Genomic DNA, 51,744 nt, shown 5'->3' with positions numbered 1-51,744 from the left:
ATGTTGAATGTCAAGTAAAATTGACCCACTTTTACACTTAAATCTGACCCACCCCTAGATCCGCCAGTGCGATTTTGAGGGCGGGTCAGTTTTATTTATAAATCTCGATTTTTACACTGTGAATTGACCCACCTTTTAATGAGTTACCAGTGTGTATCCAGCACCGGTAAGTGCTGTTTTATCTATGATCATTGTCTTGCTCAAGGTATCCATGACAACATACCTGCTAAGTTCTAGTAGTCTGTCACCGATAAGTTCCTTCACGAGCTTCTCCATAGCCTCAGCCTTGGGAGCATTTCTTTCTATTTTGTCCTCGCATATATGTTGTGGTTTAACTGGGGAGCATAGTTCATCCATCGACATAAATAAGTTCTCATCTGCCTGTTTGCATTGCTCAGCTCTGAATCTGTCAGTTGTTTCGTCGTATCCCAGGGAATCCATGCTCTTCATTCTTGACAGCGTTGACCAAGGATACTTTATTCCAAATGACTCTCGGAGCGTTTGGTAAAGAGCATCCTTTCCGCCATTGTTGTATATTCCTGCAAGTTCAGGGAGATTTTTATCTCTTATTTTAACCATGATAGTTCTCCTTCCGACAGCTTGCCCATTTCTGCTTCAGCCCATTCATCGAATGCTCTGGATAGAGCTCGTCCTTCTTCCATAAGGGCTTCAGCCTCTTCAATGAGCTTGTGTCTCCGAAGTACTTTCTCATATACATCTGACTTATACGACAACTCATGAAGCTGCTTTCTCAGGCTTTTAATAGTGTCTTCACCTCTCAGTTCGGCAAGATATTCTTCTTTTTCTTCATCATCCATAGTGCTAAGGGTATCACGGATATCCTGTTCCTCCCTGTAAATGTCAAGAAAATCAATGTAGTTTCCATGGCCGTCTTCAGCATTGCATGAGTTCTCGTGCACACTGTTGCCAGCAGCAACCCATTCATGAAGAACCTTCCTTTCTGCCTCATTCATTGGTGTGGATTTTTCATATCTATTCAGCTCATCCTGCAGGAATCGCTGTCTATCGCTTGTTATGTTCATTTTTCTGTACCTTTCTGTTTTTTAACACTTATTTTTGACCCTTTGACACGGTAACTGTCTCCCGTTATACTAAGCACATGGCAGTGATGCAGCAGGCGGTCAAGTATTGCAGTTGCCGCAAGCTGTCCGGTAAATACTTCATCCCATCTACCCATTGGGAGATTAGTGGTGATAATGAGGGAGCTTTTTTCGTATCGTTGACGGATGATCTGGAAAAACATGCTCTCTCTTTCTTTGTCCATTTTTATGTATGAAAGTTCGTCTATTATCAGAAGCTCAATACGATTCAGCTTATCAAGCATCTGCTGGAGATTCCCGGCAAGCATCTCATCATAAAGCCTGTCGACAAGTTCCTTTGCATTAACAAAAAGGACTTTCCTGCCTCTTCTGCAGGCGTTACGACCTATTCCCGTAGCAATCATACTCTTACCAACTCCAGGTGGCCCAATGATTATGATATTTTCACGGTTATCCAGGAAAGTAAGCTTTCCGAGTTCATCGATCTTATCCTTATCCAGCGACGGATTAAAGCTGTAATCAATGTCCTCAAGAGAAGATGCATTATCAAAACCGGCTTTCACAAGAAGCTTTTCTGTTCTACGGCTGGCTTTTCCACTGTCTTCAAGTTCCAATAGCCTGAGGAGAAAATCCATATATCCCAGTGATTCCTGTGTTGCTTCTTCAATGATGTCTTTATATTGGGCGCGCATATCTACGAGCTTGAACTGCTTCATCTTTGCTTCTATGTATGCGCTTTTGTGTTCTGTGTCGTTAAGCATTCAGAACCTCCTTTGCATAGTTCTCATAGTAGCTGCAGCTTCTCGTAAGCTCACTAGTGGCCGTTGTACCGATTATCAGGGCGGTAGCTTCAGTTTCGTTAGCCTCCGGAAGTTTTCGCTCTCCTGAGTTATACTCACGAAGCATCTCTTTGAACAGCTTGATATCCATCTTTCCTTCATCGACGGCCAGCCCTATAAACCTGTCCAGAGTATCATCATCGTAAAGATCCTGGAGTTCCATTATCCTTCTGGCATGGAATGTAGGCTGGTCAAACTTACGACCTGCTGCTTCAAGATAACGTGCACCATTACTAAAGCGCTTAGTGAAGTCACGCCTTATCTGCGGAACAGAAGTTGATACCTTCTTTGCAATGGGCTCATAGTGGTCAGGATTGGTACGGATCTCATGTTTTTCATAAGATATTTCCTGATGTTCTATGAAATGTCCCTGTGAGTCATACAACATGATCCTGAAGCCATAATTCAGCCTGTAGTATAGTGTTTTTCCAACATATCTGACGTGAACACTATATTTATTGCCACCGATACTGAGATAACTATCAGGACTGACTTTCCGCTTAAGCTTGCTGGTTGCATAGTAGTGTTCCTTGGGAAGCGGCTGTAACAGAGCTTTTTCTTCCAACAGGTAATGCTGGTTTGGAATTCTTTTGGTGGTGGAATGCTTCTTGTCGCACCACTCATTTATAAAAGCTTTCCCTCGGGAATTCAGATCCTCCATGCTTGCAAAGGCATTCCCTTTTATGAACTGTTCTTCGATATAGTTGAATGGTCTCTCGATTTTCCCTTTTTTACGTGGCCAGTAGCATGGACATGCGTTGAGCTCAACACCAAGATGCAGAGCCATGGCCAGCGCATGAGGATTATATTTTATTTCTTCCTCTGACTTTGGATTATTCTTGATAACAAACGCCTTGGGATTATCAATAAGAAGCTCCAGTGTTACGCCTCCCAGATCATCAAACAGTTCCTGAACAGCTTCATATATAGCATCAGCATCTTCCCGTAAAGAAAAACATATCGCCTTCTTTCTTGATGCAGCCAGTATCATGGAAAAGCAGTATACTGTCATGTACCTGTCTGCAATAAGCACCTGATACTCACTCCAGTCAAACTGAGCCTGGTCACCCGGAGGGCTTTCGTGCCTTGTCGTTGCCTTACTACTGATACTGTTTCCAACATCTTCATCCACTCTTCTTAAAAAGTAATAGACAGGTCCTATACTGCCTTTGTAGCCACGCTTCTGTAATTCACTGAATATCCTGGTGCCATTGAAGTTAAATGGGTCACACCTCCAGGCAATGATCTGTTCCTTGAACGGATCAATCTTGGAGCTGTACTCTGTCCGGTTGTAGACAGGAGGTTCAGTCTTTTCTAATAGACTTCTGACCGTATTTCTGGCTATCCCAAGAATAGAAGCCGTAGCTCTTTTGGAACCAGTCTGTTTGTACACTTTGTGCACAGCCACCCAGTCTTCCAATTCTTTCACCTCTTTTCCTCCTTCCATATGTTTTTACATACGGAAAGAATTCTATATAACCTCAAAGAGGTGGGTCAATTCTAAGTATTAAATTTTCAAGGTACAGTGTATAATCGAAATGGTTTTATACTCGCGATCCACCATCTGGGGTGGGTCAGTTTTAAGTATTAAACCCGGGTCAATTTTAAGTGTAAATCAATACTACAATTTTCTTGATAACTTCGTTTTCATTTTTTTCAATTAGTGGTCCGCTAATATATGTAATCGTTGTCGAAAACAACAATAAAAGAGCATATTTCGCATTCCATCCCATATAAAAAAAATAAGATGCCCCCAAAAGCCAAAGGTATCTGACTTTTGAAGGTATCAAATAATACATAACAACCACTATAGGGAAAAAAATCAGGAATTCTCCATAATTAAATAACATTATCTCACTCCCAAAAATTCTTCATTTAACGAAGAATCTACTTTTTCTTGAACAGTCACACGCTCATCAATTATACCATTAAAATACAAGGTATTACTTACTATATCGCCAAAGCCGTAATAATATGTAAGATTCTTCTCATCGTTGACTTCAACTTCTGGTATAGCAATTTCAACTATTTCTTTGCCTTCCAATCTAGCTTCTATAATACTATCCACATAATACTTGCTGGTCTTATAACATAATTCATAATCCCTATTACGGCTACTGCTAATCATGTAACGTCCATCCGGATAATAGCAACATAGCATGACAGTAAAAAGCATGATTGCCATAATCAACCTGCTATGTTTAATATTTGCAATCGTATTGCTTATCATTAGTGAACATATAGATATAAGGTAAAACCATATGCCCCAAGAAGCATCAACTCTACTCATATAGCCTATAAGAGAATTTAAAAGCAACAGATAAATCAATACACCAAACATTGCCACAACAAAACAAATAACTACACTTCTACCTTCTTTCATTTTTCTCATGTTGCGCCATATTAATCCAGCAAACGTTACAGCAACCAAGACTAGAAACGGTTTTGAAAGTGCAAACAGAATCGCCTTAAATTGAGTTACTGATTGAACCAGATTAAACTTGTGCTGAAAAGTACCAGCTCTTCCACCTGACTTTTCAAAAAATAGAACTATTATCCAAGAAACAATAATCCAAAAATAAATACTAGTATTCTTATATAATCTCTTAATACTATTTTCTTTGTCCTTTTTTTCGGATACTATTTCATGCAAAATCAATGCCATACAATACGATACAGTTATAATTGAATGAAAAATATTTGATAATAACGCAAAATATAGGACAAATAGAAATGCTCCTTTTCTCACCAAATCGAATCTTTTAAACGCATTCGCAAAACCCTCATATCTTGCAATTGTAAGTACAACTATCGCATTTATAACACCTGGCATTGTGTAATTGTATACGCAACACAAATCTTCAGCACAAAACATGTAGTTGCTTTCTGATCTCGTCCTAAAGATAAGAAAAAAAAGTGCCAAAAAGAAAATTTCAGATTCAAGAGCTTGTACCTCTCCAAACTTGAATCTATTTATAAGTAAATTGTACATACTGATACACATAACAGCAATTAGAAATGACAGCAATATCGCAGATCCTAAGGTAATTGAAAAAACAAAATCACCAACAATCGGATAGATAATATACCCCGCAACTCTTCCCATTATTGGCATTACTGTTTCAAAAAATACCCTAGTTGGATTCCATCCTCCCCATAATGGTATAGGAAGTCTTATCTTTCCTAAATATATCCAATCATCACAGTTATAAGCAATAAGTGGTGTAATGCATGAAAAAAATATAACAAGAAATCCAAATATTATTATGTTTGATATAATTGCATTTATTTTATTCTTCATTTCTTTATATCATAATCACTCAAAAAAATACTGGTAATATGCCTTAATCCACGTATTTATGAACATCAGTAATCCCAATGTAGTATGAAAGGCAAAGATCAGATTGCCAAAATAAAACACAACCTTATTATGTTTTACATTGTAGATTCTTTTTGCAGTAACTATTGCAAATAAGAAAAGCAAATACATTGACATATTGTAGCCCCACATCATGTCCAGAGCGCCTTTCTCCAACGGAAAAATAAATAAAATCCACTCAGCGACGCCAAACAAGTAAATAAGTCCCCCAAGTATCATATTATTATTATTTTGCCTATACACAAACATACAAACAACTACAAAAAGCACGTAGAATATAGCACGAGACAATATAATTAAGCCATTTGTTCCATCTGCATTGTAAAACATCATTCCCTCAAATGGAGAAAAAGCAATAGGCTGAACCTTCATCGTCATTGAATAAAGAACCCATATCGTAGCTGGTACAAACGAAATTGCTATCGTGATGCATTTTTTTAATTCATCAAAGTGTCCTAATAAAAAGTAAACTATAACAAAAAGTGCTCCAGCAGGCGCAAAGCACTGATAGAAACAAGGTTTAGCCAAAACCGATAAAAGCATAGATACCGCTAATATAATTGCCATCTTTACTTGTTCTGCTTTTTTGTCTGATTGTAAAAGAGTAAGAAACGCATATATTGTAAGTATTGCAAATGGCTTTGCACACAAATAGGTAAGATTATGGTATGGCGCAGTAGAACCCGATGTAAGATATACATGCAACATACTGCTCCAGTATGTAGTCTCCCCCTTAAGAAAATCAAATGCATGAAATGAAATCGGCCAAATAAAACTAAGACCAGAGCCTAAAAGTACGGAATAATTACTGTTTTTTTCATCTAATAGCTTATCAATCAACTTAATCTGTAAAATGTTGGTTGCAAAAGCCCATATCATAATAAATAACAGTGCAGCTACCGTATAATTTCTAAATATAACTACAAAAAGAGCAATCACATAAAAAAACAATGGATATGACTGCTGGGACTTTGGTAGATATCCATCATAGAAAAAAGACCTGACATAACTCAGGTGATAATATGAATCCGTTTCTCCTGAACCATATCTTACCTGATGAAAAAAATTAAACAAATAAACTCCCGTTACAATTAGTGATAATATTATTGCTTTTTTATTTTGTATAACTATTTTCATTACTATCCTTGTATGATTTTTTAGAAGCTAAATATCATACTTTCCTTTCATTTTTCTATATCTGTGGTTCAATACAATTCAGATACTATGGACTTTTGATTTTTTCCTGTAGCTTGACTACTCAACTGGAGTGTATTGCCGCTACCTTTATCTGAATTGTTTATATGCTGGATGTACCGGGGCTTTACACAAAGTACTTATTTCAATCAAGTCTACGATGATAATCGATGGTGGACATCATGGTATCAGACTTTATGAAAGGGAGGTACAACCTCATGATTTACGTAGCATTGACATTGCCAAACTCAACCATTTCGCCGCTGCCATTTCTGTGGAGGGCGAAGTACTCATTGAGCCGTTCAAATTTACAAATGACTTTGATAGCTTCCAACTGCTGATCTCTAAGCTCGATTCCTTCGAGAAAGACAGCATCATCATTGGTCTTGAATCGACGGTACACTACGGTGACAACCTTGTTAGATACCTTGTTACTGAGTCTTACCAAGTGTGTGTGTTGACCCCCATCAAGACATCTCAGATGCGAAAGAATAGCATTCGCAAGACTAAGACAGATAAGGTCGACACAGTTGTAATTGCCAAAACTCTTATGATGCAGGATTCACTCAGGTTCGTCAGTTTTTATGATCTTGATCTTATGGACTTAAAAGCCCTTGGCAGGTTCCGCCATAAGACGATAAAACAGCGAACACGCCTTAAGATTCAGCTGACCACATATGTTGATCAAGTGTTTCCGGAAATACAGTATTTCTTTAAATCCGGCCTGCACCAGAAAGCCATCTATGCTCTCCTTAAAGAAGCGCCATCACCGAAAGAAGTTGCTTCCATGCATATGACTCATCTTGCAAACCTGCTAAAAGTGAACTCACACGGACACTTTACCAAAGAACAGGCCAAAGAATTAAGAGTTCTCGCACAGAAGTCTGTCGGTGCAAACAACAGCTCTATATCTATTCAGATAACCCAGACCATTCAACAAATCGAGTTACCGGATAGCCAATTAGTAAAGATTGAATCAGAGATGGCTGACATCATGAAATTCAATGATTCTGTCATCATGACCATTCCGGGTATCGGATATATCAACGGCGGAATGATACTTGGTGAAATAGGAAATATTCACCGTTTCTCTAATCCAAACAAGCTGCTTGCCTTTTCGGGACTGGATCCTTCTGTATATCAGTCCGGTAATTACCAGGCCAAGAAAACTCGCATATCCAAACGTGGCTCACATACCCTTAGGTACGCTCTTGTTAATGCAGCTTGAAACGTTGTTAGAAACAACGCCACTTTCGAGGCTTTTTACAATACCAAGAAAACTGAAGGTCGGACTCACTACAATGCTTTAGGGCTTAGCGCCGGCAAGCATGTCAGGATCATCTGGAAGATGCTCACTAACGAAGTAGCATTTAATCTCGAATAGAGATTTGATAACCAATATCGATAGATTTTGAAAAGGCACCTTTAGGGAGCTTTATTAAAGTTACCCTTTTTCAATCGATATAGAAAACGAAATTTCTGCCTAATCTAGGGTTGACTTTTCATAGCTGGTCTCCAAAAAATATACTATACTCTCAAAAGTATAGTATACCATAAACAATCATTAGTCTTGCTCATAAGAATCTGAAATAACGCCTTTTGTATCATATATATGATAATAAATCATCTGTCTATCAAAAAATGAATCATGAGCTTTAGCATAGAAGGATCCAGCAATAACTTCTGTTGATGCTAAAAGCATCATTATTATACTAAAAGTAATAGTTGCTTTAGCCAGCCTTTCTTTATATTCAACGCTTAAATCATCGCATATTTTCATAAACGACTTCCCCATCGCTATTATCAACATAAATAGCGGAAACTGGAAAATTCTATTAGCAAATCCTGCAGAAAAAGTCATTACATAAACACTTGCAAAGGCAATAAGCCAAAAGAATACTTCTTGTCCCTTTGAAACTTCTTTTATAACTTTCTTAAATACACTTTCTTTTTCAGTGGAAGTTCTATTTCTAGTAAATATGTAGAGTGCTATAGATATAGCAATTGGTACAAGCAAAAAAATGCATAGATAATAACTCTCTCTTGCTACTCTATATGCATACGTCCCTATCAAACCCTTGGTAGCCATTCCGCCTTCGGCATCAGTAATTCTAACCCTATTTGCAGGCGAAAAAATCAGCATGCAATATCCAGCCAAACAAGCAACAAACCCAACTATTTTTTCTAATCTAATATTATGTTTTGTTAACAAGCACCAAATAAAGAATAAGCTAATTCCACCAATAGTCGCACCTGCACTAGCTTCTGCAGACCAGCCTGCACATATACCTAATACTGTATATCCAATAGCTGCAATAATTGTCTTGCCAGCAGGAACTTTTCGTGATGTGCTACCATCGAAACACCTCATAGATGCGAAAGCCTTATAATACAAGTATCCAAAAGATAATATTATAAGATTCATCCACATATATGTAATACATCCTGAGGGCCACACTACAACTTCAGCAAAGTCTGGCATCATAAACCACATACAAACATATACTAGAGCCAAAATTATGGTGCTTCTATTTTTATCTATATCTACACCGCAACAAATATATTTAACAATTAAATTCGCCAACATAATGTACACTATAGCATTGCAAATAGAAAATACTATCCTCGGCACATTCAACATCAACTGAATAAAAAACATCGTAATAACTCTGCCGTTAAATATCTGATAAGAAACTTTCAGTGAGTCAAAAATCATATTAAGGCTGCTTATATCTTCCCCAGTAGCAAATGACTTACTTTGAAAGTAATCATCAACAAACAAAGGCATTTTAAATGACAAATATGCAATTATTAAAAACCAAAAAACATTTATAGCGATTCTTATCTTTTTCTGCAATTTTCTTACCTTTTTTCCAAACTATTTCTTCATTATACTTAAAAGCTTCGCATATATCCTTTTTAGAGTTTTTTCTACTTCTATCCAACACCCAAAAAAACTTGGAATTATAGCAAAAACTACATAATCATTAGATAGACCAAATGTTAATTTGTAATAATGCTTATAGTACTCAGTATACTTTTTTGAAAGTACTGTTTTTTTATCTGTATCCTTACATTCAACAGCTTCTTCATATTTCCACATAATGTACTTAAAAAGCATATTAGAAGCCCATTGCAGGTCAGAATTGCATGAATGCTCTTTTAGAAACTCTATTCTCGCTACTAACGCGTCAATAGCATCTAATATGCTTTCAATTCCTTCTGAATGCATAATACTACCGCTTCTTTGCACGTAGTAATAAAGACTTTCCTCTATATATGCTATTCTATTACATTTATATAGTTGCTCATGAATAACAAATGTATCTTCGTGCTTTCTTCCCACAGGAAATTCAATTCCATTTAGGATTTCTTTTTTAAATAATTTGTTGCACTGAATGACAGTCAATTCATCTCTTTCAACTAGTTGCTTCAATATATCTTTTTTTTCGATAACTACTACATCTGCTCTACTGCATGTTTCTTTATCAAAAGCCACTATATGTTCTTCACTTATTTTTTCTACTCCTGTTACAACTACATCAGCATTATAGTTCTCCATAACTGACATCATTTTTTTTAAGTAACTCGGATGAATAAAGTCATCGCCATCAATAAAAGCAATCAATTCGTTTCTTGACAGCTTTAATCCGGTATTTCTTGCATCTGATAATCCACCATTTTTTTTGTGAACCACTTCTATTCTTTTATCTTTCTTTGCATATTCATCACATATCTTACCGGATGCATCCGTTGATCCATCATCTATCAATATGACATGTAGTTCACTATATTCTTGCTCTAATATTGACCTTATGCATTTATCAATATATTTTTCAACATTGTAAATCGGAACTATTACATCTATGGTCATCTATTATTTCCTATCTTCATTCTTATACAAGCTAATACCATTATTCTTAATCTCGTTTAAAAATATCCCTAGTATATACCTTGTCTTTCACATCATCTAAGCACGCGTCATACCTATTCGCTATGATGCACTGGCTTTTCTCTTTAAACTCTTCAAGGTTATTTACTACTTTACTTCCAAAAAATGTATTTCCATCTTCAAGAGTAGGCTCATAAATTATAACCGTAGCGCCTTTAGCTTTAATTCGCTTCATTACTCCTTGTATAGAACTCTGTCTAAAGTTATCGGAGTTGCTCTTCATTGTAAGTCTATAGACTCCAACTACTACTTCCTTTTCTTTATCTGCGCTCCAAGAAGAATTTGCTTCATATGCTCCAGCAATTTCTAGCACTCTGTCTGCTATGAAATCCTTTCTTGTTCTATTGGACTGTACAATAGCTGACATCATTTCCTGTGGAACATCATTATAGTTAGCAAGTAGTTGCTTAGTGTCTTTAGGTAAGCAATATCCCCCATAGCCAAAGGATGGGTTATTGTAATGTGTTCCAATTCTGGGATCAAGACAAACGCCATTAATTATGTCTTGAGTATTGAGTCCTTTCATCTCGGCATATGTATCAAGTTCGTTAAAATATGAAACGCGAAGCGCCAAGTAAGTATTTGCAAACAACTTAACTGCTTCTGCCTCAGTGTATCCCATGTATAAAGTATCAATATTATCTTTAATAGCACCTTCAGCAAGTAATCCTGCAAATTCACTAGCTGCTTTTACGTTGTCCGCGTCACTTTTATCCATTCCTATTATTATTCTGGAAGGATATAAGTTATCATATAAAGCTTTAGATTCTCTTAGAAACTCAGGACTAAAAAGAATATTATTTATTCCATATTTCTTGCGTACAGACTCTGTAAAACCTACAGGAATAGTGCTTTTAATAACAATAGTAGCATTAGGATTAACTCTTATAACCTGCTCGATAACGCTTTCTACTGCAGATGTATCAAAGTAATTACGTTTACTATCATAATTTGTGGGTGCTGCAACTACTACAAATTCTGCGTCCTTATATGCTTCATCACCATCACAAGTAGCATTTAAATTTAAATCTCTTTCTTTCAAATATTTAATAATATAGTCATCCTGAATCGGTGATAATCTTTTATTAATCAAATCAACCTTTTCTGGCACAATATCTACCGCAGTAACACTATTGTTCTGCGATAGCAATGTAGCAATTGATAATCCTACATACCCTGTCCCTGCTACAGCCATTTTCTTATTCATACCTCTATTTCCTTCCTACTAGTTCCACAGATCTTCTACATATTTCTGATACCACATCTGAAAAATAAAAAAACACCACAATGTAGCTCGATATCTATAACTATCACTTTTTCTTGTCAAGGTTATAAGCATACTAATCCCATCAGCATTAAAAATTCCTTGCCTATCTAAAATATCTTTTTCTGCATATCTTCTAACATTTTCATATAGTGGACCTAATAGCCACTTTTTTATAGGAACACCAAATCCCTTTTTTGTCTATCAATCATTTCTTTAGGAACAAAATCAGAAAGAATATCCTTTAATATATATTTTTTTTCACCATTTCGATATTTATATTCAATAGGTATCCTGAATGAATATTCCATAACCTGTTGATTCAAAAGGGGAGTTCGCATCTCTAACGAATATTTCATAGTTGCTCTATCTGTCTTAGTTAATACTTCATCTGGAAGATATGTCATTATATCTAATAACATTCTCTTTTGTAGCAGCCCGTCAACCTGTTCTAGTTCGTCAAATGCAAAAATAGGATTCACATACTCATTTTCAGAATCAAGTAATATTGAATCTACCATTTTAGATCTTATGTAGTCCTCTCCCTGATACAATCGGTATTAACTATCAGCGCTACTTTTTCTCTTTTTTTCACAACTTTTATTTCTCTTTCATCCCAAACATTTTAAAATAATGTAGAAATATCTTTATCATACTTATATATTCATTTATACGATACTCAGAATGAAGCAATATTACATCTGTTCCCCTGGAATCACTTCGTGTGAATCGTGTGTTGCAAAATCGCAATAGTCGCAAGCTAGTAAATACCCTCTATCATGATAAAGGAATTTCAATAATTCTCTCCTTAGGCTTTCACGCGATTCATATTTCAAAACATCAAGATAATCTGCTGGTTCATCCGGAATCACTCCTAGATTCATACCGTTTGAACTTCTCGCACAATGATGCAACTTTCCATCAAGTAAATTGTTGCAAAGAGATGCGTCACATTTTTTGTACTGCTTCTTTATATTTTTTAATGATCTATTTCGCCTATCGATGCCACCTGGTGATTGCCACATTTCCCTCTCAAACTTGGCATAGCATTTTATCTTATTTTGCTCACAAACTTCAAGTATTTTGTCACGATTTCTCGAATACTCTCCATAGTATGAAATACGTATCGATACCTTTTCGTTTGATAATTGTTTTAACAGTGCCTCTCCTTGTGGAACAATTGTACCATTTGTTATTATCAGTACTTTTTTTACATTCTCATGTTTAGACACTTCCGATAAGATCTTGTCAAGATCCTTGTATAAAAATGGTTCTCCTCCAAGTATCTTAAGCTGATTGACTTGATCTGCTGCATCAAGAATTCTTCTAATGGTTTTTACATTAGTATCTACCGAAATATCAAATGGCTTTTTGTAATACTGCATAAGGCTTGAACAATTCTTACACTTCAATGAGCATCTGGAAGTAACTGCTATTTCCAACCTCGGAATCACTAAATAATCCCCATTAAAGCTACGGATTATTCTATCTAAATGTCTTATACATAAATACAATATATAAAAGAAAGAAATCACCTTACTTTTGATTTTTCTAGCCCGGTATTCAGGCTCAATTACACTTGCCACCCTTATAAAAAAATTCATCATAATATTTTATTGTAATCCTCCATTTTTAATTTGATAATTTATTTCATTCCACTCTTTTACTGATGCCACATACGAATAAACAGTATATGGAAGTAGTGAAATGCTCGTTGCTATCGCTGCGCCTTCAGCCCCATATTTGGGAATCAGTATTCTATTTAAAAGCATATTCAGAAACACAACACTGCAATACCATACACACCTTTTTCCCGCTTTATTTCTAAAATCAAGGAAAAATGAATAAAAATTAGAAATACCAAATAAAAAATAATATGGAATCAGTATGTTAATAACATGTGCTGCCTCTAAATAAGACTTACCATATAAAATTGAGATTGTAGCTTTACTAAAAAGAAATAGGCCCGCAGAGATTAAAGTTGTAATAAATATGTTAATTCTTTCAGCGTTCTTATATTTACTCTTACGATCCATAAAATTATTAGCGGTAACAACCGAAAAAGTAGTCATAATACCGCTAGAAAAAGCATTATTTAAATGCGCTGCCTTGTGACATATATTTTTAGCAATTCCATAAACGGCGACGTTCTCTTTAGTGCTAAAAATCCCTAGCATAAATGTATCCATTTCAGTTAAAATTACAACTCCCATGCCCAACAATGCAATAGGGATAGAATATCTCATTATAGGAACCACATATTCGAACAAAAGATTTTTGCCAATAACTACTTTATCTCTATAATTTAAATATATACCAAAATAGCCTATTAAAAACACAACTATTCCAGAAGCAACATACCCATAAACTACAGATTTGATTTCTCTATTCAGAAACAAAAAAAACGTAGAAAACAAAAAATAGCCCATATATTCTGCAGTTGTAATCAGAAACAACCATTTGAATTTATTCACACCCATAAATATTTCTTTATAGAACTCAACAAAAGAATTAAAAAAGACTAAAATACAGGCTACTGAAAACAGCCATTTCAACTCTGGATACTTCTGTGGATACCCTCCAAGCGGTGCCAATCGTGGTAAGAAAACGTATAAAACAATTCCAATACATACGCTAAAAAAAAACCTAACTAAACGAGCTGACTTTAAACATTTAGCTTCTTCAATATCAGATGTGCATTTTGATACTATTACCTTTGACGAAATATTTATCCCAAGCCAACCAGCCCAATTAAGCATAGTAAGTATGGAAAAAAAGAATGTCCATTCTGCATAGCTTTGAATTTCCAATAATCTTGCAATTACTATATCTGTAACAACAGACGCAATCATCGCCATTATTTTTCCACATAAAGTGTATGATATATTCTTTATCCATATCTTATTCATATAGCACACTCAATCTATAATATTTATACATGATTTCTATTCTAATAACATTAATACCCAAAAAATCCCGCAAACTCATAAACTTGTACAACTCATTTATATCATTCATTATCTTCAATCAAATTAATCCATCTTTCAATAGAATTTTATAAATCACACTCCCTTGCTCTTACATTCACCTGTTTTTTTATATTTTTTTCTTAACTCCTCATTAGTAATCATTTCATATATTGCCTCACTCAGTATTCTTTCTTCTTTTGTTAACGGATTTTTTTCTCATTTTTCATCCTAACACCTTTTCAGATGGGAGTATCAACATCTCGCCAAGTGTCTTATCCATTCTTTTGGTTGTAATTTCATAAATTCGCCCCAAGCACAGATAACCATTTTGAAAAAACCTGTTTTTTCCATCTGTTAAATATATGCCTAATCTCAAACACGAAATGTCTTCTGCTAATTTCTCCGCGTACTGTATCATTTCTTCTCATTGTTTTGGCTGTTGTAGTTTCACTTCAGCTAGTTTATAGTTGACTCCCCCTACTTATAAAAATCTTTACCAAAATGATTATTTTACTCAATTCATAGTCTGTACGGACAATTTCTGTGTAAAATAGTAATATAAACTATTTTTTAAGTAAACCATATAATTCTATGCCCCAAATTAAATATTCTTTTTATCTATCACACTATCAAATAACTATCTATCATATTGTTTTTCATTTCTAATATATCAAACCAAGTATTGTTTATACCAGCGCTGGAAAACAAAATAGCTCCACATAATCTGTGTACTACTTATTTGTTCTTTCCTTGTAAAATCGCTTAAAAATTTAATTAAACTATCGTATTTAAATAAACCTTGATTTTCTACAAAATCCTTTTCAAAGTATTGCTTTAATTCAGAATTAAGTGTAGTTCTTAACCACTTGTAGATAGGAATACTAAAGCCAATTTTAGACCTTTCCATCATTTCTTTAGGAACATAATCATATAAAATATCTTTTAAAATATATTTTTTTACTCCATTATTGTACTTATATTGAAAAGGTATCTTCATAGAAAAATCCACAATCCTATAGTCTAACAACGGACATCTAGCCTCTAATGAAAATCTCATGGATTCTCTATCTACCTTTGTAAGATTCTCATCTGGAAGATATGTAGTCATATCCAGTAGCATTCTCTGTTTTCTCCAGTCTTCATTTGCTATAGAGATATTATCTACTGTTTCCTTTCCATATCAAATATTCGTCAGCCTTTAATTTATATGTATTTTCATATATAGTGTTTGGAGGCAAAATACAATTCTGGCTAAAATACTGTGTCATTACATCTTTATTAATTGTTTTTTTAAAAAAAGGATAGCATAAAAAAGATTTGAGTTCTGACGCAAACACAAAACTATCCTCACATAAATAATAATATAATGGCTTTTTCCCCATCCTATCCCTTGCTAAAAAAAGCTATTTTCAGTTTTATCATAAACTGCTAAAGCATACATCCCATTAATTTTATCTACACATTGGGGCCATATTTGATATAGAGATATAGTAGAACTTCAGTATCAGAAGTTGATATAAAACTAAAGTCTTTCAAATCTCTTTTTAGTTCTACATGATTGTATATTTCACCATTAAAAATAATTATGTATCTTCCAGTTTCATCAATCATTGGTTGATGACCATTCGCCGAACAATCAATAATTGACAGCCTGCGATGCCCCATCCTAACACTCCATCCTGTAGAAGTAGTGCTCCAAACCCCTCTGTCATCAGGTTCACGATGTTCCAATGCATCCACCATTCTATCGAAACACTCACCTGATATATTTTTCTTTGTTACTAATCCACATATTCCACACATCGCTATCTCCAAACAAGCTACATGTTTAGCTCTCTACTTTTGACTTCTTAATATAGTAATACATTAAAGCAAGTACTATTATGGCTCCATTTTTGACATATACTCAATTAGCAATATTATTTTAACTGACATATTGTTCCCACCATCTTTGAAACATATAAAACGACCATAACATAGAACTATACATAACTTTATCAGAAACACTCTGCCTAGCAATCAATCTATTAATACCTTCCTGATCAAATATCCCCTGTTTTCTAATAAACTCTTTGTCTGAATACATTTTGATTTCTTCTTTTAATGGTCCTCTAAGCCATTTTGCCATAGGTACTCCAAACCCCTTTTTGGGACCTGATAAAAGTTCTTTAGGAATGTAGTCATACGCAACTTCTTTTAAGATATGTTTTTTATCATGATTGTAGTACTTAAAATTCTGTGGTATCTCAAAAGCTTTTTTTACTAATCTATAATCTAATAGAGGACTACGAACTTCAAGTGAGTACTTCATAGAAGCTCTATCTGTTTTAGCCATGACTTCATCCGGAAGATAAGTCATCATATCAAGAAGCATTCTTCTTTCCTGCCAGTTTCTATAATCCATCTTCTTCTCATAATCAAATTTTGGACAAAACACCTCTTTATTTAACAAAAGACTACTAGCAAGTTCCGTCATAACATCTACAAATAGCTGTGTTTTAAGTCCTGCATCTCTATTGTTTATAAATGCTCTTAATTCTGGACTTACATTCTGCTTAAATATGTCACTACCTGGGATAAAATGTAAAACATTTCCTATAAAATCAGCTTTTTGGGCAATATAAGACCAATCATACATTTTATATCCACAAAACAGCTCATCTCCACCATCTCCAGAAAGTGCTACTGTCACTCTATCCGAAGCCAATTTTGAAACAAGCATAGTAGGAAGCTGAGATGAATCTGAAAATGGTTCATCATAATAATCAGTTATATCACTAATAAGCTCAAGTATCTCTTTTTCACCAACATATAATTCCGTATGCTCTGTTCCGAGGTAATCAGCAATCTTCTTAGCTCTGTCTGCTTCATTTCTTTCTTTTTCATAGAAGCCTATTGTAAAAGTCTTAACTTTAGCTTCACTATATCTCTGTGCCACTGCTGTGACCAGCGCAGAATCCACCCCGCTACTAAGAAATGTTCCAACTGGAACATCAGCTACCATTCTCTTATTAACAGCATCTATTATTATTTCATTAATCTCACTTTTAGCTGTTTTGAATTCGATAATCTGATTTCTAAGACCTTCGTCCTTTTCATCATAGAAATTCCAGTAAGTTTCTGTATTTATTGTATTATCATGAAAAACCACATATGTACCAGGAACCACTTTGTATGTGTTTTCAAATATCGCATCAGGCGAAGCAATATACTTATTACATAGAAATTTACCTAAAGCATCATGTCTAACATTCTTTTTAAATCCTGGATAAAACATTATTGGTTTTAATTCTGAGCCAAACACAAAATCCTCTGTGGTCGTACACCAATAATAATAAAGTGGTTTAACCCCCATTCTATCCCTTGCTAATATGAGCTTTTCATCAACTGAGTCCCATATAGCAATAGCAAACATTCCATTGAATCTTTCAAAGCATTTCTCTTTCCAATAGTCATATGCATAAAGAATTACTTCTGTATCACATTCTGACTTAAATTTATATCCCTTTGAGATTAAGACATTTCTAAGATCTTTGAAATTATAGACTTCACCATTATAAGCAATTGTATATCGGCCATCTGTCGATTCCATTGGCTGATGTCCTAGCTCTGTTAAATCAAAAATAGAAAGTCGTCTATGAGCAAGGCCTATGTACCCATTAGAATAATCTCTATTCCAAATACCTGCATCATTAGGTCCTCTATGTGTCATACTATCTCTCATAACACATAAAACACTATCTTCAATTCGCTTTCGACTTACATATCCGCAGATTCCACACATATTTGATCAAATACCTTTATATAAGCATTAGCCACATTACTCCAGCTTAAATCCTTAATTCTTTCTTTACTTCTCTCTCCAAATAGTTTTCTCTTATCCTCATCAAGTACTAATTCTGTTATTTTTTCAGAAAAGCCTCTTGTTGCCTCAATATATCCATTCCCCTGAATAAGTTCTTCGCTTCCTTGACACGGAGTCATGATTATCGGTAAACCATAGGACATTGCTTCCAGTACAACATTTGGCATTCCTTCTTTTCTTGAAGGGAATACAAAAATATCTGATTCAGAATAGTACTGTGGAAGCTCGCTTTTGTTCTTTTGACCATGAAAGCGAACTATATTATCAAGTTTGTAAGTTTTGACTATGTTCTCTAGTTCTGGTCTATATGGACCATCTCCGACAATATCCAAAACTATTTTACGTCCTTTCTGATTACACGCTTGTACAACAGTTGGTAATTGTGGAAGAATGTCCTGAACTCCTTTTCTTTCGATGAGCCTTGAAACAAAGAGCAAGTGTACTATTGATTCATCGGATTGGTGCCCACTCTCGCATTGCATTATTTCAGCACCATTAGGTATTATCCTGATATCATACTTGTCGCAAAAATCATATGCCATTTTCTGCAAGCCCCGGCTATTAGCAACTAATGCATCTGCATTCTTCCAAATAAGCTTGATAGCTGGTCCAATCAGCTTATAGACTTTTGTAAATCTATCCTGAAATCCCGGAATATCTCCTCCACCAAAACGAATTACGTATGGCAGCCTATATTTCTTTTTGAGGTAATAGCCTATGGGTCCGCTTGGAATGCCAAAGAAAATCTGACAAATATCGAATTTCTCCTTCTTCTCCAATTTGTCAGTAAATGCAACAGCTTTAAAGAGAAAATCTAGCATCTCTTTAAAGCTGCACTGTTCTAGTCGTGTTCTTTTAGATCTTAGCCTGTATATATCAATATTCTCACCAAGATGCTCTTGCTCTGCTTCACCTTGATACCATACTGTTACAATGTGTACTTCATGACCTGCAGCACTATATTCTTTAGCCAAATGCATACATGCATTAGCTCCTCCTCCTCCAACAGGAGGATACTCATGGGATACAATTAGTATTTTCATTTATGCTTCTTTCTCGTTTGAATCATTACCATCAAAAGTCTCTATAGACTTGATACTATAAGATGTATCAACATGAACGCCATAATATGTCTTTATAAGGATCTCACTCATCAGGCCAAATACTATCATTATAAGTCCAATTATTACAAAGAAAATTGTAAGTAATGGTGGGAATATGTTATTGGACATCTTTCTTCCCATAGCAAAAAGTACAATTGACCAAATACCACAGCCAAATCCAAGCAGTTCAAAAAGAAGTCCTAAGCCTCCCAATAAATGCAATGGTCTTGTAGCAAACTTATTCCAGAACCACACTGAGATCATGTCTACAAATCCCTTGATAGTTCTCTTCCAATTATACTTAGTATATCCAGAAGTTCTTGCGCGGTGATTGACTACCACTTCACCAACAGTAAATCCTTTAATCTTGAGAATTGCAGGAATGAATCTGTGCTGTTCTCCATAGAGATTTACACCCTTGAAGCACTCTTTCTTGTAAACCTTAAGTGAGCATCCTGAATCATGAATGCCATCATGAACGAGCATATATCTAAGTAGATTAGCACCTCTTGAAACGAAGCGCTTCATAAAAGTATCTTTTCTATTCTTTCTCCAACCTGATACCACATCAACATCATTATCTTCCATATATTTGATCATGTTAGGAATATCAGCTGGGTCATTTTGTCCATCGCCATCCATAGTGACAATCAAGTCTTTGGTAGCAGCTTTGATTCCTGCGTCCATAGCCGCAGTCTGACCAAAGTTTTTGCGCATCTTAATATATTTGAGCGGTCTTAAAGTCCTGCAGACTTTGTCTGTTCCATCTGATGATCCGTCATTCACAAATATAATCTCATAATCATATTCGTTTTTTTCACATACATCTTTTATTTCTTTATGAAGATTGGCAATGTTTCCTTCTTCATTAAAAACTGGTACTACTACTGAGATGCTATAGTTCATATTTGCATATTCCCTTCCAAATATTTAAAGTTATGAATCATTTCTCTGCTGTAAATACTTTAAAATAGTAAGTATTCCCTATATTTTTCACAGAATATTCTTTCCCTTTTAGATAATTAACAATGTCCATATTTTCATCTTCAACCAGAATTAACATTTTATCTCTAAGTTGCGTGCTTATATCATTAGCATTTTGATCATCATATACCATCAATTGCGTTTCATCATCACCAATTAATGACGACTGATAAACTGCAAATGGCATAAAACTCTTCCTTGTCATAATAATGCTATCAATATTTTGCTCTTTTATACTATCAATTCTGTCCTTATCACCAATATACAGCATATCTATATTCCCTGATAAATTTACCACAATTACTTGTGCAATCAAAAATATCAACACTACCTTTTTTATATTCTTGCCACTGCCATATAGTTGATACAAAACTCCCATGAGAATTAGAGCTACTTCTGGAAAAATAAATGAAATATATCTAATCTGCCCATACAACCCAAAGGCAGTAAAAAAAGCCAAATAAAAAACTACAGGAAAAATGATGGTAAACTGCTCTTTACCAATACTCTTTTCATCAGTCTTGATAATCTTTCCAAATGCTATAACTACAAAATACAAGCAAAGCAAAGCCACATTTCCAAATAATTTCTCCCCAAAAATCACGTATATATCTTTCATTCTCCCTGGCAACATATTCAGCCTAAATGTATATATCTGCCCAATAAACCACCCTAATGCTCCAGCTTGATTCGCCATGTTCCCAATTTCATTAAAATTAGCCAAAACATTAAAAAAATTAGTTTTTGTAGCAATGAACCCTATTCCTATAATTGCAATAGGGGCAAAATAATACATGGAGATTTTCGGTCCTTTGCACACCCATAATAAAACTGTAAAACTAATAATGAAAAAGAAAGCATATATAATCACAAATTGTGCATTATTATAACCAATCAACAAACAAATCAACGTTCCAACTAACAGTAGTGATTTTCTAGCAAACTGCTCTTCTTTGCAATTCCAATAAAGACAATGCAAAAAAGTAAACATAGTGGTCATTAGCGTTGCCAACATATAAAACCTTACAAATGTTGTCATCGATATACACAAGGCTGAGAAGCCATAAAACGAAATAACTGTGTACCCCCAAAAATCATCATGAAAAATGTTCTTAGACAAACAAAAAAGAACTATCTGATTCAAAATAAATAAAATAATATTTAATATAATAGAAGGCCAGTAAGTTATCTTTCCAGGTGCAATCACATAAGTAATTATATTTAGCAGTACTGAATAGCTATTGGTTTTAAACAGTTTGGACAAAGTAAGAAAGAAATCATCATATAATACACTCGATTTATCATCTACAATCAAAGTGTCTCTTACTACTTTTGCATCAATCCATGTATTATAATTAAATCGGTCATCATCAATAATATAGTGATCATTTTCATTTTTTTCAGATACATAATGAGCACGTTCTAAAGTATAATACTCATCCCAATAAAAATTATCTTTTTGACAAGCCCATAAAATAATACCTAGTACCTGAACCACTAGTATAGCAGACATAATTGCTATTGTTTTCTTCATGAGATTATGCCTCTTCCAATCTAATCTATTTTAATCTACTCAAAACTCTTTTTATTAGAGCTTTTTCTCTTTCAAGTATATTTTTTTTACTAGCATTTTTACGCACCATATCTAAGCAATTCAAGTGATATTGTTCAAACCTACTTGGCGCATATACTCTCGATCTTCTATATGCATGTTCAATTGGCTGATCAAAAATATGGCAAATATATTCCTCAAATGACTTTTCTAATTCAGAAGGATAATGCGAATTAACAAAAATTGGCTGACGTAACATTTCCATGTATAAGTCATCATCCTGATCAAGCTTTTTTATAAGATCAATCGTACGTGCAAAATCCTCCCTTCCTCGGCAAATAATAAATGCTTTCTCATTGAATATTTCAGTAACATTAGTTGAACCAAAATAGACTGGAATAGTATCTGCGTAAAACGCGTCAGAAATTTTTTCTGTAATAAACCCTTCATGCGAAGTACTTTCAAAACATAATGTAAATTTGCATTTCTTTTGAAAATTGGTTTTCGAATCATCTCTAAAAGTAACTTTATCTTCTTCAGCCATATTATTCAAATATGATCCCACAGAATCAACTCTCTTATATTTACATAGTTCCTTAAAAAAATCCCCTCTCAAACCATTTTCAGACTCATGACTAGCTATAAAATTTGCAAATCTAGTTTTTGTATTTATAAACTGATCAGGATAGTTTCGATTCTTGGTTTCTAACTGTTTCCATTTTTTTTCGTCAACAACATCTGCGCATCCAATAAGATAAAAATTTCTATCCAAATAATTAATAGGATATCTAGAAATCGAATAATCTATCAAGTTAAAATCAGGAATATAATTTTCACCCACACACATTATTCTAATTTGTGGATATTTGCAATATTCATATTCAGTCCCAAATATGCTACATATTACATAGTCAGGATTATCCGATATTTCCACATCATAGTGCTTTTTAAATAATCTATAAAAATACAATTCTTCTGGATAAAAACCTGGCCAATCATATCCTACAAATTTTATTTTGATCTTTTTCATACTCATTTCTGACCTACTAGTTTTAAACTTGGCAATTTAATATTACCAAAATATCTTTTGTTCCATTGGCTTGTACTTGCATCTTTTCCCACTTCAAAAAAAACTTTTTCCATTGGGTGATCACAAGAATTAAAAGTTCCAAATTCATTTGTATAAAATACGTCTAAATAAAAATAATATGTTCCATCAACCAAATTAGATATATCAAATTCTAAAGTTTTTTTCGTTCGCACTCCTTTTTTAGAATTATCAATAATTCCTGAAAATGTAGTTCCAACTGGACTATCATCCATTGCAACAACACTAAAATATACTCCAATGTTCTCATCATCCACATTTGGTGTATATTCAATAGAAAAAATCATCTTTTCCAATGAAGAATACACTGCTTGTTGTTTGTTTTCAAATGTTAAGGAATGCACAAATAAAGTTCTTCCATGATCAAGTGATGGTCTCTTCGTATCAGAAAAATCATAGAATGGTTTATAATCAACATTTCCTAATCCAACATATTTTTCTATTCCTCTTTCCACATCCCCATCGAAGACTATTTTTCCATGTTCAAGTACAATACATCTATTACATAACTGCCTTATAGTAGCCATGTTATGGCTAACATACAAAACTGTTTTTCCTTCACCCGCTGCTGCATTTTCCATTTTTCCTAAACACTTTTGCTGAAACTTAACATCTCCAACAGCTAGAACCTCATCCATGATCATTATTTCCGCATCTAAATGCGCAGCTACTGCAAAAGCCAGCTTTACATACATTCCACTAGAATATCGTTTTACAGGTGTGTCAATAAATTGACGGCATTCTGAAAAATCTATTATCTCCTCAATCTTAGAATCTATCTCAGATTTAGTCATACCAAGAATTGCGCCATTCATATATATGTTTTCTCGACCTGTTAATTCTGGATGGAATCCTGTTCCAACTTCCAGCATACTCGCAATTCTTCCCTTCATTCTTATGGTACCTTCTGTTGGAGCAGTAACTCTACATAGCAATTTCAGTAGTGTCGATTTTCCAGCACCATTTGCGCCAATGATGCCAATTGTTTCACCTTTATGCACTTCCAAATCAATCCCATCTATGGCATAAAAACTATCTCCAGTTTCTGCACAATTGGTACCAATCTTCGTATTAGGATCCTCTTTTCCTCTTTTTTTTGCCCACCAGCTTTGAAGATCCGCTGTCAACGTACCTCCTCCAATAGTTCCTAATCTATACTGTTTTCTCAAGCCTTCAATTTTAATTACTGTATCTGACATTTTTCTTTCCATCACTCCAGATTATATAATCTTACTACACATTAAACAGTGTCCATGAATGTTCTTTCTACCCTGTTAAAAGTCAGTACTCCAATCAAAAATAATACTATTGTTGTTAATTGACTTACTATCCAATACTTTATTTCCATATCACCTATACCTAATAATGCAAATTTGTAATTCTGCACTATTGCTGACATTGGATTAAGAAGAATTATCGTTCGGAATTTTGGTGACAAATCAGATATGGGGTAAACAACAGGTGTTAAATACATCCACAAATTCAATCCAAACGATACCAATATTGCCAGATCCCTATATTTTGTAGTCATTGATGAAATAATAATTCCTACTCCTAACCCTAAAATAGCCGTCTGAAACATAAGAATTGGAATTAACAAAATATTTAGTGTCAAGTGAATCGAACAGCCTTTAAGCATATAAATAATCATTGTAATTATTGACATAGCAAAAATCACTAACATGTTAATAGCTGCAAAAAGCACTGAAGATATTGGCATAGTTAAACGAGGAAAATACACTTTCCCCATTATTCCTGCATTAGCTGTAAACGTTGTAGATGTCGTGGACACACAAGTTGAAAAGTAATTCCATAGTGTATATCCTACTAAATAAAATAAAAAATAAGGAATTCCATCAGATTGTATTCCTGCTATATTACCAAAAATAAGGGTTGAAATAAAAGTTGTTAACAGTGGATTAATCACAAACCACATCGGTCCCAAAACAGTTTGTTTATATTGAGAATTAAAACTTCTTTTCACAAAAAGAATAATTAAATCCTTATACCGAAATACTTCGTTTAAGTTTAATGAATACCATTTTCTTTTTGGTGTAATAACTACATCCCATTCTGCTTTCCTTTGTTTCATCACTAGCAAGCTCCTAAAAATATATCTATCATTTTCCTAATACGCGTTGTCATTTTAATTTTTAACTCACTGAACAATACTATAATTTTAAAATAATGCCAAAACAATAGGTTTTGTTTATATCTAAATTTCGTCATGAACTTAGCATATTTAGGCTTTATTTTGCCATTCAAAGCATTGTCTGTAATTGTATCAAATAACTCATCTTTGCTAATCTGTTTCCATACTACAATCTGATCTTGCTTTGATAATTTACAATCATCCATAAGCTGCCATAAGTATGAATAATAAAACTTTGTAGCTACCAAATCAAATTGATCTAAAAAAATACGACCATAATCCTCATACAATTTCCTTTCAAAGGAAAACGCACTTTGAACTTTTGGGAATATATCATCTTGCTTTTTCCTTGAAACCGAATTGGGATTATTTCTGTAATGATAATAAGCATTATGCTCAACATATACCGATTGTGCTTCAATTAGCGGACCGTAACAATATGCTAAATCCTCAAATAGTTCAAGCCTAATCTTTACCCTTTGTATTGCCTTAAGAATCAATTCTTTTTTGTATATCTTCATACATACGCTCATTATGATTCCCCCCATTTCGCTTATAGGTTCATAAATCATAATGTTATTGAGAGTCTCTTTTTTTTCACCTGCATATAATCCCGCTTCAGCGGAATCCATATAACCAGTTCCTGTATTAGTATACACAAAGCCACTAGTAGCCACTTCAGCATCATTCTGTAAAATGTCTGTCATCAAGTTAATACAGAAGTCAGAATCAATATAGTCATCACCGTCTACAAAAGCAACATAGTCAGCTTTAGAAAGTGACAAACCATCTCTTCTAGCAAAACAAGCTCCACCATTTTCTTTATGAATCACATTGATGGTTCTTTTTTTATCATTGTATTTTCCTACATATGTATCACAAGTCTTGCCAGAATTGTCTGTTGATCCATCATCAACTAATATAATCTCTAATTCAGGGTAATTCTGATTAATCACACTATCAATACACTCTTCTAGATAATCCTCGCAATTGTACACGGGAATAATTATAGATATAAGTGGCAAGTGCTTTAATTCCTTACTCTCTATCATTTTCTATACCTTGCTTATGTATAAAATACTCAATAGTTCTCATTAAGTACTTCCTCAGCATAATAATCATCAATATAATCTTCTTGATTTTCTACGCTCTTATAATCAAATGATGAATAAAAATCATTTAATTTCCTAAAAACATCCTTGTAATTATCATTTGTCAATTGGTAATCTCCATCATGCATCCATTTTAGTATCGATGAATTAACCCATCCAGCATAATGATAATAGTCTTTGTAATTATTCAGATTCGTAATCACACCTGTACAGCCAAAAAAAGAAAACAAATGTATATTCTCATATGGTAGCAGTAACTCTGCAACATATTCTTGCATTTGAAGATTTTTTTGCAATTCCCCAGTGTTATTCAAATCGTTCCAAAACATTATACTATATGGCGCATAGAAATAATAAAAATCCACATTTGGATTCTTTTCCGCTACGCTGATTAAGTTTTTATCAACATTTGCCTTAATCGTGCTTTTTTCTTCAGCGGATAATTGTATGTTCTCGTCACATACAATTACCTCAATCCCATTAGGTGCCACAGTTTTTCTTCCATACTGATAATCTTCATGCCACCTCGCGTATTCATCAAAAGATGTAACCCCCGCTTCAAAATCAGCTTTATCTCTATCAATTTCCATCTGATATACTCTGCTGAATACCACATTCCTATTTAATAAGTAATGTACATCATTAAATGGATTGTCATCATATAAGTATGATGGGAATTCTCCCAAATCTGTCCTCATACTGTCTGGACTGGCTATAATATATCCTTCAAATACATCTAGTCCTCTGATCACAAGCTTAATATTTTTATTGTGCTGTAGTGCTCTTTCTACATTATCATTGATTTCTTTATAAGTTCCTCCTTCAAACGGAACCTTGATTGATTTGCACTTAAATAATTCATCGACCTCAGTAGTTCTAAAATTTTCAGTCATTGAAGTACCGGTTACGATAACATCATAATCAAAGTGCTTACTAATACCATCATTTACGTTTCTTTCATTATAACCATTTAAGACATAGTAATATGTATTCATTAACGGTTTATGATAATGAAAAAATGGATCTACTTTGTAAACCCAGTAGCCAGTATAGCTTAATACAGATATCACTATAACTAACCAACCGACAAGCCACTTCTTTGCTTTCATAATTTCCCCTTAAAACCAATAATATACAAATGTCGTTTCTGTTCCCAAGCACAAAATACCCCAGGCAAAGGCTAATGATGCCAAAAGCATAGAGAAAATATTAAGTTTTTCTTTATTCCTATAATTGTTCTCAGGCACAAAACAAATCAAACAGGCAATTAAAATGAATACAAGCATATTGAACCCGCGAATGTCAGTTGGAAGATAATCCAGATGTAAAACATCATAAATAAACTGGCTTTCAGGCAAATAGAATGACGCTATCAATCCTTCACTAACACTTGTATCTTTCATGTGCAAAATTTTATATAATACACTTTTCCATTCACCAACAGTTGCTGATCCAAATAGAAGCCATAAAACACTAATAACTCCAAAAGAACATAACCACCGAACAGGCATAAAAACTTTTTCTTCCAGTTTATCAAATAATCTATCACAGCAGCTAAATAACCCGTGAAGTAATCCCCACAAAATAAATGTCCAGTTTGCACCATGCCATAATCCACTAATCAAAAAAACAATCATAACATTTACATATGTAAATACTATTCCTTTTCTAGATCCTCCAAGTGGAATGTAAATGTATTTGGTCATAAACTTGGTAAGGGAGATGTGCCACCTTTTCCAAAAATCTCTTATCGAAATAGCTTTATAAGGGGAATCAAAATTCATTGGTAAATCTATATTAAACATTGTTGATATGCCAATAGCCATATCACTATATCCACTAAAATCAAAATATATTTCAAATGTGTAAAATAACGCCAATAACATGCAATCCATTGCTGTTGCTTCATTTAAGTTGTCATATACCCATGCCACAGCTCTTGAAAAAGTATCAGCTAAAAGCACCTTCTTTACTAATCCATAGCTTAAAAGCTTTATTCCTATAACAATGTTTGTTACATTTACTTTTTTCTTAGTACTATCATTTATTTGCAAATAAAAAACAGCTGGATCGACTATTGGTCCCATTATCAACTTCGGAAAATACAGTATATACGTAAGATAATCGACAATATTACTGCTTATTTCCTCTCTTTCAATAGCGACCAAATAAGCAATTTGCTGAAATGTATAAAATGATATGCCTAGTGGAAGGATTATTTCACGAAGTTCCCATTCAAAGCCAAAAAGCAAATTCATATTTTCTATAGCAAAATTTAAATACTTGAAGTAAAGCAATAGAGATATATTAATTAATATGGGTAATGCTTTTACCCACTTGTTCTTTACTCCCGTCTTTTGAATCACATATGCAAATATGTAATTAATTAATACACTTACTCCTAAATAAATAAGCATACTAATTCGGCCAAGCGAGTAAAAAATGATACTTGAAATTATAAGTATCATTTTTCCAACTGTCTCACTAACTTTATTAGCCAGATAATACAGTACCAAACAAATAGGTAAAAAATATATTATAAATTCATAACTATTGAATTGCACAAATTCCTCCACCATACTAGTAAGTCAGAAGTTATTGACAAGGTACAAGCTCTAGTCTTCTTGAAATCTTGCTAAATCAAATGCCAAATCCACCTCATACACCTGTGGATAATAAAGCATTATCACAACATCAGGATCATACTCCTCAATAAGTTCAGGCGTTAGTTGTTCGTTCAATGGCTGACTATAAGCAAATCTAAGCTCTTTGAATCCCATCATCATAAACGGACATACTGTCCATGAAAAAGAATCCGACACCAACAACACTTTGACTTCATTTTTGCAATCCAAGTTAGTATAGTGCCCAGCAGATTGCTTTAATACTTTGTCATACACATATTCCAGTTTTGGATCACGTTTTGCTAAAGGTTCCCAATTATATGCAAGTTCTTGCATCTTACCTATTGTACCTTCATCATTTTCTATTAGCGTATCAAATTTTGGAACTAAAACATCAAAATCATCTACCCCAGCGTAATATCTTCCAGTTCTCTGTCCGCGTGAACCTAGATGCCATTCAGTATAATTATCGATTTCATAGTTACTTATATCTGCAATTCGCTCATCTACAGTACAACCAGTTTTTGATTGTATCCATTTTTCAAGAACAGAATATGCATATAATCCCGCTTCAGTAGTCCAATGGTGATCTGTTTTATACATCATAGAGTACTGATCAATACCATCGTCATGCATCTGCTGCCTAAAATCCAAAGTTTCAACGCCAAAAGATTCCAGTCCTTCCAGCAATTTATCAGCATTTTTGTTCCCAAAATCATTGTATCCTACAGGTAACTCAGTATCAAATTTACTACTAGTATATGGTGCTGATGCAAACAGAAAGCTAATCCCACGATTATTGAGATACTCATTCAAAACCGCAATATTATTAATCCTGTATTGCATTTTCTCGTCATCTATCTCATCAATAGTAGTTAAAAGATATCCATTATTTAATTTTACAACACCATTCATTTCTGGTTGATCAAGTATATTTCTAAATGCTCCATTAAAATCGACAAACTTGTCCTTTTTCCAAAAAGTTGTAGCTATATCAGTTTCTAATTTGCTTCCCAATTCCGCATCTAAATTATTAGAATATGTCGTTTCACCTGTATAGTAACTAATTAGCTGCCCACAACTTAAGAAACCTGGAATCAATATAATTACGCACAAAGCGATAATAAATGGGTTTTGTAATATTTTTTTTGCCATAGCACCTCAAAAATTAAAATAAATAAATGGATTATGAGCTCCAAGTACCAAATATGATGTTGCCCATAAAAAAACTATTCCATATGCAAAAGCTTCAACATATTTTCCTATTATAGCATTTTTCTCAACAAGTAACTTTTCTCTAATAATCTTTGCTATCGGTGAAGCAAATAAAATACCCGCAAAGACATAAGCACCATATTCTCTGAGATTACGTATTGCCACGTCATCAATGATACCACTTGTACCATTAAACCCAACCATAGAAAAACAATATGCCGCTCCTGCATGCAACGACTCAGAATTAAAGATTACCCATGCAAAGTTTACACATAGTAAAGTAATTACGCGCCACGCTACACTAAAAACAATACCTTTTCTTCTATCTGGCATTATTACGTACTTTTCAATTACCAGTAATACAAAATAAAACAATCCCCAAACTATAAACGTATAATTGGCCCCATGCCAAAGGCCTGTCAATAACCAAACTATTAATAGATTCACTACCTGTCTTGGCACGCTGACTCTTGATCCACCCAACGGAATATACACATAATCTCTAAACCACTGGCTTAATGATATATGCCATCTTCTCCAAAAATCAGTAATAGATTTAGCCATATATGGATAGTTGAAATTTTCTTCAAATCTAAAGCCAAACATCTTACCTAAACCTATTGCCATATCTGAATATCCAGAAAAATCATATAAAATTTGAAGACTATAACATATTGAGCCAAGCCACATAGTTGTTAATGAAGTTGCTGAATAATCAAGAGAAAATATCTCACTGGCAACTGCACCTACATTATTAGCTATCAAGATTTTCTTACAAAAGCCCAACATGAATCGTCTGACTCCTTCAGCAAAGAACTCAGCAGATTGACTTCTGCTTATAATTTGTTCTTCAATCGTGGAATATCTTACTATTGGTCCTGCAACCAGCTGAGGAAAAAAGGAAATGTAAAGCGCTACGTAAAATGGATTTTTTTGCACTTTAACTCTTCCACGATATACATCTATAACATATGACAATGCCTGAAATGTAAAAAAAGATATTCCTATAGGCAACTTTATTCCTGTGGGTGTTATGCTTGACATAGTAACTTGATTTACAATTCCTATGGAAAAATCCAAGTACTTATAAACAAAAAGTATGCCTATGCTTATAACAATATCAAGAAAAAGTACAATTTTTGATGTTGTCTTTTTCCCAGTATCATTCAACCATGCAATAAGTCTTGCAAAAATATAGCTTAAGACTATAGACAACAACATAACAAACACAAAAAAAGGTTCACCATATGCATAAAAACAAAGGCTAGCCACTAGCAAAATATAATTTCTAAATTGCTCTTTTGACAAATAATATAACAATAGAACAATCGGTAAAAAATAGAATGTAAAAATCAAACTCGAAAAAATCATAAATAACTCCAGTGATTCCTATACTAAATTATGTTCATTCTATAAACTGGCTTACTATAATCTCCATTCCAGTTTACCCAGTCTACAATCTGATCTGTTTCATTATCGTACACGACAATATTTTACCTGGTTGATCCTTTGAATAATAATAACCATCAATCTTGATATAGTTGTCACAATGTATATATCCAGTAACTCCAATCTCATATCTATGTTTACTATCAAATGATCCGTTTTCATAAATAAACTGATCACTTATCAATTCATGACAAACCTTCCCATTTTGAAGCATAAACCAATAACTTTCATCCTGCTTATCATTCAAATCTGATGCAATTCCAAGGTTGGCAAATGAATTAATAGTCTCTTCATCGAGATCAGCCAATACACCATCATTGAATGTCACAAAGGCAGTATAATTTCCAGCTGAAATCTTATTAAGATAAGTATTCAATTCTTTTTCATAAATAAGATAATCCTCAGTTGTTTTCGCCTCATTATATCTAGCATTTTGTAAAACGTGATAATCAGAGTATTCATATACCGGATAGTATTCTGCACCGTGCCAACTAATTTTATCATTTTCCATTTCACCAGCCCATATAATAGCATCTGGCTCAAAACTAGCATCTTCATACCTTTGTGTATATTCATCAAACACTATGTATTCAATATGCTTGACGCTCTTGCACATTTCATTAAGTGGATAAACATTTTCTATGCCCTGATAGTAATATCCTATTGAACTATATTTTTTTTTGATTAATAAAACTAGAAATTGCTTGCTGTTCTCTAAACTGACCGACCATTGAATAATAACCTGCAGGTCGTATTCCAGCCTCATGAGTACTAAGATTTGCATGGAATCTAAACACATTGTAAAAACTACTAGTGCATATGAAACCGATTACCCCATATATTGCAAAAAGCTTACCTGAATTCTCTGGGAGTACCTTCTCTAACGTTGCCACCACAAGAATTGGAATAAGCATCAAATAAGAAATTTGGTATCTCGTATCATATGGTTCCCAACGTAATAATGTTAACATTGCACAATATGACAAGCATATTGCCCACTCAAAACCACTCCAACAACGACGCTTCTTTAATAGTGAAACAATCATCACTATAGTAGAAATAATAAGAAGCCACACATTAAGCGGATTTATTGCCATATCATGGGTATATATCGTCGGACTATTTATTACATATGGCTGACCACATTCAGAAATGAATTCTGAATTCAAATTAACGTGTAATACACCAGCAAATGCATAAACAATAAAATATACAATATCTTGACTTCCCTCAAAAAAAGAAAATGGTAAGTTGAACAACAAATTCTTAATAAAATTAACTAATAAAAACCCTGGTGACAACGTTCCAATTAATTGGTTCTTCCCAACCTGAGGGGCAGCAACTGCTCCAAATGTAAAGATATTTCTTACTATTTCCGGAGCAACCACAATCAATGAAGTAATTAGTACTGTAGCAATAGAATATATTAGCTCCTTAAAATCATCTTTTTTTCTCATTCTAACGATAAGTAAGATAATTGAAAAAACGACCATCTCTATGCAGACCGATTGCTTAGTGATGTAACCAAGTCCCATACACAGTCCCATAATGATAATCCGGAATACATCTTCGCCTATACTTATCTCACTTTTTTCTGATAACACAAGCATTTCATAGGCAAATACCATCATCCATACAGTTGTAAATAAATCTACCTGTGTATTAAATGCTTCTGCAAGAGCTATAGGTGTCGACATGGCCATAAAAGTCGCCACGAGTGCTCCCCTCTGCGATAACAATCTTCTCTTGGCTATGCAATAAACCATAAATGAATTAAAAACATAAGAAATGCTTTGGACTAAATTAAAAAAAATATCATTACCACTAAAAATGTATACATGCAAATTTACAAATTCTGCTAGAACAGGGCTACTAATCTGCCTATAATCTGGTGTAGCAAAGTGTGCAACAGTTTTGTTTTGCGCCCACATCTGTATTCTAGGCAAATGATATGCTAAACTATCAGCATTATACGGTACTGTTCTAATTGAAACAGCTAATACTAATGCACCTAATACCACAAATAAAAGGTATGGAATCAAATCCACTTTTTTATTTTTAATGACTATTTTTCCAAATTCTATTTCTGATCTAAATGGCATTAATAATGGAATATGATTTTTTATTAGAAATGTGGCCAAAACAAATAAAGTACAGCAATCCACTATCCCCCAAGCAAAAACCAAGTGTGTTTTATCAACACACATAAAAAGAGATAGCAGCTCTGTAACTATAAATAGTTCAATCGCCCATATTACCGTCACAAATCCTATTAACTCAACGCAATCGTACTTATTTCTTACATTATTATTTATAATTACTTTCAGTAAAAAGCTTATCAATATTATAGGAATAAAAAAATAAAGCATAATCTGCCCTCAACATTTCAATTATCTCTTGAAATAGAGATAATAAGTTAATCCATCAAAATCAAAATAATCTTGCTCAACTAATTCATAATTAGTGTATTTCTCATCTAACGGATTAACCGAAACAATATAATCAACTTTTCCATTCAGTAAGATCTGATTCTGCTCATTGTGAGCTGCGTCTTCCATTACTTTATTAGGTATGTAGAAATATTTGTTTGATGGATCAATTCCAGTTGCAAAATAAAGTCCAGTATCGAGGTAGCCATAGTTCAATATGGTTGCATTGGGGGTTTGATTGATTATCTCTGCAAACTGAAACTGTGGCATATCTGCCTTGCTATATCTGAGTAATCTTGTATTATCAGAAATAAAATAAGTTAATGTAATTAATATCGCTGTGAAAATCACTACGATTATTTTACTATTTATTAAATCCTCACCTAGGAGTCCCTTTTTGTTCATCCATCTTATAATTTCTCCAAGGCAAGCCGGTAAAAAAACAGCAAATACTAATGCATAGTACCTATTTCTGACGCCACCACCATAATCAAAAAACAGTAGGCTAGCAAAAGCTATGCTTAGAACTAATTTAGCACTAGTTTTCTTATCAAAAATCGCCAGAACTAATCCCATCCAAACAACTATAGATATCTGGAGATTTCTTGCCGTAAAAGAAATAGTTCCTTTTACAACAGAAATAATTACACTCAATACTTTTGAATTATTAGAAGTTTCCGAGTACTGACTAACATTTGCAAAAAAATATGAATTAACTGCCTCAGATAAAGCTCCTTGGCAAGCTAATGCAATAATAATTGCCGCTGATAAAACAAAAAAACCGAATAAAAATGAAAGTAACAGCTTTATAAAATGCTCCTTGTCGGAAAAAAAGTATTTTATTATCACATAAAATGCCAATCCAATAAATAGGCCAAACATAGTGTACTTTATCCAAAAACACCATGCTCCTAATAAACCTATAATCATTGCTTCGACAGTCGTCAAAGATTTTTCGGTTTTCGCACTACGAAGCACAAGATAAAGCGCATAAGTCATTGCCCATAGACATATTTCTTCTACGCTAGTTCCTTTTTCAAAGGCGTATGAAGAAACTGTAGCAAATGCTACATAGGCAGTGACAAACATTCTTACTTCAATATTTGATATATATAAAGTTGTTATTTTATACGCCGAACATAAGAATAGAGAAAACAGTATAAACTCTATTGCAAACACACCAAAAAAAGTATTATCTGAAATCAATGCCATAACACTATATAAATAAAATACCAGTGGTCCTTTAACATCAAACAAGTCTACATATGGCACTTTTCCATGCAGCATTCCTCTTCCCACAGTAAAATAAGCATTTACGTCAACCCATGGATTCATTGGATATAGTGGTGAGCTAGTACTTGAAATCAATAAAAATAATGCTGAAGTAGTAACGATAAATATGTATATTAGAAGCTTGTTTTCCTTAAGTTTACTGACCATCATTTGACACTTTCATATAATTCAATATGTTTTTTTGCAACTATATCATATGCGCAATATTTTTCCATTTTCATGTGCATATCACTCCTAATTGAATTTCCATTCTCTATACACCATTTGATTCCTTCAACAAGATCTTCTACATCAAATTTTCTAGCGACATATCCATCTTTCTTGTGATCAACCATATCCCTTACGCCACCAACATCAAAAGTTGCAACTGGTGTACCACAAGCCATACTTTCCATTACCACAGTTGGAAGATTTTCATTCACTGATGTTAATAGAAATACATCTGCTAAGTTGTATAATTCAACCATCTTGTCTTCGTTCTCAATATAACCAAAATGTTTTGTCTCTATGCCATCATATATTTCTGTATCATCTATATTTCCAAATGTGATTACTAGTAATTTATCTAAATTGGAGTTCATAGATAGTTTCTTTAGAATTTCTAAGAAATATGAATAACCTTTATATGGTGAAGCCATGCTATACGCTCCCACCATAATAACCTTTTGATTCGCGTCTATTCCATGTTTTTCACGGATTGAGCGTCTATCTTTTACTAAATACTTTTCACAATTTAGAGCATTTGGAATAGTCTGAACCATCGAATTGCAAAAAAGCGAACTTTCTTTCATCCTTTCCGAAATCCATCTACTAGGTCCAATCATTACAATATTTGATGAAAAAGCTTTCCTCTTTGCTTTCATGATTAAGTTTGTTATATCTCTGCTGTTATTTGATAACAAAAGCGGACATTTCCCACAATTATATTTATATGCATCACACCCCGCATCAAAATGATGGCATCCGCCAGTAAATGGCCAACAATCATGTGCTGTCCATATTACATTTTTCTTATCTCTAAGTATTTCTTTCAAATTTCTATAGTTGATCAGCATCAATGCCCAGTGAATATGAACTACGTCTGCTTCGGCAATAATATTTTTAATATACCTATACTGAATTCCATCGTACCCGCCATCAAATATGGATGGCTTTCTCTGTTGGTATTTTCTATCAAATATCACCTTCCATATAGTCTCACATATTCTCTTATACACCTTAGTCCAAATTGTTTTCTTTATTACAATTATATCGTGATCATTCACTAATGCATTTGATGCATGCATTGTCAATATTTTTACATCTACTCCCTGCCCTTTTAGCGCTTCCTTTAATCTAACACATGAAGTGGAAGGACTAACAGAAAATGATATTTGTAAAACTTTCATTGAAGACTTCCCTCAATCATACTTTATATATGATCCATATCTAATCAAATCATACAAGTGACTAAACTTTATATACTTCTCAAAAATTTGCTTGGCAGAATATTTTTTTCGTATCTTTTCAGATTTCGTTTTCTTGGTCAACCAGCGCCTTCCGAATGGTTCAAAGCTCATTATGTCATAATCGTTTGCTGCCCATTCTAACTGTGCCTCATCAGGATCGTCCCCTAACAAAAACGCCCCCATCCTCTGAGTTCTTAGTTTCATCTTATGATATGCTTCAGGATGAAAAGTCATAATATAATTTCCATATGTCTCAAATTCACTAAAGCCAGTATCTTTAACTACATTTCTATCTACAGATTTTAATATTTTCTCATAAAATGTTTTGCCTTCAAGATGTGGATTGATCATAATTTTCTCAATCATCTCTTGCATAAACATTCTTGAAATCATCATATTTTCAGCAATGAACGATTCCTTTGGATTAACACGTTTTACTTCTCCATCAAATAACGTGTCTATTGTATCAAAATATGGTCTATGATATTCGATCTTGGTCACAAAACATGGTTTCCCGTCTTTAGAAAAATAGTTAATCTGATGTAGTGGTATTGTATCTGAATCAAATAGTAGATAATAATCATCTTCGCAGATATAAGAGTAAGCCATTTTAAGAAATTGTTGGTAAAACCAACCTGCTCGATAATCATATCCACAGATAGATTTCAATATTTCTTTAATTTTTGATAAAGTAAGCCCTTGTAAAATTTCTTCCTCATCCAAAAACTCCACTCTATCTTCAGTCGCGAATGCATCCTCTATCATCTTTTTACATTTAGTATTGGCTACTATTTTAATATGCTTTAAACCTGGTCCTAAATTTTTAATCATATATGGGTATGACTTCGATAATATATGAAGTTTGTCAGGTGTGGCCATAATTATAGCGTTGTATCCCATAACCATATTTTTTTTACTATCCTTTCCACCCGCATAATTTTACTAGAACTCTCAGACTTACATCTTTGTCCTTAACATTCTAAAATCCTTCAGTGCTTTCCAACCAATTTTAACGATTTTAACTAAATCAATGGAATTCTTTCCGGCCTGACGAGACTTAAATGAAATCGGTAAAAACTTTGTTTTCTCTCCGTAATAAGAAAAATACACCGTAAACATTATGTTTGGGATATTAAAATCTTCTGGGAGTTTATCGATATATTTTTTTAACGCATCACCTTTCATTAATCTGAAAGGTGCATTAGCATCAGGTACTTTAACGCCAAAAAAGATGCGAACCAATATACAAACTACTTTTTCTACAAAGGCCCGCCCTTTACCATCTCCTCGTTCGCTTCTATATCCAATTATTGCGTCAAAATTAGCACGTTCATTCCAAAACATCTCGAATTCATCAGGTGATGTCTGCCCATCAGAATCCGTCTGAAACACGTACTCTGCTCCATCTTCTATAGCAAATCTGTATAGTGCCATAAGCTTGGGGCCATGGAATTTTCCTGTATCTGATAAAACCGCTAACTTACTATGATCTAGTGACATTCTTTCTAATAATTCATGTGTTCCATCATTACTACCGCTGTCAGCAACAATTATTTTTGATTTTTCATTTTTCTCTTCTATAATTGGATACCACTGGTTTATAACCGATTCTATATTCTCAACTTCGTTATAAGCAGGCATCACAATATAAAGGGTATCATTTGCCATCATTTCACCATTTTTCTATAGTTTAGTCTTGAAATACTATATCTAATAGATTTATTTAAAACTCTTTTGCATGTACGTATTCTTTTCTCAAAAGAGAATCAGCTTTATTAGTCAATTTCTTACATATTCGTGTAAAGTAACTATTCTTCTTTTTTTGCTTCCTTTGATACCTCAACAAATTATCCTTTCTCATAGGATATTCTACAGTTTCAAAATATTGGTGAAGCTCGGTGCTGTTATCAAAAGGTTTCCTACAGCATGTATCATTTTCATCACGAACAACGTGATAAATCTTAATCACATCTGATATAACACCTTGGTTTGCAATCCATATGATATCATTTTCAGGATTGTATCTTTTAAATGTTCCAAGTATATCGTCTATATTCTCTTCTATGTATAACAATTCTTTAGATTTTCCATTTTCATCTGATGCTTCATCAGAAATATAACGGATAAAAAGAGTTGGCTCTGTTATTTTCTCGTAAAATCTTTCTATTCTTCTTCTGTGCTTTTCACGAACGAAATCTAACTGAGAATCTAGGCATTTATACTTGTCAAAATCATGTATGAATACAAATTGATATTTTTGATCAAGATAAGTGGATCTTACTTTTTTACTTTGATATAAGTTATCATAATCAAGATAATCAGAAAAATTATCGTTAATAGCTGATACTATGCCCTCAAAATCGGAGATTATCCAATCAAATGGATATGAATAATCTCTTAACCCGTACTTCTCTAATTCCATGGCCACAGAACAAAAATATCCTAAAGAAATGTAGTTTTTATACTGTTTTTTTAACTCATCCATTATCTTGTAGCATCTTTCTCAAATACTTATCATGATCTATTGCAAAATAACCTGTAACATGAGAATCTTTTCTAACATTTGAAGCTACTACAGAGCCTAAAGTAACATGGGTTCTATCACCAATTTTAATTATATTGGAGATGGTAGCATTTGGACTAATTAGTACATCATCACCAATGAATGTATATCCAGACACACTTACTGAATTTGGCATCATTACTCGTTTACCAAGCTGTACACCATGAGCTATGTAACACAAGCTTCCTATCTTGCAATCATCTCCCACAATTGTTTTCTCATATGGGAATGCAGGTTTTTCAATTACTGCATTCGCATTCAACTCAACATTCTTGCCAATTACAATTGTTCCTGTCTGCGCAGTAGGTATAACGTCTTCTCCATCAACCTTATAATCATAACCAGGTGTTCCAATAACCACACCGCTACGAATAATAGTGTTATCTCCTATTTCTACACCATCTTCAATCTTAACAAAGCTATCAATCACAACGTTGTTGCCTATTTTGACATTATTAGGTGATATATCAGCAAGTTTAGATATTTTACAGTTATCACCAATCGTTGTGTCAAATATTGAATTCAGATAAGAATCTTTAGTTGAAAGATAATTATGTACTTTGTAGAAAACAAGTCGAGGATTTTCAACTGCACACACACCTTTCCCTGTAGCTTTAGCAGTTTCAAACAAGTCATAGGTTGTGATTATCATATTTACTGAATCATCGACTTTTCTAAAATAGTCTTCAGATAATATAAATACACATCGGTTCTTTTCATCTCTCCTTGGCAATAACATGGACATATTGCAAAATGAGGACTCATTATACATCTTATATTCATGTATTCCCATCTCGGTTAATACACTACTTAATAGGATTTCTTTCATCGTCACCCTACTCCCCAAAATCATTTCCTTGATCATACAATACTGCTTTTATCTCTTTGGCAATCTTTTGAGAGTTATATCTTTGTCGGCAATCTCTTGCAATCTTCTCGCTATCATACTCGATGTTAACAATTTTTTTCATAGCTTCAGCTAAAGCGTGTGGATCCTCCATAGGTACCAGTAAACCATTAGAATCATCAATAATATCCGAAGGACCGCCACACATAGATGCTATTGCTGGAATACCGCACGCCATTGCCTCAACATATACGATTCCAAAAGTTTCGTCTCTACTTACCAGCACAAAACAATCGCTTCTATGCAATTCTTCTGCAAATTGCTTACGTTCATACTTGCCAGTGTAGGTTATATAATCTTGTATCCCCAGTTCAATAGCTAGTTTCTTAACGTTTTCTAACTGTGAGCCATCACCCATTATAGTTAAATAACTTTTTACTCCAGACTTCAAGAATTCCGAAAAACCCTTTACAAGGATATCCATTCCTTTTCGATATTCTACCTGAGCAGCAGAGACAAATCTATACACGCCATCATCTCGTTTATTACTAGGTGCATATTCAAAGCTATTAAGATCCACAATATTATGAACTACTGCACAATCTATTCCACAGTAATCTTTGAGTACTTGTGATAAAGCATTACTAACAGCTATAACTTTTGTTGCTGCCTTATAGGTGGTCTTCATTCTTTCATTAACATATGCTCCCATATCTATAGGCCATACATGTTCAGTAATATAGTATGGAATCTTGTTTAGCCGACAATACTCAGATACAGCTAATGCTTGCTGGCATGTATGAACATGTATGCATTGGGGTTTACCATGCTTTTTTTCTATAGCTGATATAGCTCTGTTAAAGCAGTAATCTTGAATTATAAACTTGTATTTTGGCGATAATGGTCCATATGGAAAATTGAATTCATATACAGGTATGCCATTTTTTTCAAAAGTATTCAGCCCCCATTTACGCCACTTCTTGATTGAACGGACATCCAACGCTAAGAATACGACATTTTCTCCTATCTCTTTTAACGCTTTAGCCTGATCAAATTGAAACAAACCATTAGTAGGCCATTTTTCGGACGGGCATCCCCAAGACACCTCCAAAATATAGTCTTTACTCATTTATCCTCTAGCTTCTCCTCTTTTGAATCTAGATACTACAAACAGAAATATGTATTTTATTGATTTAATGTACACATTCGCTGGAAATCTTTTGTATTCTGCAGGTATGGTCTTAAACACTTCTTTGTACTTTTTAAACTGCCTAGTTAGTAGCATACTTAATATGCCTACAGCCGTATAATTGGCATACCAATTAGAAAAGTTGATCTCTTTTGACCATCTAGCACTCATACCATTAAGCAGATCTATGTGATGCTTAAATTTCTCCAATTTAGTATATCTTGAATTGTAGTTCTTTTTTCCATCATTAGAATTGACCACTCTATGAGCGTCTGTATAAATATCTAATAAATACACAGGTCCTTTGCGCAAAATAAGCACTTCATCAACTGCATCATCTACAAATTCGCTTATCTGCCTTGCTTGAGCAAAATAATCTCTTCCTTCTTCAGTCAGAAAATAATTGCGCATAAAAAAACCATGTGTTCCTAGCGGAACACATTTTTCGTAGTCTTCAAGAGTATACTCTCTATTAAGCATAGTTCTGTCGCGAGGGACTTTGTCATAGGGTATTTCACTGTCATCCATTCTGAGCTCAATTCCATTAAACAGTGCAACATATTTATCATGTTCATCCAGAAACTTAGTTTCTATCTCTAACTTATCTTTCCTGATCCAATAGTCGTCACCAGATAATACGGTAATATATCGGCCCCTACACATTGATCTCGCCTTGAAAATATTAGACGGAATACCTATATTATGGTCATTATAATTTACACGTATAATATCTGGATATTTCTTTTCGTACTCTTCAAGAATAGCCCTAGTTCCATCTTGAGAATAATCATCGGAAATAACTAACTCAAATTTATAATGAGTTTCCTGTGAAAGAACACTTTCTATAGCTTGCCTTATATATTTTTCATGATAGTAAGTCAGCATATACACACTGACATCAATTTCATTTGTTTCCATTGTATACCCTATAATCACTCAGTAAACTTAATAACCATATATCCATCAATTATTCCACAATATCCATCATGAGGATATACATTCATATTCTTGTATTCTGTAGTTTGTTTTATCTTCTCAACTACTTCTTGATCTGAATTAATCTTATAGTCACGTCCTAAAATATATCTCATATACCAATAGAATGTAGTATTATATGTAACAGTAGTTCCACTTGTACCAACTCCTGAAACATTGCCATACACCCATCTAAATTCATAATTCTGTCCCAAGGCAGTAGTCTGATCTCCAACCATTACTATCTCAGTCGTATCAGGTTCGAAATCTTTATTTCTTTCGATATCGTATACAATATTGATCATGCTAGCTTGTGTACCTTCGCCAACAAGCTTTTGATAGTAAAAAATATCGTTGGCAAATCTTATGACAAAGAAAGAAATAACCACCATGATTACTATAGCGCAATGACACATATTAACTTTTTTGATTACGCTAATATCATTTCCGTACTTGAGCAAAGGAAACAACATCAAAATATACAGTAACTGGTAAGGAAATGTAATCATTTGAACAACATTTCCTTTGGTAAGGAAACATAATCCATTTATCACCAATGGGAATAACAGAACTAATAATGCTGCTAAAATTTTACCTGTTCTGTAATTGATCTTTTTGGTAATAAAACAAATCCAAATATAAACAGCCATAACTGCTATGACAATATTCAGCAGAATTATCCATTTCGCACTGTAAATATTGTTAATAAAATAATATCTAAATACCTGCTTATAGCATATTGGAACCAGTTTGATATAGTCCAGGATACCATATGAAGTAAGGTTCCCAAGACTTTCATACGCATCTCCCTGATAAGACTTAACGCCACTTAAAAACTGAAAGATCTTCACAAGTAGCAAGTAAAACAAACCTGATAAGATGATTGAAGCCAAGTATAATAGTCCTTTTTTAATCACCTTAGCCACTTTATCATTTTCAGAAAGATTGCTTATTGAAAGGATTACATAAATACCAATTGCCGCAGTTATATAACTTTGATACAATCCTAGCGAAAATGCCATTATCAATGCTGAAATCAAAAATCCCCATATATTATCAATACGAACAAAGCACCATAATGATAAAACTGCTAAAAATAAAGCACATGCTAAAACATCTAAGCAAAAAATATATACACACGCATTGGCAATAAAAGCTATGTTTAATAGATACACCATTGAAACAATAGCTATTTTCCAATAATCGAATCTTATCTTTAGAACATCTAGTGTAAGATAGATAGCGCCTGCATAAAACAGCAATGTAATAACACCAATCAGCCAAGGTGCTTCAACAACGCCTCGCATTTTTCCATAATACAATGCTCCAAAACGACCTACAGACATCTCCCAGTACTGATTGATCTTAATAGTCATCATACCATCATGTGCAGGTGTAAAGTTAAAAAACACATATGCATAAGTTATTAGCCCTAAAACAAGCGCTGAAATCAGTACTTTTTTAAAATTTTCTATCTTAACTTTATTGTCCATCATTGTTAGATATCGTTTTTCCGATAACCTTTCTAAATATCATTATCTTTTTTAAACTATCTTTCGACCAACTCAATCATGCCCGCATATGGATGAATCAAAAAGCATACCTTCTTGCCATCTATAGCTATTGCTGGCTTTTTTTCTTCCCACATTACATACTTTCTTGCTAGCAAGATCTGTATATCTTTATCCATATCTTCAGTCTCATAGCAAATATGATATGGCGTGTTTCCTAGTTTTTTCATAAGTCCTGCAACTGTAGATTCTTTAGATGTAGGAGACACAAGTTCTATTACATAACCATCTTTTTCCATGAAGCATATATTAATCTGTCGGTCATCATCATAAACATCTTCTTGCAAAACGGTATAGCCCATGTTTTTGAACTCTTCTTTGGCCTTATCTATTTTTTTTACCAAATACCCAATATGATGGATCTTCATTTTTATAACTGCTCCATGATCAAATCAATGATATTGCCTACTTTTTTGAGATTCACAACCTCTTTCATCGCAAACTTTACATCAAACTCGTCTTCAATCGTTCCGATAAGTGTGATATGAGCTAAGCTATCCCAACCATCCACATCTGTTGCAACAGTCTCTTCGCTTACTTCAATATCTTCGTCATCAAAAACATCTCGTATTATTTTTTGAAGTTTTGATAATACTTCTTCTCTACTCATTATTTAACCTCTTTTACTTCTATGTATTTATTCATTTTTTCGCATTCTTCAGGTATCTGTTTTACCCAGGTTGTGTTGCCTTCTGCATCTTCGTCAGTCTTTTCAAATCCAAAGAGTGAATAAAATTCTTTTACCATTGAATTCTTCGCAGTTGGATAATAATAGCCGATTATTATTTTGATACCTTTTTTTGAACATATCCTAATCAGCTTATCCATCATAGCATATTCCAAATCTCTTTTTAAGACTCTGCAGCTCATAAGCCACAGGTCGATATGTAGCGTATTTTCAAGCTCTTTGCCAATAACAACGCTTACTACACCATTGTCACCAAACTTATCTTCAAGTTTTCCGTACAACGTAATGTAACTGTCATCTTCTGATATTTCCTGAATCTCAGCCTGCGTATATCTCTTAGTAGTTAAATTGAACTGATTACTCTTGTTGGTAAGCTGCGCAATTCTAGACATATACATATCATTGAACGGCTCAATTTCTGCTACCATTTCAAGTGACTTAAGGTACTCTCCATAATCTGAATAGCTTGTCTGGGCCTGTATGCGCTTTGCATTCGCCGCATACATCTCATTTCGCTTAGTATCATCAGCAGAAAGTTTGGTCACTTCAAAGTATCCAGCTTGATCTATTCTCTGAATATATTGCTCAACCTGTCCTATATCTGGCGTTTGCACTCCACTTATAGTCTGAGATACATTTTCTCGCTCCGCAGGGTTATCATCTATCAGTACAAAGGATTCTGGAAGTAAGCTAAGCTCATTAGCTTCATCTACAAGATTCTTACCCTTTGGTTCCCAGTTTGCTTTAAAGGACACAAAGTCACCTTCCTTAAGAATAGAATCCGGTCTCGCTAAACCCTTCTTTGCTACTTCATCATCATTTTTGGATATAACTGTCAGAAGTGCTCCGATGTTCTTTTGTTCTTTTATATATCTCTGGAACTCAGAGTACGTCTGACCAATTGCAGTCTCTTGTCCAATCTCAATATTCTCAGGTCCGTCGTCACCAATGACTCCGCCCCAAAGCGTATTATCAAGGTCTAATGCCAGAACTTTCTTGTTTTTGCCAAGAATAGATTTGATGATTTTATACACTCCGTGCGCTGTATAAGGAATTGCTGGCACACACATAGCATACTTGTATAGATGCCAAAATGATGGATCAGCCCACTTCTCTAAACCGTATGATGCTGCTTCATAGTTTATGTCATGAATGTAAAAATTCTCATGATTTCTAGCATATTCATAGAGTTTTTCATTCAGTCTATTTATGAAGTTCAGTTTACCTTGAAGCATGCATGCATCTTGGTTGCCAAGAAGTCTGTAGAATGGCATTTCGAAGTTATTCTGAATGATGGAGCAATGATATTTATCAAATAGATGGTTCCAAAGGCTAGTGAATTTATTAATTTCGTTTTCTAGCTTCTGGCTAATCTGCTCGTTGTTGTCTGTTACTTCAGGCCAATCATATATATTTCTGTTGGATGTGTGAATATAAATAATCTCTGGGTCAAAGTCTACCAGGGCTGGGTTATCAAACATTCCGTCTTCATAGTACTTGTTGTATTCTGACTCGTAGAAGGTAGGCTTGATTCCATCATTTAACAGAAATAGCTCTAGAATATCCTTTATGTCACTGGTAGTGCTACCACCGAGGATGGCTATTCGTTTTTCTATATAGCTCTTAGTGGTGTCTGCTAACAGTTCTTTTTTTATTTTCCTTTTTTTCTTTAAAATCCATTCGGAGTCGAATGGGTAATCAAGTTCTCGCATAAAGTCTCTTTCTATGTTATTTAGCGCTAATTAAATATTATTCATTATTTCATCCCACACTGTCGTAGTTGGCTTAGGCTCATAATGTACGCCATCAACTTCTTCAATGCCGATATTTTCAGAAACAAAAGTATACAAATCAATCACTTTTATATCATGCTCTGCTGCCCATTCAGCCTGCGCTTGGTTGTACTGTAGCATTTTTTCATTTAGATAGTCCGGTATGCAAACATCTAGCAAATGCTCATCATCAGTTGGACCCACATTACATAAAATCAGTCTTTTTCCATTTTCAAGTATGCCGTTATAGTAGCCAATATATGGTGTGAAATTACCAGCATCATTTGCGCCAAGCCATGTAATCAAGGTATCAAAGTTATCCATACCATACGCATCGATGGTTTCCACTAGATAATCATATCCGCCGCCGTCCATTGCATATACTGTGATTCCATCTGCATTTATGCCAGATACATCATGAACAGTTGCAATGAACATATCCACAGTTCTGGAATCTCCAACGAAAAGGATACGTCCATAGTTCTTTTGCTGTATAAGGGAAGCATAACCGTAATCGTAATAGGTTGTCTCTTCAGATGATGTGGTACTTGCAGCGGTATTTTGTCCATTTGAAGTGGTGTCAATGGTATTTTTACCGCAACTACATAGTAGGAGCGTTAGTAGTATTACTGGTAATAGTAGTATCTTTTTATTTGCTTTCATCTTTGTTTCCGCTTAGTTGTGATGATTGTAATACAATAAAAGCGACGCTTGTGCGTCGCTTAAATTATACTATTTTTGAGGGGAGGGGGCAAATTGCATGATTCATATGTCTTTCTCCTAGATTATAATCATTCCATCTCTTTTCTGCATTCGCTTTCTTCCTTTCAACAGCAACACGATTCTTCGCTTGCTCAAGAGCCTTTTGGGCACTCTCCTTTCCCTTGATTGTTGTGATTTCGTTGTTAATCATTTTGATTTCCTCCTAAAATTTGTATAAAAAAAGCACCTTAGACGTTTTGAATCTAAAGTGCTCTGTAGCTATGTTTATTATTTTTCTCAACAATGTTGAGAATATTTTGTATTTAGCATTCTATTATTTCTCAAACTAAAAACCTGCGTAGATGTATGTTGCCACACCCGTAAATGATACCATAGACCACACAAGCATGATAGCTATAGATAAGGATCTCCAGAAAGACCTCTTATAGGTAATCTGTTTAGTATTTTTTAAATTCAGCACTATAAAAAATGCTATCAAAAGAATTGCCCATAGGTTAAAACCATATATTCTATTGTAGAAATATTGTATACCTTCGGCTATATATTTAAATGCACTTGAAAAAGATTGTGTTTCCCAGAAACTAATTTCTGTTAATGCCACGCTATCGATAAGCCCTTGGCTCACAAATAAAGAATCCATGCACATCATTTTCTTTAATAAATATACTGCCTGTGATAAACTTTCGGCTCTAAATAGCAGCCACAGAAAATCAACTAGTGTAAATGTCACCATCCATTGAAATACTACATTTGTTTTTTCCCAGGTCTTTTTGAAAATCCTATTCAGACAATTCAAGAAACCATGTAGCAGTCCCCATACTATAAATGTCCAATTGGCTCCGTGCCATATACCACTTATCAAAAAAATAATCATTATATTGGCATATGTACGTACCTTTCCCTTTTTACTACCCCCCAGCGGAAAATAAATATATTCTCTCAAAAATTGAGTCAATGTAAGATGCCATCGTCCCCAGAAATCTATTATTGAAGTTGACTGATACGGAGAGTTAAAGTTTATAGGTAATTCAATGTTAAACATTCTACTCGTTCCAATAGCCATATCACAATAACCGCTAAAGTCAAAATATAATTGGAACGTATAGCAAAGAGATACAATGAAAATATCAAGTGATGACATGGCATCTACATTGCTAAATCCCCACGACACGGCATTTGCAAATGTGTCTGCTATTATTACTTTTTTGAATAGTCCTATAGAAAAACAATATAAACCCGATAAAAGATTCTGATAATCCAAACCTCGTTTATTTTCATCCCTAAACTGTTCAATAACATCATTGTGCATCAGTATAGGTCCTGAAGCAATATGAGGAAAATAAACTACATACAATGCATAATCTATAAATCTGGTATCTTTATTAAGCTCTCTATAAGTGTCTACTAAGAAAGCTATCTGCTGAAAAGTATAAAAACTAATTCCAAGAGGCAATATAATTTCTTTAGTCAGTAATCCGGTATTGAATGCATTATTTATATTTTCTATAAAAAAATTATAGTACTTAAAATACAGCAATGACGCCACATTACAAAGAATACCAACCACAAGAGCACATTGTCTAATCCTTTTAGCAGATAATTTTTTTATGACCATGCTAAATAGATAGTTTATGAGCACGCTTCCACACAACATCAATGCATAAATATAATTAAAATACCCAACAAACCATAAAGACATACAAACTAAGAAAATATTTGCAATGGTGTATTTTTTGAATTTATTAAAAACAAAATAGCCAACTATACTGAGTGGCAAAAAAACTAATATATAGAAAAAACTACCGAATCCCATTATTGTTCCTCATTACCTACGGCAAAAGTGCTGTAATCATAATTACTATAAAACTCTTCTATTTCATCCAAATACTCTTTGTAGTTTTCTTTTGTCAGCATATTTTCACCGTTTTTCATTCTAACAAGAATATCGCTATTAACCCACTCACCATAATGTACTTGGTCTTTATAATTATCTAGGTTACATGTTAAATCAAAGTCATTTGTAAAAGAATATAGCTTGGCATTCGGGCATTCAAGAAGTAGTTCTATTGCCGTCCGCTCAGCCTCAATATTCCATTTAACAGTTCCATTAGAATGAGCTGTATCCCAATAACAAATACTATATGGAGAAAAGAACAAATAAAATGTGGTATCTGGATGTTCGTTTATTGTAGCAATGACATTTTGTTCAACGTTCCCTTTTATCATTTCATAATCATCTTGCGTAAATTCCTTTTCTGGTTGTACATCATCAGTATGTGTATATTCTCCCAGCACAGTTTCTCTTCCAAACGTAAAGGCTGAACACCAATTAGAATAACTATCAAAATTTGTAGTTGGAACCTCATTCCTAATATTCAAATAAGTTGAATAAGTTTCGTTGAATAAAATTGTTTTATTCAGAACATATTTGATATCATCAAAAGGATTAGCATTTACCATATACTCAGGAGCTTTAAACTGAGGATGCAATGTGTCTTTCTCTTCATGCTCTGCGTCCTTATCTCGAGCCAGCAAAGTATAATCCAAACACCGTATAACCATTTTTATGTCATTGTCTGAACTAAATGACCTTTTAATCAGATGATCCAATTCTTTATAATATCCGCCACTATAAGGAACTTTGATAAAGTTATATCCAAATATCTCTGATGCTTCTGATGCTTTAAAATTTTCTGTCATAGAAGTTCCAACAATATAAGCGTCATAATCAAAATGTCTCACTATACCATCATTGGAATATCGCTGGCGATAAAATGTATATCCATAATCAGTTAACGGCTCGTGATAATGGAAATACGGGTCAATAATTATAGTAGGTAATGCAAACAATAACATAATAAAAAATGTCATCGCTATTGTTACCCAAAACCAAATCTTATCTTTGTTTTCTGTTTCTTTCATAACATATCCAAAAAGCGTACTTTCTTGTTTTTCATTAAATATCAAATCAACATTTTTCATTATAAGACTTTTAATAATCAAAAACCATAAATAATCAGTATTTAAAGAATCTTTGTTCATAAAAAATGTTTCGATATTTGCCCAACAAGAAAGTACACCTTCTTGCTTAAAGATGCACTTTCAATTAAGTGGCTTTCTTGTATATTCCTGCTCGATATCTAAATGTTGAGGCAGGCATATTTACTTGCTTTGCAGCCTCTTCAGTAATTATTTCCCCAGCTTTCCACTTCTGATAAACTGCATGAAAATTTTCTGGCAAAGGTCTTGGTGGACGTCCAAGTTTAACACCTCTTGCCTTCGCAGCTGCAATTCCCTCCGCCTGTCTTTGATGAATTGTACGATATTCTGTTTCAGCCATATAAGAAAGCAATGCAAGAATCAAGTCACTAATAAACGTACCGAGAAGATTCTTTTCGCGTCTTGTATCAAGAATAGGCATATCAATCACCACAATATCAGCACCTTTTTCCTTGGTGATAATTCGCCATTGTTCACTTAAATCACGATAACTACGTCCTAGCCTATCAATGGACTTGATATAGAGTACTGACTCACTATTGAGTTTTTTCAAAAGTCGTTTATATTGCGGTCTTTCAAAATTCTTCCCAGAAAGCTTGTCCAAATAGATGTTTTTTTCTGGCACTCCCATCTCTTTCAAGGCAATAATCTGCCTGTCCTCGTTTTGCTCTCGTGTTGAAACTCTAGCGTAACCATAGATTTTTTCTTGATTCTTACTCATAATGCACCTCCGCTCATGATTCATGAATTACGTCTACAGTTTAACTTTGCTATTTGCTCTCTTCGCTGTTGCTTTAGTTCCTCCGATATCTTTCTAGGCTTACGATAACTAACGTACTGTTTCATCATAGAATATATCTTGTCGATATCAGTTACCTTTAGAAACTTATACACCTCTGGGAACTCGTTAACTAACGTATCAAGTTTTCTCATAACCGCCTTGTCACAGGTAAAGACTATCGCATCAGATTCAGCAACATTAAAGTTGATGATTGTTTCTTGTTCATACTTGGTCAATACTGCCATATGCACATCTCCTTTCGATTCTGATTTTAGGAATTAAAGAATTCCGATTTTGAGAACACTATTCATACTTATGACAAACTGCTCTATCGTAAGCGCTAAATTATTAGGCGGATAGCTGCCGCCACTAAACAAGTTCATAATGGATTCGAATAACGTACATTTTACTATGTTTAAAGTCGAATGATGAACATTTCACTACGACTTGGAAGGAGCTGCTATGTCGAATCCAAGGAAACAATTACCTCGCAGATCTGATGAGGACTGGTACAGACTCATCATGGACTGCCGTAAGAGTGGACTATCCGATGCTCAGTTTTGCAGAGTAAATGGAATTCCAAACTCTTCGTTTTGTACTGCTATCAAACGTCTGCGGAAGAAATCATTTGCGATTCCTGAAG

48 protein-coding genes and 1 pseudogene are annotated in these 51,744 nt (G+C 34.0%); 2 read left to right on the top strand and 47 right to left on the bottom strand.

Features of this window, described 5'->3' with window-relative positions:
• Window positions 1–135 precede the first annotated feature (135 nt).
• The 6 genes from BUA02_RS15260 to BUA02_RS15230 form a co-directional block, all read right to left on the bottom strand.
• On the bottom strand, window positions 136–579 hold the full coding sequence (locus BUA02_RS15260; RefSeq protein ID WP_072703987.1) for a hypothetical protein: 444 nt from the start codon (window positions 577–579) through the stop codon (window positions 136–138).
• Complete coding sequence (locus BUA02_RS15255; protein ID WP_072703989.1) at window positions 567–1,043, bottom strand: hypothetical protein; 477 nt, start codon at window positions 1,041–1,043, stop codon at window positions 567–569. Before BUA02_RS15255 ends, BUA02_RS15260 begins: the two co-directional genes overlap by 13 nt.
• Entirely contained in the window at window positions 1,040–1,822 is a 783-nt protein-coding gene (istB, locus tag BUA02_RS15250) for an IS21-like element helper ATPase IstB (protein WP_072703992.1), read from the bottom strand. The genes BUA02_RS15255 and istB overlap by 4 nt, the downstream gene beginning before the upstream one ends.
• Window positions 1,815–3,329 (bottom strand): IS21 family transposase, encoded by a 1,515-nt coding sequence (gene istA, locus BUA02_RS15245; RefSeq protein ID WP_178297661.1) that lies wholly within the window; start codon window positions 3,327–3,329, stop codon window positions 1,815–1,817. The genes istB and istA overlap by 8 nt, the downstream gene beginning before the upstream one ends.
• Window positions 3,330–3,749: 420 nt before the next feature.
• Entirely contained in the window at window positions 3,750–5,201 is a 1,452-nt protein-coding gene (locus tag BUA02_RS15235; RefSeq protein WP_143147449.1) for a hypothetical protein, read from the bottom strand.
• 15 nt (window positions 5,202–5,216) lie between these two features.
• Window positions 5,217–6,416, bottom strand: coding sequence for a hypothetical protein (locus tag BUA02_RS15230; protein WP_072705691.1), 1,200 nt, complete (start codon window positions 6,414–6,416; stop codon window positions 5,217–5,219).
• 217 nt (window positions 6,417–6,633) lie between these two features.
• On the opposite strand from BUA02_RS15230, the gene BUA02_RS15225 reads away from it, so the two are divergent.
• Window positions 6,634–7,701: an IS110 family RNA-guided transposase gene (locus BUA02_RS15225; protein WP_242946524.1), complete on the top strand. Its 1,068-nt coding sequence runs from the start codon at window positions 6,634–6,636 to the stop codon at window positions 7,699–7,701.
• 336 nt (window positions 7,702–8,037) lie between these two features.
• On the opposite strand, the gene BUA02_RS15220 is transcribed toward BUA02_RS15225, so the two are convergent.
• The 41 genes and pseudogenes from BUA02_RS15220 to BUA02_RS15015 form a co-directional block, all read right to left on the bottom strand.
• Window positions 8,038–9,330 carry a DUF6056 family protein gene (locus BUA02_RS15220; protein WP_072705689.1) on the bottom strand — a complete coding sequence of 431 codons (1,293 nt, stop codon included), beginning with the start codon at window positions 9,328–9,330 and terminating at the stop codon, window positions 8,038–8,040.
• A 21-nt stretch (window positions 9,331–9,351) separates the two neighbouring features.
• Complete coding sequence (locus tag BUA02_RS15215) at window positions 9,352–10,347, bottom strand: glycosyltransferase family 2 protein (protein ID WP_072705687.1); 996 nt, start codon at window positions 10,345–10,347, stop codon at window positions 9,352–9,354.
• Between the two features lie 46 nt (window positions 10,348–10,393).
• Window positions 10,394–11,632, bottom strand: coding sequence for a nucleotide sugar dehydrogenase (locus BUA02_RS15210; protein ID WP_072705685.1), 1,239 nt, complete (start codon window positions 11,630–11,632; stop codon window positions 10,394–10,396).
• 230 nt (window positions 11,633–11,862) lie between these two features.
• Window positions 11,863–12,210 (bottom strand): asparagine synthase-related protein, encoded by a 348-nt coding sequence (locus BUA02_RS15205; RefSeq protein WP_072705683.1) that lies wholly within the window; start codon window positions 12,208–12,210, stop codon window positions 11,863–11,865.
• Window positions 12,211–12,384: 174 nt separating this feature from the next.
• Window positions 12,385–13,296 (bottom strand): radical SAM protein, encoded by a 912-nt coding sequence (locus BUA02_RS15200; RefSeq protein WP_072705681.1) that lies wholly within the window; start codon window positions 13,294–13,296, stop codon window positions 12,385–12,387.
• A 6-nt stretch (window positions 13,297–13,302) separates the two neighbouring features.
• A complete protein-coding gene (locus BUA02_RS15195) occupies window positions 13,303–14,598 on the bottom strand; it encodes an oligosaccharide flippase family protein (RefSeq protein ID WP_072705679.1) in 1,296 nt (431 codons plus the stop codon).
• Window positions 14,599–15,328: 730 nt separating this feature from the next.
• Window positions 15,329–15,808, bottom strand: a complete 480-nt coding sequence (locus BUA02_RS15185; protein WP_278300997.1) for an asparagine synthase C-terminal domain-containing protein — start codon at window positions 15,806–15,808, stop codon at window positions 15,329–15,331.
• Window positions 15,809–15,815: 7 nt separating this feature from the next.
• Window positions 15,816–16,049 (bottom strand): annotated as a pseudogene (locus BUA02_RS16255) (asparagine synthase (glutamine-hydrolyzing)); the annotation flags it as partial.
• A gap of 64 nt (window positions 16,050–16,113) precedes the next feature.
• A complete protein-coding gene (locus BUA02_RS16155; RefSeq protein ID WP_072705672.1) occupies window positions 16,114–16,461 on the bottom strand; it encodes a hypothetical protein in 348 nt (115 codons plus the stop codon).
• A 121-nt stretch (window positions 16,462–16,582) separates the two neighbouring features.
• Entirely contained in the window at window positions 16,583–18,382 is a 1,800-nt protein-coding gene (asnB, locus tag BUA02_RS15170) for an asparagine synthase (glutamine-hydrolyzing) (protein WP_242946523.1), read from the bottom strand.
• A 35-nt stretch (window positions 18,383–18,417) separates the two neighbouring features.
• A complete protein-coding gene (locus BUA02_RS15165; protein ID WP_072705668.1) occupies window positions 18,418–19,566 on the bottom strand; it encodes a glycosyltransferase family 4 protein in 1,149 nt (382 codons plus the stop codon).
• Window positions 19,567–20,532 (bottom strand): glycosyltransferase family 2 protein, encoded by a 966-nt coding sequence (locus BUA02_RS15160; RefSeq protein ID WP_071175261.1) that lies wholly within the window; start codon window positions 20,530–20,532, stop codon window positions 19,567–19,569.
• Window positions 20,533–20,569: 37 nt separating this feature from the next.
• Window positions 20,570–22,144: a hypothetical protein gene (locus BUA02_RS15155; protein ID WP_072705665.1), complete on the bottom strand. Its 1,575-nt coding sequence runs from the start codon at window positions 22,142–22,144 to the stop codon at window positions 20,570–20,572.
• Between the two features lie 25 nt (window positions 22,145–22,169).
• The gene (locus BUA02_RS15150; RefSeq protein WP_072705663.1) at window positions 22,170–23,198 is read right to left on the bottom strand and encodes a glycosyltransferase family 10 domain-containing protein; all 1,029 of its coding nucleotides are present in this window, start codon (window positions 23,196–23,198) and stop codon (window positions 22,170–22,172) included.
• Window positions 23,195–24,469 carry an ABC transporter ATP-binding protein gene (locus BUA02_RS15145; protein WP_072705661.1) on the bottom strand — a complete coding sequence of 425 codons (1,275 nt, stop codon included), beginning with the start codon at window positions 24,467–24,469 and terminating at the stop codon, window positions 23,195–23,197. The genes BUA02_RS15150 and BUA02_RS15145 overlap by 4 nt, the downstream gene beginning before the upstream one ends.
• Before the next feature lie 41 nt (window positions 24,470–24,510).
• Window positions 24,511–25,362 (bottom strand): ABC transporter permease, encoded by an 852-nt coding sequence (locus BUA02_RS15140; RefSeq protein ID WP_072705659.1) that lies wholly within the window; start codon window positions 25,360–25,362, stop codon window positions 24,511–24,513.
• A gap of 2 nt (window positions 25,363–25,364) precedes the next feature.
• Window positions 25,365–26,474: a glycosyltransferase family 2 protein gene (locus tag BUA02_RS15135; protein ID WP_072705657.1), complete on the bottom strand. Its 1,110-nt coding sequence runs from the start codon at window positions 26,472–26,474 to the stop codon at window positions 25,365–25,367.
• Between the two features lie 29 nt (window positions 26,475–26,503).
• Window positions 26,504–27,643, bottom strand: coding sequence for a hypothetical protein (locus BUA02_RS15130; RefSeq protein ID WP_072705655.1), 1,140 nt, complete (start codon window positions 27,641–27,643; stop codon window positions 26,504–26,506).
• A 9-nt stretch (window positions 27,644–27,652) separates the two neighbouring features.
• Window positions 27,653–29,098, bottom strand: a complete 1,446-nt coding sequence (locus BUA02_RS15125) for an MBOAT family O-acyltransferase (RefSeq protein WP_072705653.1) — start codon at window positions 29,096–29,098, stop codon at window positions 27,653–27,655.
• Window positions 29,099–29,149: 51 nt separating this feature from the next.
• Window positions 29,150–30,313 carry an alginate O-acetyltransferase AlgX-related protein gene (locus BUA02_RS15120; protein WP_072705651.1) on the bottom strand — a complete coding sequence of 388 codons (1,164 nt, stop codon included), beginning with the start codon at window positions 30,311–30,313 and terminating at the stop codon, window positions 29,150–29,152.
• Between the two features lie 6 nt (window positions 30,314–30,319).
• The gene (locus BUA02_RS15115) at window positions 30,320–31,744 is read right to left on the bottom strand and encodes an MBOAT family O-acyltransferase (RefSeq protein WP_072705649.1); all 1,425 of its coding nucleotides are present in this window, start codon (window positions 31,742–31,744) and stop codon (window positions 30,320–30,322) included.
• A gap of 82 nt (window positions 31,745–31,826) precedes the next feature.
• Complete coding sequence (locus BUA02_RS15110; protein ID WP_072705647.1) at window positions 31,827–32,438, bottom strand: hypothetical protein; 612 nt, start codon at window positions 32,436–32,438, stop codon at window positions 31,827–31,829.
• Window positions 32,439–32,490: 52 nt separating this feature from the next.
• Window positions 32,491–34,191, bottom strand: a complete 1,701-nt coding sequence (locus tag BUA02_RS15105) for an ArnT family glycosyltransferase (protein WP_072705645.1) — start codon at window positions 34,189–34,191, stop codon at window positions 32,491–32,493.
• A 21-nt stretch (window positions 34,192–34,212) separates the two neighbouring features.
• Window positions 34,213–35,694 carry a glycosyltransferase family 39 protein gene (locus tag BUA02_RS15100; protein WP_072705643.1) on the bottom strand — a complete coding sequence of 494 codons (1,482 nt, stop codon included), beginning with the start codon at window positions 35,692–35,694 and terminating at the stop codon, window positions 34,213–34,215.
• Window positions 35,691–36,932 carry a glycosyltransferase gene (locus BUA02_RS15095; RefSeq protein ID WP_072705641.1) on the bottom strand — a complete coding sequence of 414 codons (1,242 nt, stop codon included), beginning with the start codon at window positions 36,930–36,932 and terminating at the stop codon, window positions 35,691–35,693. The genes BUA02_RS15100 and BUA02_RS15095 overlap by 4 nt, the downstream gene beginning before the upstream one ends.
• A 12-nt stretch (window positions 36,933–36,944) precedes the next feature.
• A complete protein-coding gene (locus tag BUA02_RS15090) occupies window positions 36,945–37,823 on the bottom strand; it encodes a DUF6492 family protein (protein WP_207647726.1) in 879 nt (292 codons plus the stop codon).
• A 126-nt stretch (window positions 37,824–37,949) separates the two neighbouring features.
• Entirely contained in the window at window positions 37,950–38,663 is a 714-nt protein-coding gene (locus BUA02_RS15085; RefSeq protein WP_242946522.1) for a glycosyltransferase family 2 protein, read from the bottom strand.
• Window positions 38,664–38,715: 52 nt separating this feature from the next.
• Window positions 38,716–39,477: a DUF1796 family putative cysteine peptidase gene (locus BUA02_RS15080; RefSeq protein WP_072705635.1), complete on the bottom strand. Its 762-nt coding sequence runs from the start codon at window positions 39,475–39,477 to the stop codon at window positions 38,716–38,718.
• Window positions 39,470–40,384 carry a DapH/DapD/GlmU-related protein gene (locus BUA02_RS15075; RefSeq protein ID WP_072705633.1) on the bottom strand — a complete coding sequence of 305 codons (915 nt, stop codon included), beginning with the start codon at window positions 40,382–40,384 and terminating at the stop codon, window positions 39,470–39,472. The genes BUA02_RS15080 and BUA02_RS15075 overlap by 8 nt, the downstream gene beginning before the upstream one ends.
• Window positions 40,385–40,391: 7 nt before the next feature.
• A complete protein-coding gene (locus tag BUA02_RS15070) occupies window positions 40,392–41,531 on the bottom strand; it encodes a glycosyltransferase (protein WP_072705631.1) in 1,140 nt (379 codons plus the stop codon).
• Window positions 41,532–42,509, bottom strand: a complete 978-nt coding sequence (locus BUA02_RS15065; RefSeq protein ID WP_072705629.1) for a glycosyltransferase — start codon at window positions 42,507–42,509, stop codon at window positions 41,532–41,534.
• Window positions 42,510–42,523: 14 nt separating this feature from the next.
• On the bottom strand, window positions 42,524–44,062 hold the full coding sequence (locus tag BUA02_RS15060) for a glucosyltransferase domain-containing protein (protein WP_072705627.1): 1,539 nt from the start codon (window positions 44,060–44,062) through the stop codon (window positions 42,524–42,526).
• Between the two features lie 53 nt (window positions 44,063–44,115).
• On the bottom strand, window positions 44,116–44,505 hold the full coding sequence (locus BUA02_RS15055; protein WP_072705625.1) for a VOC family protein: 390 nt from the start codon (window positions 44,503–44,505) through the stop codon (window positions 44,116–44,118).
• Between the two features lie 2 nt (window positions 44,506–44,507).
• A complete protein-coding gene (locus BUA02_RS15050; RefSeq protein ID WP_072705623.1) occupies window positions 44,508–44,747 on the bottom strand; it encodes an acyl carrier protein in 240 nt (79 codons plus the stop codon).
• Window positions 44,747–46,537: an HAD-IIIC family phosphatase gene (locus BUA02_RS15045; protein ID WP_072705621.1), complete on the bottom strand. Its 1,791-nt coding sequence runs from the start codon at window positions 46,535–46,537 to the stop codon at window positions 44,747–44,749. The genes BUA02_RS15050 and BUA02_RS15045 overlap by 1 nt, the downstream gene beginning before the upstream one ends.
• Before the next feature lie 30 nt (window positions 46,538–46,567).
• Window positions 46,568–47,260 carry an SGNH/GDSL hydrolase family protein gene (locus tag BUA02_RS15040; RefSeq protein ID WP_072705619.1) on the bottom strand — a complete coding sequence of 231 codons (693 nt, stop codon included), beginning with the start codon at window positions 47,258–47,260 and terminating at the stop codon, window positions 46,568–46,570.
• Between the two features lie 64 nt (window positions 47,261–47,324).
• Window positions 47,325–47,510, bottom strand: a complete 186-nt coding sequence (locus BUA02_RS15035) for a hypothetical protein (RefSeq protein ID WP_072705617.1) — start codon at window positions 47,508–47,510, stop codon at window positions 47,325–47,327.
• Window positions 47,511–47,645: 135 nt separating this feature from the next.
• A complete protein-coding gene (locus BUA02_RS15030) occupies window positions 47,646–49,133 on the bottom strand; it encodes an MBOAT family O-acyltransferase (RefSeq protein WP_072705615.1) in 1,488 nt (495 codons plus the stop codon).
• Window positions 49,133–50,302: a hypothetical protein gene (locus BUA02_RS15025; protein WP_143147446.1), complete on the bottom strand. Its 1,170-nt coding sequence runs from the start codon at window positions 50,300–50,302 to the stop codon at window positions 49,133–49,135. Before BUA02_RS15025 ends, BUA02_RS15030 begins: the two co-directional genes overlap by 1 nt.
• A gap of 124 nt (window positions 50,303–50,426) precedes the next feature.
• Window positions 50,427–51,041, bottom strand: coding sequence for a recombinase family protein (locus BUA02_RS15020; protein WP_072705613.1), 615 nt, complete (start codon window positions 51,039–51,041; stop codon window positions 50,427–50,429).
• 20 nt (window positions 51,042–51,061) lie between these two features.
• The gene (locus tag BUA02_RS15015; protein WP_072705611.1) at window positions 51,062–51,346 is read right to left on the bottom strand and encodes a hypothetical protein; all 285 of its coding nucleotides are present in this window, start codon (window positions 51,344–51,346) and stop codon (window positions 51,062–51,064) included.
• A 217-nt stretch (window positions 51,347–51,563) separates the two neighbouring features.
• On the opposite strand from BUA02_RS15015, the gene tnpA reads away from it, so the two are divergent.
• Window positions 51,564–51,744, top strand: a 181-nt coding sequence (tnpA, locus tag BUA02_RS15010; RefSeq protein WP_416386382.1) for an IS66 family insertion sequence element accessory protein TnpA, incomplete at its 3' end; no start/stop codon positions are given.

This window comes from Butyrivibrio hungatei DSM 14810, from assembly GCF_900143205.1.
Taxonomy (GTDB): Bacteria; Bacillota; Clostridia; order Lachnospirales; family Lachnospiraceae; genus Butyrivibrio; species Butyrivibrio hungatei.
Note: the sequence above shows the minus strand (reverse complement) of the source record. Positions and strands in the feature narration are given on the sequence as shown.

What these genes read in the sequence shown, in the direction of transcription:
- BUA02_RS15035 (WP_072705617.1), bottom strand. Translation starts at nt 47,510, where the DNA reads ATGATTAACAACGAAATCACAACAATCAAGGGAAAGGAGAGTGCCCAA.
- BUA02_RS15205 (WP_072705683.1), bottom strand. Translation starts at nt 12,210, where the DNA reads ATGGTAGATTCAATATTACTTGATTCTGAAAATGAGTATGTGAATCCT.
- BUA02_RS15155 (WP_072705665.1), bottom strand. Translation starts at nt 22,144, where the DNA reads ATGAAGAAAACAATAGCAATTATGTCTGCTATACTAGTGGTTCAGGTA.
- BUA02_RS15075 (WP_072705633.1), bottom strand. Translation starts at nt 40,384, where the DNA reads ATGAAAGAAATCCTATTAAGTAGTGTATTAACCGAGATGGGAATACAT.
- BUA02_RS15060 (WP_072705627.1), bottom strand. Translation starts at nt 44,062, where the DNA reads ATGATGGACAATAAAGTTAAGATAGAAAATTTTAAAAAAGTACTGATT.
- BUA02_RS15215 (WP_072705687.1), bottom strand. Translation starts at nt 10,347, where the DNA reads ATGACCATAGATGTAATAGTTCCGATTTACAATGTTGAAAAATATATT.
- BUA02_RS15080 (WP_072705635.1), bottom strand. Translation starts at nt 39,477, where the DNA reads ATGGATGAGTTAAAAAAACAGTATAAAAACTACATTTCTTTAGGATAT.
- BUA02_RS15105 (WP_072705645.1), bottom strand. Translation starts at nt 34,191, where the DNA reads ATGCTTTATTTTTTTATTCCTATAATATTGATAAGCTTTTTACTGAAA.
- BUA02_RS15070 (WP_072705631.1), bottom strand. Translation starts at nt 41,531, where the DNA reads ATGAGTAAAGACTATATTTTGGAGGTGTCTTGGGGATGCCCGTCCGAA.
- BUA02_RS15115 (WP_072705649.1), bottom strand. Translation starts at nt 31,744, where the DNA reads ATGATTTTTTCGAGTTTGATTTTTACATTCTATTTTTTACCGATTGTT.
- BUA02_RS15230 (WP_072705691.1), bottom strand. Translation starts at nt 6,416, where the DNA reads ATGAAAATAGTTATACAAAATAAAAAAGCAATAATATTATCACTAATT.
- asnB (WP_242946523.1), bottom strand. Translation starts at nt 18,382, where the DNA reads ATGAGAGATAGTATGACACATAGAGGACCTAATGATGCAGGTATTTGG.
- BUA02_RS15195 (WP_072705679.1), bottom strand. Translation starts at nt 14,598, where the DNA reads ATGAATAAGATATGGATAAAGAATATATCATACACTTTATGTGGAAAA.
- BUA02_RS15120 (WP_072705651.1), bottom strand. Translation starts at nt 30,313, where the DNA reads ATGGCAAAAAAAATATTACAAAACCCATTTATTATCGCTTTGTGCGTA.
- BUA02_RS15085 (WP_242946522.1), bottom strand. Translation starts at nt 38,663, where the DNA reads ATGATGGCAAATGATACCCTTTATATTGTGATGCCTGCTTATAACGAA.
- BUA02_RS16155 (WP_072705672.1), bottom strand. Translation starts at nt 16,461, where the DNA reads ATGTGTGGAATATGTGGATTAGTAACAAAGAAAAATATATCAGGTGAG.
- BUA02_RS15065 (WP_072705629.1), bottom strand. Translation starts at nt 42,509, where the DNA reads ATGGAAACAAATGAAATTGATGTCAGTGTGTATATGCTGACTTACTAT.
- BUA02_RS15160 (WP_071175261.1), bottom strand. Translation starts at nt 20,532, where the DNA reads ATGAACTATAGCATCTCAGTAGTAGTACCAGTTTTTAATGAAGAAGGA.
- BUA02_RS15145 (WP_072705661.1), bottom strand. Translation starts at nt 24,469, where the DNA reads ATGTCAGATACAGTAATTAAAATTGAAGGCTTGAGAAAACAGTATAGA.
- BUA02_RS15100 (WP_072705643.1), bottom strand. Translation starts at nt 35,694, where the DNA reads ATGATGGTCAGTAAACTTAAGGAAAACAAGCTTCTAATATACATATTT.
- BUA02_RS15040 (WP_072705619.1), bottom strand. Translation starts at nt 47,260, where the DNA reads ATGAAAGCAAATAAAAAGATACTACTATTACCAGTAATACTACTAACG.
- BUA02_RS15095 (WP_072705641.1), bottom strand. Translation starts at nt 36,932, where the DNA reads ATGAAAGTTTTACAAATATCATTTTCTGTTAGTCCTTCCACTTCATGT.
- BUA02_RS15255 (WP_072703989.1), bottom strand. Translation starts at nt 1,043, where the DNA reads ATGAACATAACAAGCGATAGACAGCGATTCCTGCAGGATGAGCTGAAT.
- BUA02_RS15110 (WP_072705647.1), bottom strand. Translation starts at nt 32,438, where the DNA reads ATGTGCAAGAGCGTCAAGCATATTGAATACATAGTGTTTGATGAATAT.
- BUA02_RS15235 (WP_143147449.1), bottom strand. Translation starts at nt 5,201, where the DNA reads ATGAAGAATAAAATAAATGCAATTATATCAAACATAATAATATTTGGA.
- BUA02_RS15015 (WP_072705611.1), bottom strand. Translation starts at nt 51,346, where the DNA reads ATGGCAGTATTGACCAAGTATGAACAAGAAACAATCATCAACTTTAAT.
- BUA02_RS15150 (WP_072705663.1), bottom strand. Translation starts at nt 23,198, where the DNA reads ATGAGTATGAAAAAGATCAAAATAAAATTTGTAGGATATGATTGGCCA.
- BUA02_RS15045 (WP_072705621.1), bottom strand. Translation starts at nt 46,537, where the DNA reads ATGCGAGAACTTGATTACCCATTCGACTCCGAATGGATTTTAAAGAAA.
- BUA02_RS15200 (WP_072705681.1), bottom strand. Translation starts at nt 13,296, where the DNA reads ATGATGAATTTTTTTATAAGGGTGGCAAGTGTAATTGAGCCTGAATAC.
- BUA02_RS15135 (WP_072705657.1), bottom strand. Translation starts at nt 26,474, where the DNA reads ATGATAGAGAGTAAGGAATTAAAGCACTTGCCACTTATATCTATAATT.
- BUA02_RS15260 (WP_072703987.1), bottom strand. Translation starts at nt 579, where the DNA reads ATGGTTAAAATAAGAGATAAAAATCTCCCTGAACTTGCAGGAATATAC.
- BUA02_RS15090 (WP_207647726.1), bottom strand. Translation starts at nt 37,823, where the DNA reads ATGATTAAAAATTTAGGACCAGGTTTAAAGCATATTAAAATAGTAGCC.
- BUA02_RS15055 (WP_072705625.1), bottom strand. Translation starts at nt 44,505, where the DNA reads ATGAAGATCCATCATATTGGGTATTTGGTAAAAAAAATAGATAAGGCC.
- BUA02_RS15140 (WP_072705659.1), bottom strand. Translation starts at nt 25,362, where the DNA reads ATGAAACAAAGGAAAGCAGAATGGGATGTAGTTATTACACCAAAAAGA.
- istB (WP_072703992.1), bottom strand. Translation starts at nt 1,822, where the DNA reads ATGCTTAACGACACAGAACACAAAAGCGCATACATAGAAGCAAAGATG.
- BUA02_RS15050 (WP_072705623.1), bottom strand. Translation starts at nt 44,747, where the DNA reads ATGAGTAGAGAAGAAGTATTATCAAAACTTCAAAAAATAATACGAGAT.
- BUA02_RS15165 (WP_072705668.1), bottom strand. Translation starts at nt 19,566, where the DNA reads ATGAAAATACTAATTGTATCCCATGAGTATCCTCCTGTTGGAGGAGGA.
- BUA02_RS15210 (WP_072705685.1), bottom strand. Translation starts at nt 11,632, where the DNA reads ATGAATAAGAAAATGGCTGTAGCAGGGACAGGGTATGTAGGATTATCA.
- BUA02_RS15225 (WP_242946524.1), top strand. Translation starts at nt 6,634, where the DNA reads ATGATAATCGATGGTGGACATCATGGTATCAGACTTTATGAAAGGGAG.
- BUA02_RS15025 (WP_143147446.1), bottom strand. Translation starts at nt 50,302, where the DNA reads ATGAAAAATGTTGATTTGATATTTAATGAAAAACAAGAAAGTACGCTT.
- BUA02_RS15030 (WP_072705615.1), bottom strand. Translation starts at nt 49,133, where the DNA reads ATGGGATTCGGTAGTTTTTTCTATATATTAGTTTTTTTGCCACTCAGT.
- BUA02_RS15130 (WP_072705655.1), bottom strand. Translation starts at nt 27,643, where the DNA reads ATGAAAGCAAAGAAGTGGCTTGTCGGTTGGTTAGTTATAGTGATATCT.
- BUA02_RS15020 (WP_072705613.1), bottom strand. Translation starts at nt 51,041, where the DNA reads ATGAGTAAGAATCAAGAAAAAATCTATGGTTACGCTAGAGTTTCAACA.